This window comes from Kitasatospora sp. NPDC038210, from assembly GCF_055600605.1.
Window position 1 is genome coordinate 1 of the sequence record NZ_JBVJYK010000036.1, and the last position, 51,830, is coordinate 51,830.

62 protein-coding genes (1 of these 62 running past the window's edge) are annotated in these 51,830 nt (G+C 74.3%); 24 read left to right on the forward strand and 38 right to left on the reverse strand.

The window, feature by feature from the left end; genetic code table 11:
- From ACZ7KX_RS38570 to ACZ7KX_RS38580, 3 genes are all read left to right on the forward strand, one after another.
- Positions 1-816: alpha/beta fold hydrolase (locus ACZ7KX_RS38570; RefSeq protein WP_470330607.1), on the forward strand; the 816-nt coding region annotated here is incomplete at its 5' end.
- A 124-nt stretch (positions 817-940) separates the two neighbouring features.
- Entirely contained in the window at positions 941-1,159 is a 219-nt protein-coding gene (locus ACZ7KX_RS38575; protein WP_470330608.1) for a hypothetical protein, read from the forward strand.
- A 142-nt stretch (positions 1,160-1,301) separates the two neighbouring features.
- Entirely contained in the window at positions 1,302-1,952 is a 651-nt protein-coding gene (locus ACZ7KX_RS38580) for a GNAT family N-acetyltransferase (RefSeq protein WP_470330609.1), read from the forward strand.
- Between the two features lie 110 nt (positions 1,953-2,062).
- On the opposite strand, the gene ACZ7KX_RS38585 is transcribed toward ACZ7KX_RS38580, so the two are convergent.
- Both ACZ7KX_RS38585 and ACZ7KX_RS38590 read right to left on the reverse strand, forming a co-directional pair.
- Positions 2,063-2,785, reverse strand: a complete 723-nt coding sequence (locus ACZ7KX_RS38585) for an HAD family hydrolase (protein WP_470330610.1) — start codon at positions 2,783-2,785, stop codon at positions 2,063-2,065.
- Positions 2,786-2,827: 42 nt separating this feature from the next.
- Positions 2,828-3,274, reverse strand: coding sequence for an ArsR/SmtB family transcription factor (locus ACZ7KX_RS38590; RefSeq protein ID WP_470330611.1), 447 nt, complete (start codon positions 3,272-3,274; stop codon positions 2,828-2,830).
- A 134-nt stretch (positions 3,275-3,408) separates the two neighbouring features.
- Here ACZ7KX_RS38590 and ACZ7KX_RS38595 point away from each other — a divergent pair, with 134 nt between their 5' ends.
- Both ACZ7KX_RS38595 and ACZ7KX_RS38600 read left to right on the forward strand, forming a co-directional pair.
- Positions 3,409-4,590, forward strand: coding sequence for an MFS transporter (locus ACZ7KX_RS38595; RefSeq protein WP_470330612.1), 1,182 nt, complete (start codon positions 3,409-3,411; stop codon positions 4,588-4,590).
- A 6-nt stretch (positions 4,591-4,596) separates the two neighbouring features.
- On the forward strand, positions 4,597-5,220 hold the full coding sequence (locus tag ACZ7KX_RS38600) for a maleylpyruvate isomerase N-terminal domain-containing protein (RefSeq protein ID WP_470330613.1): 624 nt from the start codon (positions 4,597-4,599) through the stop codon (positions 5,218-5,220).
- 69 nt (positions 5,221-5,289) lie between these two features.
- On the opposite strand, the gene pgm is transcribed toward ACZ7KX_RS38600, so the two are convergent.
- The 3 genes from pgm to ACZ7KX_RS38615 form a co-directional block, all read right to left on the reverse strand.
- On the reverse strand, positions 5,290-6,930 hold the full coding sequence (pgm, locus tag ACZ7KX_RS38605; protein WP_350519347.1) for a phosphoglucomutase (alpha-D-glucose-1,6-bisphosphate-dependent): 1,641 nt from the start codon (positions 6,928-6,930) through the stop codon (positions 5,290-5,292).
- A 145-nt stretch (positions 6,931-7,075) separates the two neighbouring features.
- Positions 7,076-7,375 (reverse strand): YciI family protein, encoded by a 300-nt coding sequence (locus ACZ7KX_RS38610; protein WP_470330614.1) that lies wholly within the window; start codon positions 7,373-7,375, stop codon positions 7,076-7,078.
- A 9-nt stretch (positions 7,376-7,384) separates the two neighbouring features.
- Positions 7,385-7,978 carry a zinc ribbon domain-containing protein gene (locus tag ACZ7KX_RS38615; RefSeq protein ID WP_470330615.1) on the reverse strand — a complete coding sequence of 198 codons (594 nt, stop codon included), beginning with the start codon at positions 7,976-7,978 and terminating at the stop codon, positions 7,385-7,387.
- Here ACZ7KX_RS38615 and ACZ7KX_RS38620 point away from each other — a divergent pair.
- Together ACZ7KX_RS38620 and ACZ7KX_RS38625 are read left to right on the forward strand one after the other, a co-directional pair.
- Positions 7,977-8,324, forward strand: a complete 348-nt coding sequence (locus ACZ7KX_RS38620; RefSeq protein ID WP_470330616.1) for a hypothetical protein — start codon at positions 7,977-7,979, stop codon at positions 8,322-8,324. The genes ACZ7KX_RS38615 and ACZ7KX_RS38620 overlap by 2 nt on opposite strands.
- 59 nt (positions 8,325-8,383) lie before the next feature.
- Positions 8,384-9,886, forward strand: coding sequence for an FAD-binding protein (locus ACZ7KX_RS38625; protein ID WP_470330617.1), 1,503 nt, complete (start codon positions 8,384-8,386; stop codon positions 9,884-9,886).
- Positions 9,887-9,955: 69 nt separating this feature from the next.
- Here the strand turns inward: ACZ7KX_RS38625 and ACZ7KX_RS38630 are convergent, their stop codons facing one another.
- Positions 9,956-11,473 carry a multicopper oxidase family protein gene (locus ACZ7KX_RS38630; RefSeq protein WP_350519343.1) on the reverse strand — a complete coding sequence of 506 codons (1,518 nt, stop codon included), beginning with the start codon at positions 11,471-11,473 and terminating at the stop codon, positions 9,956-9,958.
- Between the two features lie 319 nt (positions 11,474-11,792).
- Here ACZ7KX_RS38630 and ACZ7KX_RS38635 point away from each other — a divergent pair, with 319 nt between their 5' ends.
- From ACZ7KX_RS38635 to ACZ7KX_RS38645, 3 genes are read left to right on the forward strand one after another with little or no spacing between them, the layout of a single operon-like run.
- Complete coding sequence (locus ACZ7KX_RS38635) at positions 11,793-13,292, forward strand: pyridoxal phosphate-dependent decarboxylase family protein (protein WP_470330618.1); 1,500 nt, start codon at positions 11,793-11,795, stop codon at positions 13,290-13,292.
- The gene (locus ACZ7KX_RS38640; RefSeq protein ID WP_470330619.1) at positions 13,289-14,005 is read left to right on the forward strand and encodes an N-acetyltransferase; all 717 of its coding nucleotides are present in this window, start codon (positions 13,289-13,291) and stop codon (positions 14,003-14,005) included. The genes ACZ7KX_RS38635 and ACZ7KX_RS38640 overlap by 4 nt, the downstream gene beginning before the upstream one ends.
- Positions 14,002-14,670, forward strand: coding sequence for a DUF6875 domain-containing protein (locus ACZ7KX_RS38645; protein ID WP_470330620.1), 669 nt, complete (start codon positions 14,002-14,004; stop codon positions 14,668-14,670). The genes ACZ7KX_RS38640 and ACZ7KX_RS38645 overlap by 4 nt, the downstream gene beginning before the upstream one ends.
- A 103-nt stretch (positions 14,671-14,773) precedes the next feature.
- Here the strand turns inward: ACZ7KX_RS38645 and ACZ7KX_RS38650 are convergent, their stop codons facing one another.
- From ACZ7KX_RS38650 to ACZ7KX_RS38685, 8 genes are all read right to left on the reverse strand, one after another.
- Positions 14,774-15,736 carry a phosphatidylinositol-specific phospholipase C gene (locus ACZ7KX_RS38650; RefSeq protein ID WP_470330621.1) on the reverse strand — a complete coding sequence of 321 codons (963 nt, stop codon included), beginning with the start codon at positions 15,734-15,736 and terminating at the stop codon, positions 14,774-14,776.
- A gap of 257 nt (positions 15,737-15,993) precedes the next feature.
- Complete coding sequence (locus ACZ7KX_RS38655; RefSeq protein ID WP_470330622.1) at positions 15,994-16,869, reverse strand: ABC transporter permease; 876 nt, start codon at positions 16,867-16,869, stop codon at positions 15,994-15,996.
- Complete coding sequence (locus ACZ7KX_RS38660; RefSeq protein WP_470330623.1) at positions 16,829-17,698, reverse strand: ATP-binding cassette domain-containing protein; 870 nt, start codon at positions 17,696-17,698, stop codon at positions 16,829-16,831. Before ACZ7KX_RS38660 ends, ACZ7KX_RS38655 begins: the two co-directional genes overlap by 41 nt.
- Entirely contained in the window at positions 17,698-18,177 is a 480-nt protein-coding gene (locus tag ACZ7KX_RS38665; RefSeq protein ID WP_470330624.1) for a MarR family winged helix-turn-helix transcriptional regulator, read from the reverse strand. The genes ACZ7KX_RS38660 and ACZ7KX_RS38665 overlap by 1 nt, the downstream gene beginning before the upstream one ends.
- A 31-nt stretch (positions 18,178-18,208) precedes the next feature.
- Positions 18,209-18,676, reverse strand: a complete 468-nt coding sequence (locus tag ACZ7KX_RS38670) for an NUDIX domain-containing protein (RefSeq protein ID WP_470330625.1) — start codon at positions 18,674-18,676, stop codon at positions 18,209-18,211.
- Between the two features lie 75 nt (positions 18,677-18,751).
- The gene (locus ACZ7KX_RS38675; protein WP_470330626.1) at positions 18,752-19,000 is read right to left on the reverse strand and encodes a hypothetical protein; all 249 of its coding nucleotides are present in this window, start codon (positions 18,998-19,000) and stop codon (positions 18,752-18,754) included.
- Positions 18,997-19,218 (reverse strand): hypothetical protein, encoded by a 222-nt coding sequence (locus ACZ7KX_RS38680; RefSeq protein ID WP_470330627.1) that lies wholly within the window; start codon positions 19,216-19,218, stop codon positions 18,997-18,999. Before ACZ7KX_RS38680 ends, ACZ7KX_RS38675 begins: the two co-directional genes overlap by 4 nt.
- A gap of 135 nt (positions 19,219-19,353) precedes the next feature.
- The gene (locus ACZ7KX_RS38685; protein WP_470330628.1) at positions 19,354-20,133 is read right to left on the reverse strand and encodes a GntR family transcriptional regulator; all 780 of its coding nucleotides are present in this window, start codon (positions 20,131-20,133) and stop codon (positions 19,354-19,356) included.
- 17 nt (positions 20,134-20,150) lie between these two features.
- Between ACZ7KX_RS38685 and ACZ7KX_RS38690 the strand changes: the two genes are divergently transcribed.
- Positions 20,151-20,627, forward strand: coding sequence for an NUDIX hydrolase (locus tag ACZ7KX_RS38690; protein ID WP_470330662.1), 477 nt, complete (start codon positions 20,151-20,153; stop codon positions 20,625-20,627).
- Between the two features lie 73 nt (positions 20,628-20,700).
- Here ACZ7KX_RS38690 and ACZ7KX_RS38695 read toward each other — a convergent pair whose 3' ends face one another.
- The 4 genes from ACZ7KX_RS38695 to ACZ7KX_RS38710 are packed head-to-tail and all read right to left on the reverse strand — an operon-like array spanning position 20,701 to position 23,927.
- Positions 20,701-21,636, reverse strand: coding sequence for a hypothetical protein (locus ACZ7KX_RS38695; RefSeq protein WP_470330629.1), 936 nt, complete (start codon positions 21,634-21,636; stop codon positions 20,701-20,703).
- On the reverse strand, positions 21,633-22,319 hold the full coding sequence (locus ACZ7KX_RS38700) for a hypothetical protein (RefSeq protein ID WP_470330630.1): 687 nt from the start codon (positions 22,317-22,319) through the stop codon (positions 21,633-21,635). Before ACZ7KX_RS38700 ends, ACZ7KX_RS38695 begins: the two co-directional genes overlap by 4 nt.
- A complete protein-coding gene (locus ACZ7KX_RS38705) occupies positions 22,309-23,634 on the reverse strand; it encodes a putative T7SS-secreted protein (protein WP_470330631.1) in 1,326 nt (441 codons plus the stop codon). The genes ACZ7KX_RS38700 and ACZ7KX_RS38705 overlap by 11 nt, the downstream gene beginning before the upstream one ends.
- Positions 23,634-23,927, reverse strand: a complete 294-nt coding sequence (locus ACZ7KX_RS38710; protein ID WP_470330632.1) for a hypothetical protein — start codon at positions 23,925-23,927, stop codon at positions 23,634-23,636. Before ACZ7KX_RS38710 ends, ACZ7KX_RS38705 begins: the two co-directional genes overlap by 1 nt.
- Positions 23,928-24,229: 302 nt before the next feature.
- Here ACZ7KX_RS38710 and ACZ7KX_RS38715 point away from each other — a divergent pair, with 302 nt between their 5' ends.
- The 3 genes from ACZ7KX_RS38715 (at position 24,230) to ACZ7KX_RS38725 (ending at position 27,147) form a co-directional block, all read left to right on the forward strand.
- A complete protein-coding gene (locus ACZ7KX_RS38715) occupies positions 24,230-24,949 on the forward strand; it encodes a hypothetical protein (protein WP_470330633.1) in 720 nt (239 codons plus the stop codon).
- Positions 24,950-25,356: 407 nt separating this feature from the next.
- Positions 25,357-26,973 (forward strand): alpha/beta fold hydrolase, encoded by a 1,617-nt coding sequence (locus ACZ7KX_RS38720; protein ID WP_470330634.1) that lies wholly within the window; start codon positions 25,357-25,359, stop codon positions 26,971-26,973.
- Positions 26,974-27,006: 33 nt separating this feature from the next.
- A complete protein-coding gene (locus ACZ7KX_RS38725; RefSeq protein ID WP_470330635.1) occupies positions 27,007-27,147 on the forward strand; it encodes a hypothetical protein in 141 nt (46 codons plus the stop codon).
- 136 nt (positions 27,148-27,283) lie between these two features.
- Here ACZ7KX_RS38725 and ACZ7KX_RS38730 read toward each other — a convergent pair whose 3' ends face one another.
- The 3 genes from ACZ7KX_RS38730 to ACZ7KX_RS38740 all read right to left on the reverse strand — a co-directional run bounded on the left by ACZ7KX_RS38730 (position 27,284) and on the right by ACZ7KX_RS38740 (position 28,275).
- Positions 27,284-27,751 carry an NUDIX domain-containing protein gene (locus ACZ7KX_RS38730; RefSeq protein ID WP_470330636.1) on the reverse strand — a complete coding sequence of 156 codons (468 nt, stop codon included), beginning with the start codon at positions 27,749-27,751 and terminating at the stop codon, positions 27,284-27,286.
- Between the two features lie 75 nt (positions 27,752-27,826).
- Complete coding sequence (locus ACZ7KX_RS38735) at positions 27,827-28,075, reverse strand: hypothetical protein (RefSeq protein WP_470330637.1); 249 nt, start codon at positions 28,073-28,075, stop codon at positions 27,827-27,829.
- The gene (locus ACZ7KX_RS38740; protein WP_470330638.1) at positions 28,075-28,275 is read right to left on the reverse strand and encodes a hypothetical protein; all 201 of its coding nucleotides are present in this window, start codon (positions 28,273-28,275) and stop codon (positions 28,075-28,077) included. The genes ACZ7KX_RS38735 and ACZ7KX_RS38740 overlap by 1 nt, the downstream gene beginning before the upstream one ends.
- Before the next feature lie 115 nt (positions 28,276-28,390).
- Here ACZ7KX_RS38740 and ACZ7KX_RS38745 point away from each other — a divergent pair, with 115 nt between their 5' ends.
- From ACZ7KX_RS38745 to ACZ7KX_RS38755, 3 genes are all read left to right on the forward strand, one after another.
- A complete protein-coding gene (locus ACZ7KX_RS38745) occupies positions 28,391-29,233 on the forward strand; it encodes a helix-turn-helix domain-containing protein (protein WP_470330639.1) in 843 nt (280 codons plus the stop codon).
- Complete coding sequence (locus tag ACZ7KX_RS38750) at positions 29,218-29,421, forward strand: DUF397 domain-containing protein (RefSeq protein WP_470330640.1); 204 nt, start codon at positions 29,218-29,220, stop codon at positions 29,419-29,421. Before ACZ7KX_RS38745 ends, ACZ7KX_RS38750 begins: the two co-directional genes overlap by 16 nt.
- A gap of 82 nt (positions 29,422-29,503) precedes the next feature.
- Positions 29,504-29,707, forward strand: coding sequence for a DUF397 domain-containing protein (locus ACZ7KX_RS38755; RefSeq protein WP_470330641.1), 204 nt, complete (start codon positions 29,504-29,506; stop codon positions 29,705-29,707).
- A gap of 135 nt (positions 29,708-29,842) precedes the next feature.
- On the opposite strand, the gene ACZ7KX_RS38760 is transcribed toward ACZ7KX_RS38755, so the two are convergent.
- Complete coding sequence (locus ACZ7KX_RS38760; RefSeq protein WP_470330642.1) at positions 29,843-30,541, reverse strand: SDR family NAD(P)-dependent oxidoreductase; 699 nt, start codon at positions 30,539-30,541, stop codon at positions 29,843-29,845.
- A gap of 105 nt (positions 30,542-30,646) precedes the next feature.
- On the opposite strand from ACZ7KX_RS38760, the gene ACZ7KX_RS38765 reads away from it, so the two are divergent.
- On the forward strand, positions 30,647-31,525 hold the full coding sequence (locus ACZ7KX_RS38765; protein WP_470330643.1) for a helix-turn-helix transcriptional regulator: 879 nt from the start codon (positions 30,647-30,649) through the stop codon (positions 31,523-31,525).
- 122 nt (positions 31,526-31,647) lie between these two features.
- Here ACZ7KX_RS38765 and ACZ7KX_RS38770 read toward each other — a convergent pair whose 3' ends face one another.
- The 12 genes from ACZ7KX_RS38770 to ACZ7KX_RS38825 all read right to left on the reverse strand — a co-directional run bounded on the left by ACZ7KX_RS38770 (position 31,648) and on the right by ACZ7KX_RS38825 (position 42,916).
- Complete coding sequence (locus ACZ7KX_RS38770; protein WP_470330644.1) at positions 31,648-32,598, reverse strand: alpha/beta fold hydrolase; 951 nt, start codon at positions 32,596-32,598, stop codon at positions 31,648-31,650.
- A gap of 13 nt (positions 32,599-32,611) precedes the next feature.
- Positions 32,612-33,307: a beta/alpha barrel domain-containing protein gene (locus tag ACZ7KX_RS38775; protein WP_470330645.1), complete on the reverse strand. Its 696-nt coding sequence runs from the start codon at positions 33,305-33,307 to the stop codon at positions 32,612-32,614.
- Complete coding sequence (locus tag ACZ7KX_RS38780) at positions 33,304-34,026, reverse strand: phosphoribosylanthranilate isomerase (protein WP_470330646.1); 723 nt, start codon at positions 34,024-34,026, stop codon at positions 33,304-33,306. The genes ACZ7KX_RS38775 and ACZ7KX_RS38780 overlap by 4 nt, the downstream gene beginning before the upstream one ends.
- The gene (locus ACZ7KX_RS38785) at positions 34,023-35,168 is read right to left on the reverse strand and encodes an acyl-CoA dehydrogenase family protein (protein WP_470330647.1); all 1,146 of its coding nucleotides are present in this window, start codon (positions 35,166-35,168) and stop codon (positions 34,023-34,025) included. The genes ACZ7KX_RS38780 and ACZ7KX_RS38785 overlap by 4 nt, the downstream gene beginning before the upstream one ends.
- A gap of 147 nt (positions 35,169-35,315) precedes the next feature.
- Positions 35,316-35,690, reverse strand: a complete 375-nt coding sequence (locus ACZ7KX_RS38790) for an ectoine synthase (RefSeq protein ID WP_350519317.1) — start codon at positions 35,688-35,690, stop codon at positions 35,316-35,318.
- The gene (trpA, locus tag ACZ7KX_RS38795) at positions 35,684-36,625 is read right to left on the reverse strand and encodes a tryptophan synthase subunit alpha (protein ID WP_470330648.1); all 942 of its coding nucleotides are present in this window, start codon (positions 36,623-36,625) and stop codon (positions 35,684-35,686) included. Before trpA ends, ACZ7KX_RS38790 begins: the two co-directional genes overlap by 7 nt.
- Positions 36,618-37,649 carry a hypothetical protein gene (locus ACZ7KX_RS38800; RefSeq protein ID WP_470330649.1) on the reverse strand — a complete coding sequence of 344 codons (1,032 nt, stop codon included), beginning with the start codon at positions 37,647-37,649 and terminating at the stop codon, positions 36,618-36,620. The genes trpA and ACZ7KX_RS38800 overlap by 8 nt, the downstream gene beginning before the upstream one ends.
- 4 nt (positions 37,650-37,653) lie before the next feature.
- Positions 37,654-37,923, reverse strand: a complete 270-nt coding sequence (locus ACZ7KX_RS38805; RefSeq protein ID WP_350519314.1) for an acyl carrier protein — start codon at positions 37,921-37,923, stop codon at positions 37,654-37,656.
- 49 nt (positions 37,924-37,972) lie between these two features.
- Positions 37,973-39,556: an AMP-binding protein gene (locus tag ACZ7KX_RS38810; protein ID WP_470330650.1), complete on the reverse strand. Its 1,584-nt coding sequence runs from the start codon at positions 39,554-39,556 to the stop codon at positions 37,973-37,975.
- A 5-nt stretch (positions 39,557-39,561) separates the two neighbouring features.
- Complete coding sequence (locus tag ACZ7KX_RS38815) at positions 39,562-40,434, reverse strand: MaoC/PaaZ C-terminal domain-containing protein (RefSeq protein WP_470330651.1); 873 nt, start codon at positions 40,432-40,434, stop codon at positions 39,562-39,564.
- Positions 40,431-41,666 (reverse strand): beta-ketoacyl-[acyl-carrier-protein] synthase family protein, encoded by a 1,236-nt coding sequence (locus ACZ7KX_RS38820; RefSeq protein WP_470330652.1) that lies wholly within the window; start codon positions 41,664-41,666, stop codon positions 40,431-40,433. Before ACZ7KX_RS38820 ends, ACZ7KX_RS38815 begins: the two co-directional genes overlap by 4 nt.
- 38 nt (positions 41,667-41,704) lie before the next feature.
- Entirely contained in the window at positions 41,705-42,916 is a 1,212-nt protein-coding gene (locus ACZ7KX_RS38825; RefSeq protein WP_350519310.1) for an aminotransferase class I/II-fold pyridoxal phosphate-dependent enzyme, read from the reverse strand.
- 613 nt (positions 42,917-43,529) lie between these two features.
- On the opposite strand from ACZ7KX_RS38825, the gene ACZ7KX_RS38830 reads away from it, so the two are divergent.
- Both ACZ7KX_RS38830 and ACZ7KX_RS38835 read left to right on the forward strand, forming a co-directional pair.
- Positions 43,530-44,402 carry an AfsR/SARP family transcriptional regulator gene (locus ACZ7KX_RS38830; protein WP_470330653.1) on the forward strand — a complete coding sequence of 291 codons (873 nt, stop codon included), beginning with the start codon at positions 43,530-43,532 and terminating at the stop codon, positions 44,400-44,402.
- Positions 44,403-45,105: 703 nt separating this feature from the next.
- Positions 45,106-45,459, forward strand: coding sequence for an ArsR/SmtB family transcription factor (locus tag ACZ7KX_RS38835; RefSeq protein ID WP_470330654.1), 354 nt, complete (start codon positions 45,106-45,108; stop codon positions 45,457-45,459).
- 109 nt (positions 45,460-45,568) lie between these two features.
- Here the strand turns inward: ACZ7KX_RS38835 and ACZ7KX_RS38840 are convergent, their stop codons facing one another.
- A complete protein-coding gene (locus ACZ7KX_RS38840; RefSeq protein WP_470330655.1) occupies positions 45,569-46,639 on the reverse strand; it encodes a zinc-dependent alcohol dehydrogenase family protein in 1,071 nt (356 codons plus the stop codon).
- Positions 46,640-46,878: 239 nt separating this feature from the next.
- Between ACZ7KX_RS38840 and ACZ7KX_RS38845 the strand changes: the two genes are divergently transcribed.
- On the forward strand, positions 46,879-47,880 hold the full coding sequence (locus ACZ7KX_RS38845) for a phosphotransferase family protein (RefSeq protein WP_470330656.1): 1,002 nt from the start codon (positions 46,879-46,881) through the stop codon (positions 47,878-47,880).
- A 666-nt stretch (positions 47,881-48,546) separates the two neighbouring features.
- On the forward strand, positions 48,547-48,984 hold the full coding sequence (locus ACZ7KX_RS38850; protein ID WP_470330657.1) for a hypothetical protein: 438 nt from the start codon (positions 48,547-48,549) through the stop codon (positions 48,982-48,984).
- A 343-nt stretch (positions 48,985-49,327) separates the two neighbouring features.
- Here the strand turns inward: ACZ7KX_RS38850 and ACZ7KX_RS38855 are convergent, their stop codons facing one another.
- A complete protein-coding gene (locus ACZ7KX_RS38855) occupies positions 49,328-50,071 on the reverse strand; it encodes an MBL fold metallo-hydrolase (protein WP_470330658.1) in 744 nt (247 codons plus the stop codon).
- A 308-nt stretch (positions 50,072-50,379) separates the two neighbouring features.
- On the opposite strand from ACZ7KX_RS38855, the gene ACZ7KX_RS38860 reads away from it, so the two are divergent.
- Positions 50,380-51,069 (forward strand): RNA polymerase sigma factor, encoded by a 690-nt coding sequence (locus ACZ7KX_RS38860; protein WP_470330663.1) that lies wholly within the window; start codon positions 50,380-50,382, stop codon positions 51,067-51,069.
- Positions 51,066-51,386, forward strand: coding sequence for a hypothetical protein (locus tag ACZ7KX_RS38865; RefSeq protein ID WP_470330659.1), 321 nt, complete (start codon positions 51,066-51,068; stop codon positions 51,384-51,386). The genes ACZ7KX_RS38860 and ACZ7KX_RS38865 overlap by 4 nt, the downstream gene beginning before the upstream one ends.
- Before the next feature lie 19 nt (positions 51,387-51,405).
- On the opposite strand, the gene ACZ7KX_RS38870 is transcribed toward ACZ7KX_RS38865, so the two are convergent.
- Positions 51,406-51,792 carry a VOC family protein gene (locus tag ACZ7KX_RS38870; protein WP_470330660.1) on the reverse strand — a complete coding sequence of 129 codons (387 nt, stop codon included), beginning with the start codon at positions 51,790-51,792 and terminating at the stop codon, positions 51,406-51,408.
- Positions 51,789-51,830: the end of an ArsR/SmtB family transcription factor gene (locus tag ACZ7KX_RS38875; RefSeq protein WP_470330661.1), read on the reverse strand. 258 nt of this gene lie beyond the right edge of the window; 42 of the gene's 300 nt are visible here — the last part of the coding sequence; the start codon falls outside the window, past its right edge; it ends in the stop codon at positions 51,789-51,791. The genes ACZ7KX_RS38870 and ACZ7KX_RS38875 overlap by 4 nt, the downstream gene beginning before the upstream one ends.

The following is a 51,830-nucleotide window of genomic DNA, read 5'->3' on the forward strand; positions in this document are numbered from 1 at the left end:
ACCGAGACGACCGCCCGCCCGTCCGCCTGGACCGGCACGGTCCCCGTCGACGACACCACCCTCGCCGCCACCGACACCGGCGGTAGCGGCACCCCCGTCCTCTACTGCAACGGCCAGTTCGCCACCCAGGGCTACTGGAAGCGCGTCATCGCCGAACTCGGCGACGGCTACCGGCACATCACCTTCGACGAGCGCGCCCGCGGCCGCACGTCCGGGCGCTCCGCCGACTACTCCTTCGAAGCGTGCGTGCGCGACGTCGACGCCGTCCTCGCCGCCCGGGGCGTGGACCGGGCCCTGGTGATCGGCTGGTCCTACGGGGCGTTCGTCGCCGCGCACTGGGCGAGCCGCAACCCGCGGCGCGCCCTGGGCGCGGTCCTGGTCGACGGCGCCCAGCCGCACGACTGGCTCGACGACGCCATGGAGCAGCGCATCCGCGAACAGTTCCGCCGGTGGGGCCGGTTCCTGCCGCTGCTGCGGCCCACCGGCCTGGCCCCGCGGATGAACGGCGAGGAGATGGCGCAGTGCAACATCGAGCTGGGCCGGGTCGCCCGTGAGCGCGCGCTGGCCCCCGTGCTGGACGCCGTCGCCGTGCCCACGCGGTACGTGGTCGCCTCGGGGTCGTCGCTGGGCAGCCGCGGCGACGAGCAGGAGCGCATCCGCGCGAGCCTGACGGCGGTGGCTGCCCGCAACCCGCACATCGAGATCAGCGCGAAGGTGGCGAGCAGTCACGGCGCGATCCTGAAGAAGGACTTCCGCGCCGTCGCCGCCGCCGTGCGCGAGGTCACCCCCGCCGGCTGCGCCCGCGGCGGCCGGTGAGGGACCGGGGCGCCCGGGCGCTGCGGGTGCCACGGCGAGGCAGCCGCGGGGCAGGGCCCGCTGCAGGCGCGCCGGCCGCCGCCGGGCACAACCAGCCCCCGTGGGGACGGACATCCGGGGATTCGTGGAATGCCGCACGCGGGACGACACCGGTGCGAAGGCCTGGCACGGCGCCGTCGAACTCTCCCTGCTCGGCATGACCCGGGACTACCCGGTCTTCGCCTGCCTCTTCGGCGTCCGCGACCCCGGCGGGCGCTGGCGGCCGGTGCGGAACGTCATGCGCACCCTCGCCGAGGTCCACGGCGACGACCACGTCCGCCTGGTCGTCTGGTTCGAGGAGTAGCCCCCCGGCCCCGGCGCGGCCCGGACCGGACCGTACCGGCGTGTGCACGCGCGGGCATGACGGCAGGTCACCGCGGGGGCTGTGCGGCCGGGGGGCGGGAAACTCCGGTGCGGACGTGGGGGCGGCCGGGCAGACTGTTCCGATGCTCATCGACCATTGGCCCCTGATCGGGCTGCGCGTGATCTCGCCCCGCCTGGAGCTGCGGCTGCCCACCGAGGACGAACTGGCGGAGGTGGCCGATCTCGCCGCCCGTGGCATCCACCCGCCGGACGCCCGCCCGTTCCTGTTCCCCTGGGGCGAGCTGCCGCCCGCCGAACGCGCCCGGCACGTGGTGCAGATGCACTGGCGGCGCCTGGGGCGGTGGACGCCGCAGGAGTGGGCGCTGAACCTGGTGGCCTTCCACGAGGGGCGCCCGGTGGGCGTCCAGGACGTGCGGGCCAAGGAGTTCGGGATCCGGCGCGAGGTCGTCTCCGGTTCCTGGATCGGCCTGGAGCACCAGGGGCGGGGCTTCGGCACCGAGATGCGCGCCGCGATGCTCCACCTGCTCTTCGCCGAGCTGGGCGGGCAGTTCGCGACGTCGCTGTCGTTCACGGACAACCTGTCCTCCCTCGCGGTGTCCCGCAAGCTCGGCTACCGCGAGGACGGCATCGAGCGCGACGTGCTGGACGGGCAGGTGGTGCAGTCCCTGCGCCTGCGCCTGTCGCGCGAGGACTGGGCCCGCCACGCGCAGACCCCGGTGGCCGTCACCGGCCTGACGGACGGCTGCCGCGAGCTGCTCGGAATCGCCGGCTGACACTCCGGCGGACCGGGGAACGAACGGGCAGGCGAGCAGGCGAACGGGCGAACGGGCGAACCAGGAGCAGGAAGTCGGCCGGGCCGACTTCCTGCTCCCGGGCCGGCGGGTCAGTGCCCGCCCAGGGCGGCGGGCAGGGCCGCGAGGGAGTGCAGGACGCGGATGCCCGGCGCCACCGGGGCGCCGCCGGCGGCGCGGTCGAGCCAGAAGGCGTGCAGGCCCGCGTCGCGGGCGCCGAGCGCGTCCAGGTCGTACCGGTCCCCCACGTAGGCGACCTCGTGCGGCTCCAGCCCCAGCCGCTCGCACCCGGCCCGGAAGATCCCCGGGGCGGGCTTGGCCTCGCCGTGCTCGTCGGAGCAGACCAGCACCTCGTCGCCGAAGTGGCCCAGCAGTCCGACCGCCCGGAGCTTGCCGCGCTGGTGGCGCAGCGAGGAGTTGGAGACGATCCCCAGCCGGTGGGTGGGCGCGAGCGCGGCCAGCACCGGCGCGGCGTCCGGGAACGCGGCCCGGGCGGCGTCGCGGTGGGCCGCGTACCCGGCGAACCAGGCCGCGGCCTGCTCGTCCGGCAGCCGCTCGGCGGTCTCCTCCCCGAGGCGGGCCAGGAACTGCCGGACGCGTTCGCGCTGCTGGCCCGCGAAGGTCAGCTCCCCGGCCAGGAAACGCGCGTACTGCTCCTGCGTGACGCCCCGCCACAGCGCCACCGCCGCTGCGGGAGCGGAGAAGCGCTCGGCCAGGCCCAGCTCCCGCAAACGGGCGAGGATGCCGGCCTCCTCCGACCCCGAGTAGTCGAACAAGGTGTCGTCGACGTCGAAGAGCACACCCCTGATCGGCACGATCCGTCCTTCCCGCTTCCGCTTCCGCTCCGTTTCCGGACGCTACGCGTGTCCCCGGACCGGGCCCGCTCCTGCTCCCCCGGGGTGTGTCGAGGCGGCTGTCAGGAGGGCGTCGAGCAGGCCGGGGAAGCGGGTGTCGAGGTCGGCGCGGCGCAGGCGGACGAAGCGGTTGCGGCCGGCGACGCGGGTGGTGGTGATGCCGGCTTCGCGCAGCACGCGCATGTGGTGGGAGACGGTCGACTTGTGCAGGTGCTCCAGGCCCAGGCCTCGGGGGTCGCAGGAGTGTTCGGCGTCGTCGGCGTAGCTGAGCAGCAGGGTGAGGCGGACCGGATCGCCGAGGGCGTGCAGGACGGTGACGAGGTCGATGTCGGCGGTGGCGGGCTGGGGCAGCCGCTCGCCCTCGCCCACGGCACCCGCGGCACCCGCGGCGCCGTCGGCCTTCTCGGCGTGCTCGGCGCTGGTGGCTCTCGCGGTTCTCGTGGCGCTCATGGCGCTCGGCCTCCGGGGTGCGGGGAACGGCGGGGGAATGAATGGTTTGACAATCATCCACCAATCCCCGAATGTTTGGCGAGCGTCAAACTGTTGCATGTCCATCCAACCATTCCGCCCCGGGGGGCCCACCCGTGCCCGTACGTCTGCTCCTGCTCGCCCTCGGCACCTTCGCCGTGGGCACCGACTCGATGGTCGTCGCCGGCATCCTCGGCCCGGTCTCCGCCGACCTGGGGGTGTCGGTGCCGGCCGCCGGCCAGCTGGTCACCGTCTTCGCGCTCGGCTACGCGCTGCTGGCCCCGGTCCTGGCCACGCTCACCGCCCGCTGGCCGCGCCGGCGCCTGCTGCTGACCGCGCTCGCGGTGTTCAGCGCGGCCAACGCGCTCAGCGCGCTCGCCCCCACCTACGGCCTGCTGCTGGCCACCCGGGTGCTGGCGGCGGCCGGCGCCGCCCTCTACACGCCCACCGCCAACGCGGTGGCCACCACCCTGGTCGCCCCCGAGCGGCGCGGACGGGCGCTGGCGACCGTACTCGGCGGGATGACGGTGGCCACCGCCCTCGGGGTGCCGCTGGGCACCTGGGTGGGGCGCGCCGACTGGCGGCTGACCATGTGGCTGGTGACCGCGCTCGGCCTGGCCGCACTGGCGGGCCTGGCGGCGCTGCTGCGCGGCCTGCCGCCCGCACCCGCCGCCGCCCCCACCCTGCGGGCCCGGCTGGCGCCGCTGGGCAAGCGCCGGGTGCTGGGCGCGGCGGGCACCACCCTGGTGTTCTTCCTCGCCTTCCAGAGCGTCTACATCTACCTGGCCACCGCCGTCTCCGGGGCCACCGGCGGCGACGCGGACCGGCTGAGCGTGATCCTGCTGACGACCGGTGCGATGTCGGTGGCCGGCAGCTGGCTGGGCGGGCGCCTGGTGGACCGGGCGGGGGTGCGGCGGGTGCTGCTGGCCGGCTCGGCCGTGGCGGCGTGCGCGTTCGCGGCCCTGCCGTGGCTGGGGCGCAGCATGCCGGGGGCACTGGTGTACGCGGTGGTGGTGCCGCTGGCGGGGTGGGCGGTGTCGGTGGCGCTGCCGCACCGGCTGGCGTCGATCGATCCGGGGAACGCGCCGGTGCTGATCTCGTTGAACAGCAGTGCGCTGTACCTGGGGACGGCGGCCGGGGGTGCGGCGGGTTCGGCGGCGGTCGCGGTGCTGGGCGGGCGGTGGTTCCCGCTGGCGGCGGCGGTGCTGGCGGTGGCGGCGTGCGCGGTGGCGGCGGCGACCACGCGCGACGAGCGGTCCCCCGCGGCCGTGGCGGCGGCGGTGGCGGTGCGGTCCTGAGCGCCGGTGCGGTCCCGGGCGCGGCGCCGTGCGGTCCCGGCCGGGGCCGCCGCCGCGCGCGCCGCTCTGGAGGTGCCGCGGGAGCGTGAGGCGCTGCCGGCCTGGCTGGACGCGTCGACGCAGCTTCTGCTGGACGCCCTGCGCGAGGCGGGACCGGAGGGCGGTTGCTGGACGTGGTGGCCCGCGTCGCAGTCGCCGCAGACCTCCGGCGGTGTCGCCCGGCACCGGGTCCAGGAGAGCGCGGTGCACACGTACGACGCCCAGCTCGCCGGGGGAGCCCCGCAGCCGCTGCCGGCGGAGCTGGCGCTCGACGGTGTGGAGGAGTTCCTGTTCACCGTCTGCGCCACGCCGAGTGCCTGGCCGCACAAGCCCACGGCCTTCGACTTCCACGCCGACGAGGGCCTCTCCTGGCGCCTGACGGTCGACGGCGACGGCGCGCGCATCACCAGCGTCCCCGCGCCCGCCGCCGTGGCCGGCGAGGACGTGGACGCGGCCGGCGCCTCCGTCCACGGCACGGCCGGTGAGCTGGTCCTCTACCTGTACGACCGCGTCAAGGCCGAGTCCCTGCGCGTCGACGGCGACGCGGGCCTGCTGGACCTGCTCCGCGCCTGGGAGCCGGAGGAGAAGTAGGACGCAGCGCCCCCGCACCGCCCCCGGCACGGCCGCCCCGTGCCGGGGGCGGCCGTGCGGGAGGGGCCGTCAGTTCCCGAGGACCTCGCCGACCAGGGCGCGGGCCTCGTCCTGGACCCGGGCGAGGTGGTCGGGGCCGTGGAAGGACTCGGCGTAGATCTTGTAGACGTCCTCGGTGCCCGAGGGGCGGGCGGCGAACCAGGCGTTGTCGGTGCAGACCTTGATGCCGCCGATCGCGGCGCCGTTGCCGGGGGCGTTGGCGAGGACGGCGGTGATCTTCTCTCCGGCGAGTTCGCCGGCGCCGACGCGTTCGGGGGACAGCCGGGCCAGGCGGGCCTTCTGCTCGCGGTCGGCGGGGGCGTCGACGCGGGCGTAGGCGGGGGCGCCGTGGCGCTCGGTCAGTTCGCCGTAGCGGGCGCTGGGGGTGGTGCCGGTGACGGCGGTGATCTCGGAGGCGAGGAGGGCGAGCAGGATGCCGTCCTTGTCGGTGGTCCACACCCCGCCGTCGCGGCGCAGGAAGGAGGCGCCGGCGCTCTCCTCGCCGCCGAAGCCGATCGAGCCCTCCAGCAGGCCGTCGACGAACCACTTGAAGCCGACCGGGACCTCCACCAGGGTGCGGCCGAGGTCGGCGGCGACGCGGTCGAGCATGGAGGAGGAGACGAGGGTCTTGCCGACGCCCGCGTCGGCGGGCCACTCGGCGCGGTGGCGGTAGAGGTAGTCGACCGCGACCGCCAGGTAGTGGTTGGGGTTCATCAGGCCGCCGTCGGGGGTGACGATGCCGTGCCGGTCGGCGTCGGCGTCGTTGCCGGTGGCGATGGCGTACTCGGCGCGGCGGGTGATGAGGGAGGCCATCGCGGACGGGGAGGAGCAGTCCATGCGGATCTTTCCGTCCCAGTCCAGGGTCATGAAGCGCCAGGTCGGGTCGGTGAGCGGGTTGACGACGGTCAGGTCCAGGCGGTGTGTGTCGGCGATGCGCGCCCAGTAGGCCACCGACGCCCCGCCGAGGGGGTCCGCGCCGATGCGCAGGCCCGCCGCCCGCACCGCGTCCAGGTCCAGGACGGAGGGCAGGTCCTCCACGTAGGCGGTGAGGTAGTCGTGGCGGGCGGTGGTGGCCGCGGCCAGGGCGCGGGCGTAGGGGACCTTCTTGACGCCGCGCAGGCCCTCGCGGATCAGCTCGTTGGCGCGGTCCTGGATCCAGCCGGTGGCCTCGGACCCGGCCGGCCCGCCGCTGGGCGGGTTGTACTTGAAGCCGCCGTCGCGCGGCGGGTTGTGCGAGGGGGTGACCACGATGCCGTCGGCCAGCGCGCGGGGGCTGCGCCGGTTGTGGGCGAGGATCGCGTGCGAGACCGCCGGGGTCGGGGTGTAGCCGTCGGCGGCGTCGATCAGCACGTGCACGCCGTTGGCGGCGAGGACCTCCAGGGCGGTGACCTTCGCCGGCTCCGAGAGGGCGTGGGTGTCGGCGCCGAGGAACAGCGGCCCGGCCACGCCCTGTTCGGCGCGGTACTCGCAGATCGCCTGGGTGGTCGCGGCGATGTGGTCCTCGTTGAACGCCGCGTCCAGCGAGGAGCCGCGGTGCCCGGAGGTCCCGAACGCCACCCGCTGCCCGGGCTCCTGCGGGTCCGGGTGCAGCGCGTAGTAGGCCGTCACCAGCCGCGCGACGTCCACCAGGTCACCGGGCTGCGCCGGCTGCCCGGCCCGTGCGTGTGCCATCCGTCTTCTCCCGCCAGTTCCGACTTGCGTCCGGTTCCACGTTCACGTTCCCAGCCCCGTGCTCATCGATCGTAGCCAGAAGACGACGGTGCCCCGTACCGCGGCGGGCGGTCCGGGGCACGGCGGTCCGGTGAAGTCTTGCCGTTCAGCCGGGCAGCTGCTGGCGGTAGCCCTCCAGGGCGGGCGCGGTGGTGGTCGCGAGGAACTCGGTGACCCGGTAGGCGCACACCCCGGCGACCACGAACGGGTCGGTGGCCACCAGCGCCTCGATCGCGGCCCGGTCCTCCCCCACCGCCAGGATCACCCCGCCCTCGCGCGGCACCTTGCGCCCCGAGGCGAGGAAGGTGCCGGCCGCGTAGTGCGCGTTCAGCCATTCGACGTGCCGCGGCAGTTCCGCGTCGACCCGCTCCAGCTCGGCGGTGTAGCTCAGCTCAAGAACGAACATGCGCCCAGGCTAGACCCGCCGATCCCGGCCGTCGGCCGGGGGGTCGGTCCGGGGCGTGGGCGAGCCCAGGGGCCTTTGGCGTCCCTCCGGGACCGGAGGTCCCGGAGCCCGGCGACGAACGCTTCGCCCGTGCCGGTCGGTTCCTGCTTCATCGTGCGGTGCCGGGACGAGGCCCGGTCCTACCTGCGCTCCACAGGCGTTTCGCCTGTCCGCCCGCCCGGCGGCCGGGATGTTCCGTGCGGCGTTCACGTCACGGTCGTGCACGGCTGCGCACGTCCCGCAGGTCCAGACGCGCACCCGCAGGGGCTTCGGGCCGTCCACGACACCGCAGGCGATGGCCGCCGCGGCGCGGCGGCTCGTTCCCCCCGGGCCCCGGGAGGGTGCCGAGCCCAATCCTGCCAGGTCAGGCAAGGTTCCGGTAGGACTCAGCACACCCTTCTTCGGCCTTGCCCCGCGATACCCGCAGCCCGCAGACTCGTGCAACATCCCACCCCCTTCCACGGCCTGACGTGCCGGCGCCCCCGTTGCGGGCGGCCGGTGCGTGCTGCCGCCGTGCCCGGGGGGCGGTGGTGCGGACAGAGCGACGAAGGGGGACGCAGACATGAGCGGGACGAACGTGCACGGGGACCTGGTGCTGAAGGCGCGGGTGCGGCTGCTGAGCCACAACGAGCGGGTGCTGCACGGCGAGGAGGGGCTGTGGGTGTACCGGACGCTGTTCACGGTGACGCCGCACGTGTACGCCTACCGGCTGGCGCTGGTGCTGCGGGAGGCGGCCGAGGGGCCGAGGGTGGCGGGCCTGCCGCAGGCGCGGGAGGCGCTGCTGGCGGAGGCGCGGGCGGCGGCGGCCCGCATCCCGGCCGACGCGCCGGCGTACCAGCGGCGGATGTGGGAGTACGCGGTGACGGACCTTCGGCTGACGGAGCAGCAGGTGGGGCGTACGGGACAGTAGGTGGTCGCGGGGTGGTTGCGGTACAACGATCCCTATTTGACGATTGATCGGAGAAAAGTATGAGCAGGTCGGGACTGTCCCGCCGTTCCCTCCTGGCCGGGGCGGCCGCCGCGGCCGGTGCCGTCGTCGTCGGCTGGGACGCCTCGGCCCGGGCGTGGGCCGCCGAGCCGGGCCCGGACGTCGCCGAACTGCCCGCGCTGGACGGGTCGGTGACGCTGCAGGGCGCGGGCCTGGAGCGGTTCTCCTCCGACTTCGGGCACCTGGTCGCGCAGGCACCGCGGGCGGTGCTGCGGCCCGGCTCGGTGCGCGACGTGCAGCAGGTGGTGGCGTTCGCGAGCAGGCACCGCATCCCGGTGGCCGTCAACGGGCAGAGCGGGGACGCGGCGCAGGTCGGCGAGGCGGGGCGGGAGTCGCACTCCAGCTACGGGCAGGCCAATGCGCGCGGCGGGATCGCGATCGACGCGCGCGGCCTGTCGAAGGTGGTGTCGGTGCGCCCGGGGCGCGCGGTGGTGGAGGGCGGGGCGACGTGGGCGCAGGTCGTCGAGGCGGGGCTGGCGCAGGGCTGGGTGCCGCCGTGCCTGACGGACTACCTGCACCTGTCGGTGGGCGGCACGCTGAGCGTGGGCGGGATCGGCGGCGGCGTGCAGCACTACGGCCTGCAGGCGGACCGGGTGCTGGAGCTGGAGGTGGTGACCGGCACCGGTGAGCTGCTGACGGCCTCGCCCGGGCGCAACCGGGAGCTGTTCGAGGCGGTACTGGCCGGCGGCGGGCAGGCGGGGATCATCGTGCGGGCGACGCTGGCGCTGGTGCCGGTGCGCGAGCGCGCCCACGTCTTCTCGCTGTACTACGACGACCTGGACGCCTACCTGGCCGACCAGGAGAAGGTGATGGCCGAGGGCCGCTTCGACCTGCAGGTCGGCGACGTGGAGCGCAGCGCGGACGGGTCGCGGTGGCGGTACAAGGCGGAGCTGGTGGCGTTCGCGGACGCGGGGCGGGCGGTGGACCGCGAGGGGCTGCTGGCGGGGCTGCGGCCGGCGGCGGGCGGGGTGTCGGTGGTGGAGCAGAGCTGGCGCGAGTACGCGTTCCGGGTGGACGCGTTCGCGGGGTACCTGCGGGCGGCGGGGTTCTGGGGGCTGCCGAAGCCGTGGCTGAGCGTGTTCCTGCCGGCCTCGACGGCGGGGGTGTTCATGGCGGAGGCGGCCGCGCTGCTGGGGCCGGCGGACCTGGGGGCGGGGCTGCTGCTGTTCTACCCGTACCTGCGCGAGCGGGTGAAGGCGCCGCTGGCGGTGCTGCCGCAGGGTGCGGTGGGCTGGCACTTCGACCTGCTGGCGTTCCCGGGGCCGGGGGCGGACACGGCGGCGATGCTGGAGCGCAACCGGCGCCTGTACGACCGGGCGGTGGAGCTGGGCGGCAAGCGGTACCTGATCGGGGCGGTGCCGGGGATGACGGGGGCGGACTGGCGGCGTCACTACGGGGGGCTGTGGGAGCGGGTGGTGCGGGCCAAGCGCCGGTTCGACCCGGCGGGGATCCTGGCCCCGGGCCAGGGCATCCACACCGCCTGACAGCGCGGCTGCACCGCCTGACGGGCCGGGGCCGGCCGCGTGCCCTTCGCGCGCGGCCGGCCCCGGGTGTCAGCCGATCTCCATCTGCGCCATCATCCCCATCGCCGAGTGGTCCAGCAGGTGGCAGTGGTACGGGTAGCGGCCGCGGTAGGAGTCGAAGGTGGCGTGCAGGCGCACGCTCTCGCCGGGCAGCAGGCGCACGGTGTCCTTGAGGCCGGACTCCTCGGGGCCGGGCGCCTTGCCGTTGCGCTCCAGCACGCGGAACTGCACCAGGTGCAGGTGGAAGTTGTGCGGGACGTCGGTGTTGGCGTTGACGACCGTCCAGATCTCCGAGGTGCCGAAGGCGATCTGCGCGTCGACGCGGTCCGGGTCGTACACCTTGCCGTCGATCGTGCCGCGCGGCGCGGCGCCGCCGGTGCCCTCCTCGACCTTCAGCACCACGGTGCGCTCGCGCACCGCCGGGCCGGGCGCGGGCAGGGTGCGCAGGGTGTCGGGCACGCTGCTGGAGTCGGCGGCGGAGCGCACGATGTCGAAGCGCATCACCTGGCCGACGTGTTCGGCGGGGCCGGGGGGCATGGAATTGGTGAGGACGACGGTGGAGCCGACCTTGTAGCGGGAGAAGTCGATGACGACGTCGGCGCGCTCGCCGGGCGACAGGTCGATCGTGTCGGTGGTGTGGGGGCGTTCCAGCAGGCCGCCGTCGGAGCCGATCTGGGTGATCGGGCCGCCGTCGGCCAGGCGCAGGGAGAAGAAGCGCAGGTTGGAGGAGTTGAGCAGGCGCAGCCGGTAGCGGCGGGCGGCGACCTCGGCCTTGGGCCAGGGACGGCCGTTGGCGAGGATGGTGGTGCGGTTGAAGGGGTCGTCCATGCGGTAGACGAGGTTGCCGGAGGCGTCGAAGCGCGCGTCGCGCAGGGCGATGGGCAGGTCGTAGCGGCCGGTGGGCAGCGGCAGGGCGCGTTCGGTCTCGTCGGTGAGCAGGTAGGTGCCGGCCAGGCCCCGGTAGACGTGCTCGGACTCCATGTGGTGGGCGTGGTCGTGGAACCACAGGCTCGCGTGGGGCTGGTCGTTGGGGTAGGTGTAGGTGCGGCTGGCGCCGGAGTCCAGCAGGTTCATCGGGCCGCCGTCGCTGGCGACGGGCACCCGGGAGCCGTGCAGGTGGACGGAGACGGCGTCGTTCAGCAGGTTGGTCTGGCGCACGATCACCGGCCGCCCGGAGCGGGCGCGGATGACGGGGCCGGGGAAGGCGCCGTTGTAGGTGAGGACCTCGGTGCGGTGCCCGGGCAGGATGCGGGCGTAGGAGCGGAGCATGGTGACGGAGTAGGTGTCGGCGCCGCCGTCGGTGGAGACCGGGCTGAGCACCGGGGGCACCGGCAGCGCGGTGGTGAACTTCTCGACCAGGCCGGGGCCGGCGTCCGGCCCGGGGTCGGGGGCGTCGGTGCCCGCCGGGTGGGTGTGGGCGGCCGCGTCCTGGACGGAGGCGGCGGAGGCCGCGTCGGCGGAGGCGGCCGGGCGCAGCGTGGTGCGCATGAGCAGGACCCCTCCTCCGGTCGCCAGGGCGGCGCCGATCATCCTGCGTCTGCTCACCATCGCGTGTTCCTCCCGCGTGCTCCCCCGCCTGCCCTGCGGGTGCGGGGCGGCCTTGTCCGGGGGTGATTGCAGCAGCGCCGCCTTGGGTGCCGCTTGGGTCCGGCTTGGGCCGGTGCGGGCGGGCGGGGGGCGGGCGGGGGTGGTGCGGGCGGGGGCGGGTGGGGGCGGTGGGGGGTCGGGCGGCGGTGAGCTGCGGGTGTTGCGGGCGCGTTGCGCGGCGCCTTCACGGTGGCTCGGGGTGCGGTCGAGGAAGGCTCGCGGCACGAGGCAGCCCCGGGCCCGGTGGGCTCGCAGAGGACTCGAAGGGAAGGGCCCAAGCGTGGACCTGCGGTACTGGCTGCCGAGGGCGGCCGAGGTGGCCGAGCGGTGGGGCGAGCGGTTCGGTGCTTTCGCCGCGCACCCCTCGCACCTGGTGGACGAGGCGGACTTCGCCGTCGCGTTCGAGCGCTTCGCCAAGCGCCTGGAGCACAACTACCCGTTCTTCCACCCGCGTTACGCCGGGCAGATGGTCAAGCCGCCGCACCCGGCGGCGCTGGTGGGCTACCTGACGGCGATGCGTTTCAACCCGAACAACCACGCCTACGAGGGCGGGCCGGCGACCAACGACATGGAGCGCGAGTGCGTGGCGCAGCTGGCCGCGATGTTCGGGCTGCCCGCGCACGTGGGTCATCTGACCAGCAGCGGGACGATCGCCAACCTGGAGGCGCTGTACGTGGCGCGCCAGAGCCACCCCGGCAAGGGGGTGGCGTACAGCGCGCAGGCGCACTACACGCACAGCCGGATGTGCCACGTGCTGGGTGTGGCGGGTCATGCGGTGGCGTGTGACGCCGAGGGGCGGATGGATCCGGGGGCGCTGGAGGAGGTGCTGCGCACCGGCCGGGTGGGCACGGTGGTCGTCACGTGCGGGACCACCGGGGCGGGTGCGGTGGACCCGGTGCACGAGGTGCTGGCGCTGGCGCGCCGGTACGGGGCGCGGGTGCACGTGGACGCCGCGTACGGCGGGTTCTTCGCGCTGCTGGCCGCGGACGACGCGGTGGCGGCGGACCTGGGCGTCGACGTGGCGCCGTGGCGGGCGATCGCCGGGTGCGACTCGGTGACGGTGGACCCGCACAAGCACGGCCTGCAGCCGTACGGGTGCGGTGCGGTGCTGTTCGCGGACCCGGCGATCGGCCGGCACTTCGCCCATGACTCGCCGTACACCTACTTCACCGATGCCGAGCTGCACCTGGGTGAGATCAGCCTGGAGTGTTCGCGGGCGGGTGCCTCGGCGGCGGCGCTGTGGCTGACGCTGCAGTTGCTGCCGCTGAGCGTGCAGGGGCTGGGTGCCGGTCTGGTGGCGGGGCGGCGGGCCGCGCTGGCCTGGGCCGATCTGATCGAGGCCAGTGGTGAGCTGACGCTGTTCCAGCGGCCGCAGCTGGACATCGTGACGTACTTCCCGACCCCGGCGGGGGTGCCCGCGCTGTCGGCGGTGGACGCCGCGAGTGACCGGGTGCTGCGCCGGGGCATGGCCGATGAGCAGGACCCGGTGTTCCTGAGCGTGCTGCGGGTGGACGCGGCCGACTTCGCGCGCCGTCACCGGGGGGTGGCGGCGGACGCGGACGGGGCGCGGGTGCTGCGCAGTGTGCTGATCAAGCCGGAGGCGGAGGCGTGGCTGCCGCGGTTGCACGCGCGGGTCGCGGAGCTGGCGGCCGAGGCGGTCGCCGAAGCGGCGGCCGCGCCCGTCCCCTCCCCCTCCCCCGCGTCCTCCCCCACGCCCGTCGTACCGCCTGCACGCCCTGCCCCCTCGTCCGTCACCTCGCCCGAGGAGAGTGCCCGTTGACCACCGTCACCACCCTGCCCGCTGCCACGGGCACCGCCCCGCGGCCCGCCGCCGGGGCCGCCGACAGCACCGCAGCCGCCGCGGCTGCCGGCGTCGCCGTACGCCGGGCCCGCCCGCAGGAGGCGCCCGCCCTGGCCGCCCTGCTCGCCGAGGCCTTCGCCGACGACGCGCTGATGCTGTGGGCCTTCCCCGACCCGGAGCACCGTGCCCGGGTGATGCCCGCGTTCTTCCGTGTCCACCTCGAACAGTGCCTGGCCCACCGGGGCGTCGTGGTCGCCGCCGACGAGGCCGGCGCCCTGCTGGGGGCGCTGCTGTTCCTGCCCGCGGGGGTGTGGGAGGAGCCGGGGCACGCCGACGGCGCCGCCACCCGCGCCCTGGCCGAGGCCATCGACGCCGGACGGCACGGCGAGTGCGCCCGTCGTCTGGACGCCATCACCCGTCTGCAGCAGCGCCGCCACCCGCGCCACCGCCCGCACTACTACTTCGCGTTCATCGGTGTGCACCCCGACGCCCGCTCCGCCCGCGCCGGCGAGGCGATGCTGGAGGCGGTCCTCGCGGAGGTCGACGCCGCGGGACAGGCCGCCTACGCCGAGACCAGCTCCACCGGCGGCGCCCGCCTGTGCGAGACCCACGGCTTCACCCGCTTCGGCGAGGCCATCGCCCTGCCCGGCGGCGGACCCCGCCTGGCCCCGGTGTGGCGGGGGCCCCGATGACCGCGCCCGCACCCGCCGCCGAGAGCGCGCTGCGCCTGTTCAGCGCCGAGCGCATCGACGCCGGCCACGCCGCCGCCCACCCCGAGGCCGTGGAGGTCCTCGACTGGGCCCGCCGCTTCCTCACCACCGCCCACCCCGACCTGGGGCGCAGCGGCCCGGTGTGCCCGTACACCCAGCCGTCGCTGCGCCGGGGCCTGTTCCACATCGCGGTCGCCGACGGTGACGGGGACGGGGACCTTCCGGCGCTGGTGGGTGAACTGCGGTCCCGTTACGACGAGTTGCTGGCCGGGCTGACGGAGGAGTCGGACCGTGAGCTGCTGACGGTGCTTTTGGTGCTGCCTGCGCTGGACCGCGGCGATTCGACGGCGCTGGACGAGGTGCAGCGCAAGGCGAAGGACGAGTTCGTCGAGCAGGGCCTGATGATCGGGCAGTTCCATCCGGTGTGTGAGGAGCCGGGCCTGTGGAACCGGACGTTCCGGCCGTTGCGGGCGCCGGTGCCGCTGCTGGCGGTGCGCAAGCTGCTGGTGTTCGACCTGCCGTTCCTGACGGGTGACGAGACCCATCTGAACCACTACCTGGCGCGTTTCGCGCCCGAGGTGCCGGCGCGGATCCGTGACCAGCTGGTGTCCAGTGTGCGTGCCCACCAGGGCGCCGTCTCCTCCTGACCCGCCCCTGCTTCCTCTTCCGCTGCGCGCGCGGAGCCGGCCGACGTCCGGCTCCGCGCGCTCGCGTGTGGGCGGCGCCGTCGGGTTCGAGGGGGCCGTGCGGTCAGAGGCCGAAGTTCCAGTCGACGATCATCTGCAGCAGGTCCTTGCGCTCGTCCACGAAGTCCATCGCGATCACGCCGTAGTGCGCGCGCTGGGAGATGCGCGGTGTCAGGTACTCCTGGATGGAGGGGTTGACGACCTTGGCGATCTTGTACGGGTCCTCGGGGAAGGCGCTGGCGCTGGCGAAGTGGATGTAGAGCTTCTTGTCGTCCTGGCCGTAGAACGCCTGGTCCAGTCCCCACTTGACCCGCTGGACCTTCTGGCTGGAGCTGTCGCCGAAGTAGTCCTGCAGCCAGATCCGGGAGGTGTCGCCCCAGCGCAGGGGGTCGTAGCGGCCGTCGCCCCAGGTGAAGTCCGACATGATGGGGACGATCTTGCCGCGGACCTGGCCCAGCGTGGGCAGTCCCGCGGGGAGCGAGCCGGCCTTGGGGAGCCAGAACCAGGGCCGGTAGTTGCCCTTCCCGTCAAAGCCGTCCATGTAGTAGTTGAAGATCTCGCTGAACCGGTAGTCCTGTCCCTCGGTGTACTCCTTCCGGATCCGCATGATGATCGTCTCGCCGGGGTTCGACTTCAGGAAGTCGATGCACAGGTTCAGCACGTCGCCGAAGTTGATCTTCTGGTAGATCTTGTCGTGGTGGATGGTGAAGACGTCGCCCATCACCCGGCACCGGATGTCGAGGAAGCGCACCCCCGCCTGGAGCTGCTGGGGGATGCGCCACTCCTGGCACTGGGCGTAGCCGAAGGCGCCGCCGTCGTAGAGCGCGCAGGTCTCGTGGGTCCCGGGGATCGTCAGCTGCGACAGCTTCACGTTGTCGCCCAGCAGCGACATCCACTTGTTGGTGGGGCGGTGGACGAGGCGGTCCGGTGCGGCGGAGGCCACCGCGCCGGAGCCGGCGATGCCCAGGGCGCCGGTGGTGGCCGCGAGTGCCGCACCCCTGAGCAGGGTCCTACGGTTGATCGTCATGCAAGAAACCTCCGGTAGCGGGGCCCTGATGGTGATCGGGGGCGTGAACGTCCCCCCTTTCGCCCCAACGGGCCTGCGCCCCGGCCGGGTTCATCGCCTGCGAACGTTCCTGCGGGCGGGCGGCCGGCGGTGCGCTTCGCGGCGCCCTCCACCGGCGCCCGGGCAGGCGTGGGTTGCCCGCCCCGGACGGCGGCGGCGGGTCACGGCTCGCAGCGGCACCCGCGGGGCAGCGCCCGGGGGCGGACGGCGGGCACGTCCTACCGCGCCAGGCGGCCCAGGAGGGCGGAGGCGGCGGCGATGCCGGCCAGGGCGGCGGCGGTGAGGACGGCGAAGTCCAGCGGCAGGTGGGCGGGGGTGCCGATGAGCAGGCCGCGCAGCGCGTCGACCTGGTAGCTGAGCGGGTTGGCCAGGCTGACGGCCTGCAGCCAGCCCGGCATGAGCGCGATGGGGTAGAGGGCGTTGGAGGCGAAGAACAGCGGCATGGTGATGGCCTGGCCGATGCCCATCAGGCGGTCGCGGGTCAGGACGATCCCGGCGATGGCCATCGACAGGCAGGAGAAGAACGCCGAGCCGAGCAGCACCGCCGCCACCACGCCGAGCAGGCGCAGCGGGTTCCAGGTCATGGCGACGCCGAGTGCGGCGGCGATCAGGACGACGACGGCGGCCTGCAGGACGGCCTTGACGCCGGCCGCGAAGGCCTTGCCGGTCACCAGGGCCGCCCTGGGGGTGGGGGTGACGAGCAGTTTGGTGAGGACGCCGGAGTCCCGCTCCCAGATGATCATGATGCCGTAGAAGATCGCGATGAACATCGCGGACTGGGCGATGATGCCGGGCGCGAGGTAGTCGAGGTAGGGGATGCCGCCGGTGGGGATGGCCTTGAGGCGGGTGAAGGTCTGGCCGAAGATCAGCAGCCACAGGGCGGGCTGGATCGCGCGGGTGTAGAGCTCGGTGCGGTCGTGGCGCAGTTTCTGCAGTTCGACCGCGCACATCGCGCTGATGCGGGCGGGGACCAGGCGCCAGCCGGTGCGGGCGCGCGGGGGCACCAGCAGCAGGCCCAGGTCGGGCCCGTCGGCGGGGCCGTGTCCGGGGGGTTCAGCCGACGCGGCCTGCGGTGCGGCGGGTACGGCGGACATCGCCGAAGTCTCCTTCCGTGGCGTCGGCCAGGTCGCGGCCGGCGTAGTGGCGGAACACGTCGTCGAGGGTGGGGGCGCCGGAGGTGGGGTCGTCGTGGTGCGGGTCCGCCTCGCGGATGCGGTCCTTGAGTTCGGCGGGGGTGCCCAGCGCGCGGATGCGGCCGCGGTCCATGAGGGCGATGCGGTCGCAGTGGCGGTCGGCCTCGTCCATGTAGTGGGTGGTGACCAGGACGGTCATGCCGGTGGCCCGGCGCACGGCGTCCACGCGCTCCCACACGCCGGTGCGGGCGATCGGGTCCAGGCCGATGGTGGGTTCGTCCATCACCAGCAGGCGCGGGGCGCTGACCAGGGCCTGGGCGAGTTCGAGGCGGCGCACCATGCCGCCGGAGTAGGTGGCGGCCATCCGGTCGGCGGCGTCGGTGAGGTCGACGGCGGCCAGGGCCTGGGCGACGCGTTCGGCGCGCTCGGCGCGCGGCACGTCGAAGACCCGGGCGAACAGGGCGACGTTCTCGCGCCCGGTCAGGGCGGAGTCCGCGGACAGCTGCTGGGGCACGTAGCCGAGCAGGCGGCGCACCTGCATGGGGCGGCGGGCGGCGTCGTTCCCGAAGACGCGCACCATGCCGGCGCCGACCGGCAGCAGGGTGGTGATCGCACGGATCGTGGTGGTCTTGCCCGCGCCGTTGGGCCCGAGCAGGCCGAACACCTCGCCGGTGCGCACGGTGAGGTCGATGCCGTCCAGGGCCTTCGTCCCGCGGCCCCGGCCCCGGCGGCCGCCGCCGCCGAAGGTGTACTCCAGGCCCTCGCACACCACGGCCTGCGCCTCGCTCATCACGGCTCCTCGGGCAGGTCCCGCAGCCCCCGGGCGAGGGAGCGCAGCGCGGGCAGGGCGGCGGTCAGGGACTGCTGCTGGTCGGCGGGCAGGCCGGCGACCAGGTCCTCCATCAGCGCGCGGCGGCGCCGGCGCCACGCCTCGATCCGCTCGACGGCCGCGTCGGTGGCGAACAGCAGGGCGGCGCGGCGGTCGGCGGGGTCGGTCTCGCGGCGCAGCAGGCCCTGCGCGACGAGCTGGTTGACGAGGGTGGACACCGAGTTCCCGGCCAGGCACAGCTCCTCGGCGGCCTGCGAGACGCGCAGGCCGGGGCTTTCCGTGGCCAGGCGCAGCAGTTCGACCTGCGCGCCGCGCAGGCGGGGCCGGTCGGCCGTCTTGCGCAGGCGGCGGCGGACCAGGCGCTGGATGCCGACGAGGAGGGCGGAGAACTCGTCGGCCGGTGCGACGCCGGGCGGTGGTGCGGGCTGCGTGGCGGTCACGCCTCCATTTTAGCTCTCAGTGAGAGGCATTTCAGGTGGTGCGCTGTCCGTGGAGGAGGACGGGCAGGGCGCGGCCGGCGAGGGCTTCGGTGACGCGGGCCACCTGGGCGGGAGCCATGCGGGCGGGGAGTTCCCGGACGGGCACGAAGCGGGCGCCGAGCAGTCCGCTGCGCTGCTGCGCCGGGACGGTGAGGGTGGTCCCGTCGGGCACGGTGCCGCCGTCGAAGACCAGGTTGAGGCGTTCCAGGTGGCGGTCGGCGGGGGTGAAGTCGACCGCGATCACGTCGTTCAGGCGCAGGCGCAGACCGGTCTCGGCGTGCAGATGCCGGGCGGCGGCCAGATGCGGCGGCTCGTCGGGCTTCGCGGAGCCGCCGGGCAAGAGCATGCCGTCCAGGTAGTCCGGGTTCACGAGCAGGACGTCGCCGCGCCGGTTGCGCACGAGGACGAGACAGCCGAGCCGGCACACCGGCGGCTTGGCGAGAAGGCGGGGGTCGCGCATCGGGGAGTTCGCTTTCTGAGCGTGCGGAAGAGGAGGAGGCACAGGCCCGCTCACCAGAGCAGCCGGGCCAGGTGATCAGTCGTCATACGTCAGGCGCTCGTAGCGCAGACCCTTGCGGAGGAGGTCGAGGACGCGCAGCAGGTCCAGCGGCCGGGCCGAGCCCAGGTCGACCAGGTAGGCGCCGGTGCGGCGCCCGTACTCCCAATCAACGCAGATGGAAGGCAACGTGACGCCGCCCAGGGCGAGGACGGAGACCAGGTCTTCGACGACGGAGGCGGCCTGCCGGCGCTGCTCGGCCGTCACACGGGAGAGGACGGAGCTCATCGCGTCTCCCCCGGCCTCGGGTGCACCTCGAACAGCCGCCAGGCCGTGTAGGCGTCCCCGAAGAAGGCGAACGAGGCCAACTCACCGGAGCCCTCGCACAGCCACTCCCCCGTGACCTCGTTACGGACCCGGTAACGCTGCGCCCCCGGATCGAAGCGCACCCCGTACCCGTGGAGCCTGCGAAGGCCGGGCCCCTGGGGCACATCGGTCTCACCCATGACTCTCTCCTCTAGATGAGTAGATGTCATCAACTCATGCACATGAGTGACGACACAAGAGTGCCCTACTCCTATACATAAGTAAACCCGCCGCTGGTGGTAACCGTGCGGCGGGCTTGCCTTCTTGATCTATCGTCAGTCTGTCGCAGGAAAGCGGTAGTCCAGAACGAACTGATCAGCAGCCATGACCGTGTCGCAGACCTCCACCACTCGCCCCTCCCCTGTGACCGCGCTGCGGACAAGATGGATGACCGGAGCGCCCGGACTCAACGCAAGAGCGATCGACTCCGGCTTGGTCGCCAGCCGGGCCCGAACGGTCTCAGTGAACTCGGCAAGGAGATGGCCATGTTCTTCGAGTCGAGCGTAGATGCCCCCACCCCCCGGGTTCTCCGAGAAGATCTCCGGGATGTCCTTCACGACGTCCCACGGCAGGTAGGACGTCGCCTCCTCCGTTGGCACGCCGTCGCGGAAGTAGCGACGCTTCCGGGCGAGCACCTGCGCGCCGACCGGAATCGCGAGCCGCTCGGCAACCTCCCACGGCGCCTCAGCCGGCCCGACGAACAGAACAGTGACAGACGGGACAGTCCCGGACGCCTCCGACTCCGCAAGGTACGCGGCCTTACCGAGATCGCGATGGGCCCGACGGAACCGATCCGATGACTTGCGCTGCACGGGAGGGCGGGAGCGCACAAACGAACCTTTGCCGTGATGCGTCTCGATCAGCTGCGTCGTTCGTAGCTCGGCGACGGCCTTGCGAACCGTGCCCGAGGCGACCCCGTAGCGCCGCATCAGCTCAGCCTCGCTGGGCACTGCACCACCAGGAGCAAGTTCCCCTGACCTGATCTGCGCGGCCAGATCATCCGCAATCTGCAGGTACTTCACCTTGGCCGACGAGGCCACCTCACCGCTCGCCATAGTCCTTCAGGTCTCCTATTCTCCTGTACATGAGTAACAGTGCCAGGAAGCCCCAGTCAACACCGCTCCACTCTGTGTCAGTCGCAGGAGCGGTCGTGCGCGAGGACGGGCGCGTACTGGCGATCCGGCGGGCCGACAACGGCACCTGGGAACCGCCGGGCGGAGTCCTCGAACTCACCGAGACCATCGAGGACGGCCTGCGCCGCGAGATCCACGAGGAGACCGGCCTCAAAGTCGGCGTCGACCGACTCACCGGCGTCTACAAGAACACGGCCCGCGGCATCGTCGCCCTCGTCTTCCGCTGCCACCCCGAAGACGGCACCGAACAGCTCTCCCCCGAATCCACCGCCATCGCCTGGCTCACCCCCGACGAGGTCACCGAGCACATGGGCGAGGTCTACGCCGTCCGCATCCTCGACGCCCTGACCCCCGGCCCTCCCCACATCCGCTCCCACGACGGCCACCGCCTCACCACCCCCGGGCACCCCGCATGAGAAGTCGGCCCCGCCGACTTCCCGCCCCCGTTCGCGCGGCCGGCCAGTGCGGCCGCGTGCTGCTGGCGGGGTGTCAGGTAGCCATCAGGAGGATGGCGCCGAGGGCGGCGGTGACGAGCACCGTCAGGAGGACTACGCGGGCGCGGAAGGCGTTCCTGGTCTTGTCGTCGTCGAACATGCCGAAGAAGCCCCCCATCACAAGGAAGTAGGCCACCGTGGCCATGACCGTCAGGGTCGGGTCGGTCCGGGCGAGCCGGAACAGCCCCAGCCAGGCCGTCGAGAGCACCCCCGCGGCCGCGGCGAACGGCCACCCGGTCAGGCGGCGCAGCCGTTCCCGGGCGCGCCTGGCGTGCTCGGTGAGGCGCCGGCGGGCCGGGCCGTGCGGGCGCGGTGGCCGGGGCTTGCGGGCCGTCCACAGCACGGCGACACCGATCGCCGCGTTGACGCCGAGGAAGCCCAGGAGCGGGGCCGGGGAGTCGGCCTCTCCGGGGAGCTCGGGCGCGACCCGCCCGGCCGGGTCCGCCCGGACGGTGACGGTGTCCCCGGGCTTGAAGCGCTGCGAGTCCGGTGTGAGGTCCCCGCCGGGAACGGCCGCGCCGTCCTTCGGGAGGAGGGTGTAGGACCGGACCACGCCCCGGCCGGTCCTGTCGACCTTCTCCTGCAGCACCACGGCGGTCACGTCCGTGCCGGAGCGCAGGACCAGGTTGTGCCAGGCGCCGGTGCCGGCCAGGCAGGCGAACAGGGCCGCGACGGCCGCGACCGCGACCAGGGCGCCCTCGTCCTTCCCGAACCGGCGCCTCCCGTCGGCGTCGCGCCGCGCCGCGAGCGCGGCGGTCACGGCCACGGGGTGGAGGAGCCCGAGGAGGACGGCGAGGAGTGTACTGACGTACACGTTCACGGCGATGACGCCGAGGATGACGCCGGTCGAGACGGCGATGACGCCGAGCGCGTGGCCGAGCCGGTGGCGGCGTCCCTCGCGCACGGCCCGGTCGGTGCGGGCGGTCGTCAACCGAACGCCTTGCGGATGTTGTCCCACTGCTCGGGCGGCAGGTCGTCCGCCGCCTCGTTCCGGGGCGGGTGGAAGGAGATGGCGCCGACCGCGCCGGCGATCGCCGGCAGCCACTCCTGCCAGTACTCGGTCTGCTCGGTGGTGAAGAGGGCCGCGACGACGTGGGGGCTCCACGGGTGCGGGATCAGGAACTCCACCTGCCGCACGGTGGTGGCCGTCGGCTGCGGCACGCCGTAGACCGCACCCGGCACCGTCACCGGCACGTCGCGCACGGCCACCGCGGTGCGCCCGGGGGGCAGTTCGAGCACGCCGACGTCGGCCTGCGGCCAGGCGGCGGCCAGCCGGTCGGCGATGCGCTGCGGGTAGCTGCCCGGGGCGCCGATCTCCTCGCGGCGGACGAAGACGGTGAACACGCCGACCACCGGGGCGCCGTCCGAGGCCCGCGCCAGGCAGGTGGACAGGTGGACGGCGCCTTCGCGCAGCTGGCTCTGCAGGGCGCTCTCGGTGGCGACGACGAGGCTGAGTCGCTGCTCGGGGCGAGCGTCGGCGAAGACGGCGCCCAGGGCGCCGACGGTGCGTGCCATCCGCTCGCCCGGGTCCTCGGTGAGGTCGACGGCGGTGAAGCCGTCGGGCGGGGAGAGCCAGAGCGGGGGCGTGTCGAGCGGGGGTGCGTCAGCGGCCATTGCCCCTCATCCATCCGTACAGTCCGAAGGCGTTGCCGACCGCGAGGACCCCGCCGACGACCTTGGCCGGCGTGCTGCCGCCCCAGGCCATGCCGGTGCCGCCCATGACGTTGGCGGCGCCGGTGGTGTTGTTCACCGCGCTGTTGAGGTCGTCGCCGGGCGTATCCGTGAACAGGGTGGCGGCGGTCGGCGCGGTCAGGGCGAGCGAGGTGGCGCCCTGGACGCCGTCGGAGAGGTCCTGGGCTCTCTCCACGGGGACGCCGAGCTTCAGGGCCGGTTTCTCGACCGCGACCTTGAACAGCGGGTTCTGCGGGTCGAGGTACTTGACCCCGCGGACCCCGGAGGCCGCCTCGGAGGCCCCCGCCCTGGCGCCGGCGGCGGCGCCCGCCTCGAAGCCCGCCTTCAGGGCGGTGACCGAGCCCTTGGCCGCCGCCCCGAGCAGCGGGACAGCGCCGAGGAGGTCCCCGGACAGGGTCAGGTAGTTGCCGACCTTGTCCCAGGTCGGCGGCCACAGCCCCTTCGCGCCGTACTGCGCGGCGTGAGCGCCGGCCGCGGCGAGGCTCAGGGCGACGGCGGCCAGGGCGAGCGGCGGGAAGAAGATCGCCGCGACGCCGGCGACGCCCGCGGCCACCGTGAGCAGGTCGGCGCCGTGCTGGGAGAACCAGTCGCCGACCTTGTCGAGCCAGCCCGGTTCCGGCGGGGCCTTGCTGTCGGCGGCCTTGCGGATCGCCTCGGCGGTCTTGCGGGCGTCGCCGGTGTGGGTGGTGTGCAGGGTGGAGCCCTGGCTCTGCAGGTGGAGCAGTTCGTCGCTCGCACTGCGCATGGTGGCGGCGGCCTCGTCGAGGTGCTTCTTCGCCGCGTCGTAGCGGGCCGTGGCATCGGCGAGGGACGCGTCGTCGGGGAAGGTCTGCCCGGCCAGCTTGAGGTCGGGGTGGGCGGCGGCGCTCGTGTGGGCCTGCTCGGCCTCGCTCTTGTGCTGCCGGGCGGCGACCGCGGCGCGCTCCAGCTCCGCCGCCTTCGGCTGGTGTTCGGCCAGCGCCTTGTACCAGGTGTCGAGGGCGCCGTAGGCGGTGGTGATCGAATCGGAGGCGTCCCGCAGGTAGTCGGGGAGTTTGCCGAAGTTCTCGGCGAACTTGTCGGCGGCGGTGCCGGTCCACTGGCCCTCGTGGTGGGAGAGCTGCGCGAGCGTGGTGTGGATGCTCCCCAGGTGCCCGGCGACCCGGCGCAGGGTGGCACTCAGGTTGGTGACGGCCGCCTGGTCGCCCGGCGCGGGGTCGAAGCCGAGGCCGGGCCAGGTCGGTCGTGGATCGGCCATCAGGCGGCCTGCGGGGTCATGGCCTTGACGATGCTCTGCTCGGTGCCGTCGTACCCATGCTGGATCCTCTCCAGGCCCTCGACGAGCACCTTCACGGACTCGCGGACCTTGCCGAGCCCGAAGTCCCACTTGTCCTGGAAGTGCTTGCCGGCGTCCTCCAGGAAGTCGTAGCCCAGCCCGGCGCGGCTCGCCCCCTTCAACGCCTGCAGTCCCTGGTCGAGTTCGTCGCCGCAGCCCTTGAGGTCCTGGCAGAGCTTGGCCAGGAACTCCGGACTGACCGTGAAGTCGGCCATGGAACACCCCCGTGTTCTGATCACTGTGACGGACGACCAGAGGCTAACGGCGGGTTCGTGTGCGGCCGGACGTCGTTGACGCATCCCGTACGCGGCCCATACGGCTTCCGTGCACGACCGGCGGGGCGCGCGGGTGCGCGGGGGCGAGGGGCGCACGGGGCCGGAGGTACTGCCGGTTCCACTCTGGCGCCGCCGGACGATCTCTGACACCATCTCAGCCGACGTGAACGAACCGTGTGCCAATCGTTCACTCCGCCTGCACAACAGTCGTAGCGCGTCGCCGAATAGATCTGAGGCCTGCCATGAAGACCTTACGGACCCACACCTCGCACCTGCTGACGGTCGTGCTGCTGCTCCTGGGCATGATGACCGCCGCGTCCGCGCAGGCGCAGGCGGCCCCGCAGCGGGTCGCCGGCTCCACCACCATCTGCTCCTTCTCCCCCATCCCCGACGGCTGGGTCGTCACCAGCTCGTACAGCAGCTGGGGCTGTCCCGGCTCCGGCGTCTCGTACACGATCACCGACACGGCCGGGCAGACCAACCTCGCCATCTGCTCCTTCTCCCCCAAGCCGGCCGGGTGGGTGGTGACCAGCTCCTACAGCAGCATCAGCTGCGCGGGCAGCGGCGTCGCCTACGGCTTCCGCAACGTCGCCAACGACACCAACGTCGGCGCGTGCTCGATGACCCCGATACCGACCGGCTGGGTGATCACCAGCTCCTACAGCAGCAACAACTGCGCGGGCACCGGCGTCGGCTACTCGCTCCATAACACGGCCAACGACACCCGCGTCGGCACGTGCTCGATGACCCCGATCCCCACCGGATGGGTCGTCACCAGCTCCTACAGCAGCAACAACTGCGCCGGCACCGGCGTCGGCTACACCCTCGTCAAGATCACCACGGAGACCTCCGCCGTCGTGTGCTCCTTCTCCCCGCTGCCCGCCGGCTGGGTCGTCAGCAGCTACTACCCCAGCAACAGCTGCTACGGCAGCGGCGTCGCCTACAACATCCGCAAGGCCTGACCGGCAGCCGCCGCACCACCGCCCCGGGCCCGTGAGGCACCGCGGGGCCCTGCCGCAGTGACATCGCCGGCGGGCGATGTCACTGCGGCCTGCGGGGCGCAGCACGGACGCCGAAGAACGCAGTGACCCCGCCGACGGCGCCGGGGCACCGCCCGGGGCCCCGCAGGGGTGGGCCGGTGTGCGCCGAGTGGAGCCCACGGCTGGTGGCCGGGGGCACGCGAACACAGGCTTGGCCCCGGTGCTGCCCGCCCGCACCCTGCGGTGGCGAGCGGTGCCGCGCGGGGCCGTCCCGACCGGGGCGGCCGGGGGCGTGAGAGACGGGAACACGACGTGGCACAGGACACCGGTCCGAGCACCCTTCACCAGCAGCCCCCGGTCGCCGTCGCCCCCGGAACGGAAGCCCCGTGATGCCCGCTGCCCCGCCCCGGCGCACCGCGCGGCGGCTGCGGGCCGCGCTGGCCGCGGGCGCCGCCGCCTGTCTGCTGGCCGGCCCCGCCGCGCTGCCCGCCCACGCCGCGCCCCGCACAGCGCCCCTCGGGCCGCCGGGTGCGCCCGGGGTGCGGATGCCGCTGGGCGCGGTCGCCCACAGCGCGGGCCGGGCCCGCTTCGAGCCGGGCCCCTGCCCGCGGACCGCCGACCCCGCGCCTGTCGTCGAGGGCGCCCGCTGCGGCACCCTCACCGTCCCCGAGAACCGCTCCCGTCACGACGGGCGCACCATCACCCTGGGCGTGGAGATCGTGCCCGCCGCCACCGGCCGGCCGGCACCCGACCCGATCGTGTGGCTGGCCGGCGGGCCCGGCGACGACGCCGTGTCCGAGATCCAGCTGGCCCTGAACGGCGGCCTCAACCGCGACCGGGACGTCATCTTCATGTCCCAGCGCGGCACCTACTCGGCCCGGCCGGCCCTCACCTGCCCGAACATCGACCGGTTCACCGCGGACACCCTCGACCTGGTCTACGGCGCGCCGTCCACCCGGGACCTGCACGTCGAGCAGACCCGCGTCTGCCGCGACGGCCTGGCCGACCGCACCGGCGACCTCGGCGCGTACAACAGCACCGAGAGCGCCGCCGACTACGCCGACCTGCGCGAAGCGCTGTGCCTGGAGGAGTGGAACGTCTTCGGCATCTCCTACGGCTCCGACCTGGCCCTGCTCTACATGCGCGAACACCCCCGGGGGATCCGCTCGGTCGGCATCGACGGCATCCTGCCGCCGTCCCTGGCCGGCGGCGCCACGACCTGGCAGGCCGCCCGGGAGGGCTTCGACGGCATCTTCGAGGCGTGCGCGCAGCAGAGCGCCTGCAACGAGCGCTATCCGGACCTGAAGGGCACCTTCGAGCACCTGGTCGGGGAGCTGGAGGCCCACCCGGTGACGACCACCGTCACCGTGCCGGGCCGTGCGGAGCCGGTGGCTGTGACCCTGGACGGCGGGGTCCTGGTGAGCTGGCTGACCTTCGCCAGCCATCTGGCGCCGGGCGTGCCCCGTTCGATCGACGAGCTGGCCCACGGCGATCCGCGGCGTGTCGCCGAGCAGTGGGCGGGCGGCAAGCTCAGCCCGCAGGCGATCGGCCGGCTCTCCCACGGCCTGGCCTACGGGGTGTTCTGCGGCGAGTGGACGCCCTTCGAGAGCGAGGCGCAGGTGACCGAGGCCGGGCGGCGCGCCTTCCCGTCGTTCCCCGAGTCGGTGCTGGTCAACGCGCCGGGGCTGGCCTGGCTGCACGAGGACTGCCGGGCCTGGGACGTGCCGGCCGCGCCCGACTCGGTGCGGGAGGTGACGCGCAGTTCGATCCCCTCCCTGGTGCTGTCCGGCGGGTTCGACTCCCAAACCGCCCCGAGCAACGGCCCCTACGCCGCGCGGACGCTGAGCCGTTCCACCGAGGTGACGGTGCCCTACGTCGCCCACGTGGTCTTCGCCGACTCGGCGTGCGCGCAGTCGATCACCCGGTCGTTCTTCGACACGCCGGGCGCCCCGGACACGGGCTGCCTGGCGGGCCTGCAGCCGCCGGTGTTCGAGATCGGGGCGTGAGGCCGGCCCGGCCTCGATCCCATGCTCTCCGCCGTGGTGATCCTCAGGACTGCCCGCAGGCCCGCAGGCCAGTTCTTCGAACTCGCCAAGGGGGCTCCGTTCCACCGCACGGCAGCGGAACGGACCTGGGAGCAGGAGCGGGAGCGGGTCTTCGCCCGCTACCGGGAGGGCTGAGCCCACCCGCGCCCTGGGCCGCTCCGGCCCCCTTGCACCAGGGCCGCCTCGCGGATCGGCACCCCAGCCTCCGGTGCGACGGGTTCGCCGGGGCGGCGTCGCCGATGGCGGAGGCGCCTGGGCAGGGCTCCTTGCATCAGGTGGGGCGCTGTCCGTGGAGGAGGACGGGCAGGGCGCGGCCGGCGAGGGCTTCGGTGACGCGGGCCGCCTGGGCGGGGGCCATGCGGGCGGGCAGGTCGCGGACGGGCACGAAGCGGGCGCCGAGCAGTCCGCTGCGCTGCTGCGCCGGGACGGTGAGGGTGGTCCCGTCGGGCACGGTGCCGCCGTCGAAGACGAGGTTGAGGCGTTCCAGGTGGCGGTCGGCGGGGGTGAAGTCGACGGCGATCACGTCGTTCAGGCGCAGGTGCAGGCCGGTCTCGGCGTGCAGGTGGCGGGCGGCGGCCAGATGCGGGGGCTCGTCGGGCTTCGCGGAGCCGCCGGGCAAGAGCATGCCGTCCAGGTAGTCCGGGTCGACGAGGAGGACGTCGCCGCGCCGGTTGCGCACGAGGACGAGGCAGCCGAGCCGGCACACCGGCGGCTTGGCGGGGAGGCGGGGGTCGTGCATCGGGCGGTTCACTTTCTGAGCGTGCGGGAGAGCAGGAGGCTGAAGGCCGCCCACCAGAGCAGCCGGGCCAGGTGATCAGTCGTCATACGTCAGGCGCTCGTAGCGCAGCCCCTTGCGCAGGAGGTCGAGCAGACGCAGCAGGTCCAGCGGCCGGGCCGAGCCGAGGTCGATCAGGTAGTTGCCGGTGATCCGGCCGTACTCCCAGTCGACTTCGATGGAGGGCAACGTGACCCCACCGAGCGCGAGGACGGAGACGAGGTCTTCGACGACGGAGGCGGCCTGCCGGCGCTGCTCGGCGGTGGCCCGGGAGAGCATCGAGGACATCACCGCTCCCCCGGCCTCGGGTGCACCTCGAACAGGCGCCAGGCCGTGTAGGCGTCCCCGAAGAAGGTGAACGAGGCCAACTCACCGGAGTCCTCGCACAGCCACTCCCCCGTGACCTCGTTACGGACCCGGTAACGCTGCGCCTCCGGGTCGAAGCGCACCCCGTAGCCGTGCAGCTTGGGAACCTGGTCAGGAGCCATGGGAGAACCCTCCGCGATCGATGTTTCACGTTCTGTGCAGATGGTGGCCCGGCGTCACCTAGTATCGGAAGCGTCAAACGACTTGACCCAGCGGGCATGTTGTTTTGGAGCAGCCATGGTGAACATCAAGGAAATCGACCCGGCGTCCGGTCCTTGGGCCCCCTTTGCGGTCCAACTCCGCAACTCACGCAGGGCGAAGGGCCTCCTGCAGCATCAGCTCGCCCGCAAGTGCGGGGTCAGCGCGTCGTACGTCTCGTTCGTTGAACTTGCACGCCGCCCGCCGAGTGAAAAGTTTGCTACCAAGGCCGACGAAGTCCTGGAAACGGGCGGGACTTTGATGCTGATGTGGTGGCAGCACAAGCACACGGCCCTGGTGCCGGGCTTCCCCGAGTACGCCAACTACGAAAACAGCGCCGAGAAGATCAAGTTCTTCGAGATCAACGTCATTCACGGTCTTCTACAGACCAGGACTTACGCCACGGCCTGGGAACACGGGAACATCAAACGTGGCACTGCCACTCCGGAACAAGCCGAGGAACGCATCAGCTACCTCCTCACACGGCAGCAGACCCTTCACCGCACCCCTGCGCCCATCGTGCACGCGGTTTTGGACGAGAGTTGTCTCAGGAGGACCATCGGCGACCGAGAGGTGATGGTCGAACAGCTGCTCCACCTCGAAGAGCTTTCCAGCCAGCCAGGGTTCGTCATCCAGGTGGCCCCCTACTCGCTGGGAGCGAGCCGACCGTTCACACGAGCGGTAACCATGCTGGAGATGCCAGGACGCAAGATGCTCGCCTACTGCGAGACCGAACAACGCGGCTACCTGGACCGCGATGCCGAGTCGATCTCGTCCCTGGCCAGGGACTACGATCAGTTGCTGGTCGAGGCCATGAATCAGGCCGACTCAGCAGCTATGATCCGCTCGGTACGGAGGGACCTCGAATGGATGTCAACCTGACTCACGCTTCCTGGCGCAAGAGTTCGTACAGCGGCAGCGGCGGCCAGTGCATCGAGGTGGCCGACGGCATCCCCGGCCTGACGCCCGTGCGCGACTCCAAGGACCCCGACGGCCCGGCCCTCGTCTTCTCCTCCTCCGCCTGGCAGTCCTTCGTCACCGCCGTCCGCACCGGCGAGTTCAGCGCCTGACAGGCCTACTTCGCACCGGAGTGGGAAGTCGTCCCATCGACTTCCCACTCCGTTCGCGTATCCGGACCCGGGAGGAACCACCATGGACGCTGCTCCCCCCATCACCACCTGGCGAAAGAGCACCCACAGCAACAACGACGGCGGCATGTGCATCGAAGTGGATGACGCGCATCCAGGCCGTGTTCGGGACAGCAAGAACCCCGACGGCCCCCGCCTCAACTTCCCACCTGCCGCCTGGCAGGCCTTCGTCACCGCCGTCCGCACCGGCGAGTTCGACGCCCGGTAGGCCTGCCCCCCACCCGCCCGACCAGGAAGGACCCGCAAGGAGCCTCCGCCAGCTTCACGGCGCAGGTCAGCGGTTGATTTCACGATTCGTCAGGACGAGCAGGGCGCGCAGGAGGTGGGTGACCCGGCGCCGGTGTCAGGACCAGGCGATCTCGCCATGGCGGTCGACGAAGCGTCCGGTGCCGGCACCGGGCCCCTCGGTGGCGAGGGCGACGATCGCGTCCGTGCCCTCGGTGACGGTCTGGGGGCCGCTGTGGCCGTTGAGTTCGGTCGCGGTGTAGCCGGGGTCGGCGGCGTTGACGCGAATGCCCGTGAGCGCTTTGGCGTACTGCGTGGTCAGCATCGTCAGCGCCGCCTTCGAGGCGGCGTACAGCGGCACGACGACGTGCGACTCGGACCGGGCGGGGTCGTGGGTGAAGGCGAGGGAGCCCATGCCGCTGCTGACGTTGATGATCACGGGGTCGTCGGAGCGGCGCAGCAGGGGCAGGAACGCGGTGGTGGTGCGGACGACGCCGATGACGTTGACGTCGAGGACGGCGTGGGCGTCGGCGGCGGTGAGGTCGCCGGGGTCGCCGAAGGGTCCCTGGACGCCGGCGTTGTTGATCAGGACGTCGATCCTGCCCTCGTGTTCGGCGATGTTGGCGGCGGCGGCGGCCACGGACGCGTCGTCGGTCACGTCGACGGGGACGAAGCGTGCGCCCAGCGCGGCGGCTGCCTCTTCGCCGCGCTCGCGGTCGCGGGCTCCCAGGAGGACGGTGTGGCCGCAGGCGATGAGGCGGCGGGCGGTCTCGCGGCCGATGCCCTTGTTGGCTCCGGTGATGAATGTGATCGTCATGCCTTCGATGGTTGCCTGGAGGAGGGGGCCGGGCCAGGGACGCTTCGACGGTGGGAAGAGCAGTACCACCTTCGCGCCCCCGCGGGTGTTCGGGGACGCGGGAGGATGGGGAGCATGACGACGCCACCTGCCGGGGCCGGACTGGGCGCGATGATCCGCACGTGGCGGAACCGGCTGCCCCCGTCGGCCGCCGGGCTGCCGGTCGTCCGCAAGCGCCGGGCTGTCGGGCTGCGGCGCGAGGAACTGGCCGACCTGGCCGGGGTGTCGGTCGACTACGTCGTGCGTCTGGAGCAGGGGCGGGCCACGACGCCCTCGGCGTCGGTGGTGGCGTCCCTGGCGCGCGCTCTCCAGCTGTCCACCGCCGAGCGGGACCACCTCTACCGGCTGGCCCGGATCGTGCCGCCGGCGGACGGCACGATCTGCGACCATCTGCCGCCGGGTGTGCAACGGGTGCTCGTGCGCCTCGGAGACGTGCCGGTGGCCGTGTTCGCGGCGGACTGGCAGCTGGTGTGGTGGAACCACGGGTGGGCGGCCCTGCTGGGTGACCCCTCGGCCTCGCCTCCGGGGATGCGCAACTTCGCCCGCGACAGGTTCCCGGTGGACGCCGGTCACACCCCCCTCGCGCTGTGGCCGGTCACCGAGACGGACCCCGACCGCGCCGACGCCGCCCTCGTCTCCGATCTGCGCCGCGCCACCGGCCGTTTCCCCCGGGACGGCCGCCTGGCCGCGCTGGTCCGCGACCTGAACGCGGGCAACGAGAGGTTCGCCGAGCTGTGGGCGACGGGAGAGGTGACCGCGAACCGCGAGGTCCACAAGAGGGTCGATCACCCGTCGGTGGGCCCGGTCGCGGTGGACTGCGATGTCCTGACCGACGGAGACACGGAGCTCAAGATCGTCATCATGACCGCCGCGCCGGGCAGTGAGGACGAGACCAAACTCCGGCTCACCACCGTCGTCGGCCCACCGGCCGGCACGCGCACCTGATCCCAGCTGCCCTGCCACCGCAGGTGCCGGGGCGGTGTGCGTGGCGGGGCCCCGCCGTCCCTGCCCGAGGGGGCGGCGGGGCCCTTCTTCCCACCCTGCGCCAGGTGGTGTGCGGGCTGCGGTCAGCGGACCGCGGCCAGGACGGGCCGTGCGGGCGCGGTGGTGGCCGGGGCGGGTGCGGGGGCCGTGGTGGTGGCGGGGGCCGTGGTGGCGGGCGCGGCGGTGCGGCAGTCGTCGGTGAAGGCGAGGGCGCGCAGGTGGTAGGGGCGGGCGGCGTGGCCCAGGGAGAGGTTGTGGCCGGCGCCGTGGGCGGTGGCGAGGTGGGCCAGGCCCGGGGTGAAGGCGGCGGTCAGGGCGGTGCGGTGGGCGGTGTCCAGGCGCCACCAGTGTTCGTGTTCGGCGAGGGTGAGGCGTACGGGGACGCGGACGCGGGCGGCGAGGGCGGCGTAGCGGGCGGGCCAGTCGGCGAGTTCGCGGGATTCGAGGGCGGGGACGGGGGTGAGCAGGGTGCGGGCGGCGTGGAAGGTGCCGGGCGGGTAGAGGCCGAGGGGGCCCCAGTTGAGGCGGCCGCCGCCGGCGAGGTCGTCGGGGCGGTCCCAGGCGCCGGGGGCGTAGTGCTGGGCGAGGCCGTTGATGTCGGCGCCGAGCAGGGGCAGGCGCGGGTCGTGGGGCCAGTGGGCGGCGAGGTGGAGGGCGATCTTGCCGCCGAAGGAGTGGGCGAGGAGCTGGACGCCGGCGCCGGTGGGGTGGGCGCGGGCGTAGTCGGTGAGGGCGGCGTGGAGGGTGGCGGCCTGGTCGGCGATGAGCTGGCCGGCGGGCAGGCGGTGGGCGGAGGCGCCGTGGCCGGGGCGGTCGATCGCGAGGACGGTGTAGCCGAGGTCGGCGGCGAGGGTGAGCAGGCTGGTGTCGGGGTGGGCGGGGCCGGCGAAGTAGGCGGCGCGCATGCCGCGGCCGTGGATGGCGAGGATGACGGCCTTGGGTTCGCCGTGTTCGGGTTCGGCGACCAGGGCGGAGAGCGGGATGCCGGCGGCGTCCAGGACCAGGGAGCGGGTGCGCAGCGGGTCGTTGCTCATGTCAGGGCTCTTCTCATGCCAGGGCCCCGGTGCGGGCGGTGTCGAGGGTGGTGAGCCAGGTGTCGAGGTCGTCGGTGCGCATGAGGGCGGTGCCGACGAGGAGGGCGGCGTAGCCGGCGTCCAGGAGGCGGGCGGCGGCGTGGGGGTCGGTGATGGCGGAGGCGGAGACGGGGGCGCGGCAGCCGGCGGCGCGGACGGCGGGCAGCAGGCGCAGGCTGCGTGTCAGGTCGCCGGGGTCGCGTTCGCGGGTGCGGATGTCCTTGTTGTTGACGGCGACGACGCAGCGGTCGATGTCGGGCAGGTGGTCGAGTTCGTGTTCGTCGGTGATCTCGACGAAGGGGGTCAGGCCCAGGGTGAGGGCGCAGGTGACCAGGCGGTGCAGGGAGGTGGCGGGCAGGAGGGCTGCGGTGAGCAGGACGGCGGAGGCGCCCATGGCGTGGGCGGCTTCGAGTTGGGCGGGGCGGGTGAGGAAGTCCTTCTGCAGGACGGGCAGGGTGGTGGTGGCGGTGACCTCGCGCAGCAGGCGGGTGGTGCCGCCGAACCAGCGGCCGGTGACGACGGACAGGCAGGGGGCGCCGGCCTGTTCGTAGCGGGTGACGAGGTCGGTGACGGTGCGTTGGCCCAGGAGGTCGTTGCCGTGGGGGTCGCGGAGTTTGACTTCCATGATGAGGGGGCGCCGGGCGGCCAGCAGGGTGTCGATGAAGGTCATACGGCGGCCTCCTGGAGGCGCGGGTGCCAGGCGCGGGTGAGGGCGGTGACGGCGTCGCGGGTGAGGCGGCCGGTGCGGTCGCGGGCGGCGGTGTCGATGTCGGCGCCGGCGTACAGGGGGTGGTCGGTGACGGTGCGGTAGGTGTCGCGGTTGGCGGTGTTGAGGCCGCCGGCGAGGAGGAAGGGGATGGTGAGGCGGGGCAGCAGGGCGTGGACGTGGTCGGGGTCCAGGCTCTGGCCGGTGGAGCCGACGCGGCCGTCGTCGGTGACGGTGTCCAGGAGGAAGAGGTCGCATCCGGCGCGTTCGAAGGCGCCGGTGAAGGCGCGTTCGAGGCAGCGTCCGCGGGAGAGGTGGAGGACTTTGACGAGGACGGCGTAGGGCAGTCTCTCGCGCAGGTCGGCGACGAGGGCGGGGTTCTGGTAGGCGTGGAGCTGGATCCAGCGGATGCCGGTGGCGCGGGCGAGGCGGGCGAGCTGGTCGGCGTCGTCGAGGAAGGTGACGAGGACGGGTTCCAGGCCCAGGCGGATGGCGGTGGCGGCGAGGTCGGCGAGGCGTTCGGGTTCGAGGTCGGCGGGGCCGTCGGGGACGCCGTGCCACAGGCCGACGAGGGTGGGGCCGGTGTCGGCGAGCAGGGCGAGGTCGGCGCGGGTGCGGGCGCCGCAGACCTTGAGGTGTCCGGGGCGCAGGGCGCGGGCGGGGGCGAGGGCGGGGGCGGTCATTTGCCCAGTCCCAGCATGGCGGCGATGCGGTTGTACTGGATCTCGTTGCTGCCGGAGTAGATGGTGCCGGCGACGGCGTTGCGCACGTCCTTCTCCAGTCCGTATTCGGACATGTAGCCGTTGCCGCCGAAGACCTGGACGGCGGCGAGGGAGGTGGCGAGGTTGGACTCGCTGGTGAGGAGTTTGGCGATGGCCATGTCGACGGTGACGTTGTCACCGGCTTCGAGGCGCTGGGCGGTGTCGTAGAGCCACTTGCGGGCGGTTTCCAGGCGGATCTTGGTGTCGACGATCTTGTTGGCGACGGACTGGTAGGAGCCGATGGGCTTGCCGAAGGACATGCGGGTCTTGGCGTAGTCCAGGCAGCGGTCCAGGCGGTGCTGCATCTCGCCGGTGTTGACGATGAAGGAGTAGAGGATCTCGCGTTTCATGACGTGGTCGAGGACCATGAAGCCGCCGCCGACGCGGCCCAGTACGCGGTCCTTGGGGACGCGGACGCCGTCGAGGAAGAGTTCGGACAGCGGGGAGGTGCGCAGGCCCATCTTCTTGATGGGGTTGCCGCAGCTGAGGCCGGGCATGCCGGCGTCCAGGAGGAAGGCGGTGACGCCGAGTGCGCCGCCCTGGGGGTGGGTGCGGGCGTAGACGACGATGACGTCGGCGACGGGGCCGTTGGAGACGAAGGTCTTGGCGCCGGTGAGGACGAAGTCGTCGCCGTCGCGTACGGCGCGGGTGCGCATCTGCATGGCGTCGGAGCCGCTGTCGGACTCGGTGATGGCGTGGGCGCCGATGGCCTCGCCGGAGGCGATGCGGGGCAGGTAGGCCTCTTTGAGGGCGGGTGAGCCGAAGGCCTGCAGGGGGACGCCGGTGGAGGCGATGGAGGTGGTGACGGAGAAGTTGAGGCCGCCGTCGCGGCAGGTCTGTCCGAGGCCTTCGAGGACGTACATGGTGGTGAGCAGGGACTGGCCCAGGCCGCCGTACTGTTCGTCGAAGGGCAGGGAGAGGATGCCGGTCTTCTGGATCAGGCGCCACTTGTCGTGGGAGAAGGCGGCCTGTTCGTCGCCTTCGATGTGGCCGGCGCTCAGGTCGTCGCCGAAGCGGGCCAGGCCCTCGCGCAGGGCCCTCTGGTCGGCGTTCCAGCGGATCACGGTGTTGCCGCCTTCCTCCCGGGCCCGCCTTTCGGGGGCCCGGGGTGGCAGGCCGGCGCACGGGTCGCCGGCGTTCGTCTGAACAGAAGGTCTCGCGCTCGGGGCCGGGCGCTGCGGGCTGTCCGGGCTGTCCGGGCGCTGCGCCCGTTAGTAGGCGGAGGAGTTGTGGGCGTCGAGCTGGTGGACCTCGTCGCCGCGCAGGGCCGGGGAGAAGACGCAGACCAGGCGCAGGTCCTCGTGGGGGCTCGCGACCAGGTAGTGGGCGTCGTGCTCGTCGAGGGCGTACAGGCGGCCGGGGGTGATGGGGTGGGAGTTGCCGTCCATGTCGATGACCTCGCCGGAGCCGGCGATGCAGTAGCAGGCCTCCAGGTGGTTGCGGTACTCCAGGCGGGACTTGGTGCCGGCGTTGACGATGGTGTCGGTGAGGCTGTAGCCGAGGCCGTCGCTGGCCACCAGGAAGCGGCGGGACAGGCCGTTGCCCCACTCGACGGTCTTCACGTCGGCGATGTCGCGGATCAGCATGCCGGTTGTTCCTCTCGGGTGGTGGTGCTGGCGGGGGTGAGGGTGGTGGTGCCGGTGGTGCCGGTGCTGGTGCTGGTGGTGCCGGTGCTGGTGCTGGTGGTGCTGTGGGCGGTGGTGCGTCCGCCGGGTGCGTCCGGCTGTGGGGGACGGGTGGGGCGGAGGTCGGTGAGGAAGGCGCGCAACTCCTCGACGGGGTCGAGGCCTTCGGTGTGGGCGTGTTCGATGCGGGCGACGGCGGCGGAGCCGACGATGGCGGCGTGGGCGCCGCTGTCGGCGACGGCCGCGAGGTCGGCGGGGGTCTTGACGCCGAAGCCGACGGCGACGGGGGTGGTGGGGGCGGCGGTGCGCAGGGCGGTGACGGTGTCGGCGAGGGCGCGGTGGCCGTGGGCGGGGGTGGTGCCGGAGCGGCCGTAGTGGGCGACGAGGTAGACGTAGGCGCCGGCGGCGCCGTGGGCGGCGGCGGTGAGGACCTCGGGTGTGGAGGCGGGGTAGCAGGTGGTGACCTGCGGGAGGCCTTCGTCGTGCAGGGCCTGCTGCCAGGCGGGGCGTACCCGTGGGGGCAGGGCGTGGACGAGGAGGGCGGCGGCTCCGGCGCGGGTGATGGCGCGGGCGGTGGCGGCGGGGTCGCGGTGGCGCAGGCTGTGGCTCCAGTCGGCGAGCAGGACGACCTTGAGGCGGGTGAGGTGCGGGGTGAGGTCGGCGAGTTCGGCGAGGACGGTGTCCAGGGTGGTGCCGGCGTCGAGGGCGCGGGCGGCGGAGCGGCGGATGACGGGGCCGTCGGTGGGCGAGTTGGGGAAGGGGACGGCGAGTTCGAGGACGTCGGTGCCGTGGGCGTCGAGCATGTGGGCGAGGTCGGCGAGGCGCCCGGCGGGGTCGCCGGCGTTGAGGAAGACCGCGAGGCCCTGGCCGCCGTCGGGGAAGAGGGGTTCAGACACCGGCTGCCTCCCGGGGGCGGGCGCGCAGGCGTTCGGCGAGGGCGCGGGGGGCGCCGTCGGCGAGGGCGTCCAGGGCGGTGGTGTAGGCGGTCGCCCAGCGGGTGTGGCGGCCGGAGGCGAGGGCGAGGGCGGCGGCGTTGAGCGCGATGGTGTGGGTGGCGGTGTCGCCGGCCTGGGCGCTGAGGGCGCGCAGGAAGTGGCCGGTGAGGTCGTCGGGGTGCGGCGCGAGGTCGGCGAGGGTGCCGGTGTCGGGGGCGACGGATCCGGCGGGCAGGTGGATGGCGCCGTCGGGGGTGTGGAGGGTGTTGTCGGCGAACGGCAGGAGCTCGTCGGCGCCGGCGCTGTTGTGGGCCAGCCACACGGTGCGGGTGGCGGTGCGGGCGGCGAGGGTGCGCAGGGCGTCCAGCGGGGCGGTGGCGGAGGCGCCGGTGAGCTGGGCGGTGACGGGGACGGTGGCGAGCAGCGGGCCGAGGGTGTTGAGGAAGGCGCCGAAGGGTTTGAGGGTGAGGGGGTAGAGGATGCGGGCCAGGCGGGTGAGGGCCGGCGGGTAGACGTGGGGGCCGGCGAAGGCGATGCCGTGGCGGGCGAGGTGGTCGGCGGTGGCGGCGTGGCCGGAGGTGAGGGTGATGCCCAGGCGTTCGAGGAGGTCGACGGAGCCGGCGGCGCTGGTGTAGGCGCGTGAGCCGGTTTTGACGACGGGGATGCCCATGGCGGCGGCGGTCAGGGCGGCGGCGGTGGAGAGGTTGAAGGTGGCGGGTCCGCCGCCGGTGCCGACGATGTTGACGCTGGCCGGGTGGGCGGGGCCGGGGTCGGGGGCGCGTTCGGTGAGGGAGGTGGTGAGGGCGGCGAGGGTCGCGGGCTCGGGCAGGCGGGTGGTGAGGCTGGCCAGCAGGGCCGCCGCCTGGGCCCGGTCGCTGTCGCGGGCCGGGCCCAGGGTGCGTTGCTCCAGCTGGTCCCACCACGTGCGCCAGGCTTCCAGGGGTACCGGGCGGCCGGCGAGGAGTGCGGTGAGGGCCGGGTGCATGGGATCAGCCGCCCACCGTGGCGCTGGCCGCGGCGCGGCGCTCGGTGATGAAGGCGTCGATGGCGGCGACCGAGCGGAAGTTGTTCGGGTCCAGGTCGGTGTCGTCGACGGGCAGGGAGAAGTGGTCCTCGACCCAGGCGATGAGCTTGAGGACGCCGAGGCTGTCGATGACGCCGTCGGAGAGCAGGTCGTGGTCGTCGGCGAGCTGCTCGGGGGTGACGTCGGGCAGGAACTCCTCGATGAGGAACCGCTTGATCTGGGTGATGTTGCTCATGGTGGCAACTCCCTTGTGTGGTTGAGGAATCGGGACAGGGATGGGTGGTTCAGGGGGTGGGCAGGACGGCCTTGCGGTCGATCTTGCCGGTGGCCGTCTTGGGCAGGGGCTCGTCGTGGATGGCGAGCTTCTCGGGGACGGCGGCGCGCGGCAGGTTGCGGGCCAGGTGCTCGCGCAGGGTGAGGGTGTTGAGGGTGGAGCCGGGGGTGCGCTGGACGGCGGCGTGCAGGCGTTTGCCGGTCAGCGGGTCGCTCGCGGCGGCGACGGCGGCTTCCAGGACCTCGGGGTGGGTGAGCAGGACGCGTTCGATCTCGGCGGTGTTGACGGCGACGCCGCGGACCTTGACCTGGAAGTCGGAGCGGCCGGTGAGGTGGACGCGGCCCTGTTCGTCGCGGGTGACGAGGTCGCCGGTGCGGAACCAGCGCCGTCCGGGGCCGGCGCCTTCGGGCTGGGTGGTGAAGCGGCCGGTGTCGCGGGAGCGGTCGAGGTAGCCGGCGGCCTGGAAGGGGGTGGAGACGTACAGTTCGCCGCTGCCGGGGCCGTCGAGGGGGGTGCCGTCGGGGGTGGCGATGAGGGTGCGCACTCCGGGCAGCGGGCGGCCGATGGGCACGGGCAGGGCGGCGGCGGCGTCCAGGCGGTCCAGGGGGTGCAGGAAGCTGTCGTTGGTCTCGGTGCAGCCGTAGATGTTGTAGAGGCGGGCGGCGGGCAGCAGGGCGGGCAGGGCTGCGAGGGTGCGGGCGTCGATGGCGTCGCCGGTGAACGCGGCGTGTTCGACGCTGTCCAGGGCGGCGGTGCCGGCGGCCTGCAGGAGCAGGGCCCAGGCCAGGGGGACGGCCTGCATGACGTGCGGGCGGTGGCGGGTGAGCTGGGCGAGCAGGTGGCGGGCGTTGAGCGCGTGGGCGGGGTCGATGAGCAGGCAGGTGCCGCCGGCGGCGAGGGTGGCCCACACGTCGAGCAGGGCGAGGTCGAAGTTCAGCGGGGCGTAGTTGGCCACGACGCGGCCGGGGCCGAGGTCGAAGGTGTCGTGGGCCCAGGCGGTGAAGCGGTCGACGGCGCCCTGCGCGAGGGGGACGATCTTGGGCAGGTCGGTGGAGCCGGAGGTGGTGAGCATGAACGAGGTGCCGGCGGCGAGGGTGGGCCGCGGGGCGGTGTGGGCGAGGGCGGGCAGGGCGGGGGTGTCCTGGCCGCGGGGGGCGAGCAGGCGGCGGGCGCCGGCCTGGGCGAACAGGGCGGCCAGCAGCGCCGGGGCGAGCTGCGGGGAGGGCAGCAGGAAGGGGCGGCGCTCCATCAGGCAGGCCAGGACCAGGGCGACGGCCTCGGGTGACTTGACGGCGAGCAGGCCCACCGGTTCCCCGGGTGCCAGGTCGAGGGCGGCCAGGCGCTCGCGTTCGGCGTCGGCGAGGCGGGCGAGTTCGCCGTAGGAGACGGTGCGCTCGTGCCACAGCAGGGCCGGGGCGTGGGGCCGGGTGCGGGCGTGGGCGGTGAACGCGTCGGGCAGCGGCACCGGGGCCAGCGCGGCCTCGGCGGCGGCGGTCGCGGCCTCGGTGGCGGCGGTGGCTGTGCCGGTGGCGGCCTCGGTGGCGGCGGTGGCTGTGCCGGTGGCGGCCTCGGTGGCGGTGGCGTGGGTGGTCATCGGGGTCACTCCCCCGCCGGCGCGATCCGCGCCCAGCCGGCCTTGACCGCGGTGCCCGCGTCGGTGGCGATCGTGAAGCGCACCACCGTGGCGCCGTCGTAGGGCTGCAGCGTCAGGCGCAGCTCGGTGCCGTGGAGGGTGGGGGCGGCGAAGCGGGCGCCGAGGGCGGTCACGCGGGAGGGGTCGCCGCCGGCGTGGCGGTCGGTGATCTCCTCGGCGGCCAGGGCGACGAGGTGCATGCCGTGGGCGATGGCGGCGGGGAAGCCGGCTGCCCGGGCGGCGGTGTCGTCGAGGTGGATGGGGTTGAGGTCGCCGGAGGCGTTCGCGTAGGCGGTGGTGTCGGCGGCGGTGAGGGTGTGGGTGAGGGTGAGGGGTTCGCCGTCGGGGGTGGTGCCGGGGTGGGCGGCGGGGGTGAGGGTGCCGCGGGCCTCGGTGCGGGTGGCGCCGACCAGCAGGGCGGAGGTGTCGAGGTCGGCGATGGGGGTGGCGGTGGCGGCGTCGGTGATGCGGGTGGTCAGGGCCAGGCGGGTGCCGCGGGCTTCGCGGCGTACCGCGGTGAGTTCGACGCTGACGTCCACCTCGCCCGGGGCCAGGGGGGTGTGGGTGCGGATCTCCTGGGCGAGGTGGACCACGCCGGTGAAGCCGTCGTCGCCGGCGGTCAGGGCGGTGACGGTGTGCTGGGCCAGGGCGTGGGCGGCGACGAAGGGGTGGGCGGGGCTCGCCGCGCCGGCGCCGTCGGGGGCGGGCAGGGCGGTGCGGGCGGCGGCGCGGTAGGCGGCCAGGTCGCCGGCGGTGACGGTCAGGCGGGTGCGCGCTGCGGGCGCGGGGGCCGGGGCGGTCGCGGGGGCGGGGGCGGTCGCGGGGGCGGGCGTGGTCATAGCGGGGTCACCACCAGGGTCGAGTTGTGGCCGCCGAAGCCGAACGAGTTGGACAGCGCCGCGCCGCTTCGGATGGGGCGGGGTGCGGTGTGGACGACGTCGAGGTCCAGGCCCTCTTCGGTCTTCTCGTGGTTGGCGGTGGGAGGGACGGTGCGGGTGTTCATGGCCTGGACGGCGGCGATCAGCTCGACGGCCCCGGCGGCGCCGATCAGGTGGCCGATGGCGCCCTTGGTGGAGGTGACCGGCACGGCGTGCGGGCCGAACACGGTGCGCAGCGCGGCGGCTTCGGCCCGGTCGTTGTGCACGGTGGAGGTGCCGTGGGCGTTGACGTGGGCGATGTCGGCCGGGCTCAGGCCGGCGTCGGCGAGGGCGGCGCGCATCGCGGCGACCGCGCCGGCGCCGTCGGGACGCGGGTTGGACAGGTGGTAGGCGTCGGAGCTGGAGCCGTACCCGGCGAGCAGCGCGTGGGGGGTGCGGCCGCGGGCGCGGGCGTCGTCCAGGCGTTCCAGGACGAGGAAGCCGGCGCCTTCGCCCATCACGAAGCCGTCGCGTTCGGTGTCGAAGGGCCGTGAGGCGCGGGCGGGGTCGTCGTTGCGCTGGGAGTGCGCGCCGAGGTTGCCGAACGCGGCGAGGGTGACCGGGGTGAGGGTGGCCTCGCAGCCGCCGGCGATGACGACGTCCGCGCGGTGGGTCTCCAGGAGCAGGGCGGCGTGGCCGATCGCGTCCGCGCTGGAGGCGCAGGTGGTGGCGATCGTCAGCGCCGGGCCGCTCCACGCCAGGCGCATGGCGATCTGCGCTGCGGCTGCGTTGGGCATGGTGACCAGCGGCATCAGCGGCGAGACGCGCAGCGGCCCGTGCTCGGTGTAGAGGGCGGATTCGCGGTCGCTGGTGGTGCGCCCGCCGACCGCGTTGCCGACGACGATGGCGCTGCGCCCGGGTTCGGGCCGGGGGCTTCCGGCGTCGGCGTGGGCGGCCAGGGCGGCCAGGGTGCCGTAGTGGGCGAAGGGGTCCAGGCGGCGGGCGTCCTTGGCGGGCACGGGCCCGTCGGCGGGCAGGGCGCTCACGCGGCAGCCCAGGCGTACCCGGTGGCGGGCCAGGGCCGGGTCGGTCAGGGCGGTGGCGGTGGAGCGTCCGGAGGCGACGGTGTGCCAGAACTCCTGGACGGTGTGGCCGGCGGGGCTGACCACGCCGAGGCCGGTGACGGCGATCGGGGGGCGGGTGTGCGGGGCCATGGCGTCCTCTCCTCTGCGGGCCGGGTGGTGGCGGGGGCTCAGATCAGGCCGGTCTGGGCGGCGGCGGTCAGGAACGCGTCGGCGGCGAAGTCGATGTCGGCGGCGGTGTGACGGGCGGTGACGGCGATGCGCAGCCGGGCGAGGTCGTTGGGCACGGCGGGGGTGACGACGGGCAGGCCGATGACGCCGGCCTTGCGGCAGGCGGTGGCGTAGTCGTAGGCGGCGTCGTCGGAGCCGGCGATGACGGGCAGCACGGCGGTGGTGGAGTCCATGGTGGAGATGCCGGCGGCGTTCAGGCGCTCGCGCAGGCGCTGGGCCTGGACCTGGGTGTGGGTGACGCGCTCGGGTTCGCGGCGCAGGATGCGCAGGGATTCCAGGGCGGCGCCGGTCTGGGCGGGGCCGAGGGCGGCGGAGAACAGGAACGGGCGGGCGGCGTAGCGCAGGTGGCCGATGAGGTCGTGGCTGCCGGCGATCCAGCCGCCCATGGAGGGGATGGCCTTGGAGAGGGTGCCGAGCTTGACGTCGACGCGGACCTTGTGGTCGAAGTGCTCCTCGATGCCGCCGCCGGTCTTGCCGATGACGCCCAGGGCGTGGGCCTCGTCGACCATGAGGAGGGCGTCGTAGCGGTCGCAGACCTCGCGCAGTTCGGGCAGGGGGGCGATGTCGCCGTCCATGGAGTAGACGCTGTCGACGATGACCAGGCGCACGCCGGTGGGGGAGGCGGCCTTGAGGCGGCGCTCCAGGTGCTCGACGTCGTTGTGGCGGAAGCGGGTGACGGTGGCACCCGAGAGGCGGCAGCCGTCGACGATGGAGGCGTGGTCGTACTTGTCGATCAGGACGGTGTCGCCCTGGCCGACGAGGGCGCCGACGGTGCCGACGTTGGCGGCGTAGCCGGAGCCGAAGACCAGGGCGCGTTCGCGGCGGGCGAAGCGGGCGACCTCGGCTTCGAGTTCCTCGTGCAGGGGGATGGTGCCGGCCAGGGCGCGCACGCCGTGGTTGCCGGTGCCGTAGACGTCGACGGCGGCCTTGGCGGCGGCCACCACGCGCTCGTCGCCGGCCAGGCCGAGGTAGCTGTAGCCGGACATCATGAGCAGGCGCTCGCCGTCGAGGTCGCAGTAGGCGCTGTCGCGTTCCATGGTGTAGGCGACGAAGCTGTTGCGCCGGGAGGGGTCGGACTCCAGTGCGGCCACCCGGGCGTTCGTTGCGGCGAGCTTCGGCTCCAGGCGGTCCCATGCTCCGGTGGCGTTCACGGGCGTTTCTCCTTCACGGCTTCACGGCTGTCGCGGCTGTCGCGGTTTGCGGGGCTGCGCGGGGTGCGGGGGGTGCTGGACGGCTTTCGCGGATTCCCGGATTCCCGGATTCCCGGTTTCCGTTTCCGGGCCTGCCGGTTTCCGGGTTCGCTTCCGGTTTCGGTCCGGTTTTTTTCCGGCTGCTTCCGGTTGCTTTCCGGTCGGGGCCGGGGTGTTCGGGGTCCGGGGCGGCTTCGGGCGGGCTTTCTCGAAGCGTTCACGCGGGGTGCTCAAGGATGGCTACATTTCTACGGCAGGATGCGCAAGGCATCCGCAATAGGCGCTTCGCCGGCCTGCGGTTCCGCTCTGACGTGCGGAAACCTTGCGTCCACGACGCATCGACCGGCCGGCGGGTATGTTTTCGCGGCCGGTGTTGACACCGCGCCTCGCAGCGAATGTATGGTCAAAATCCGCCGAAACCGAACGGCTGGTCGGCGGATATTTGTTCTGTTCCGGGTTTCCCATGCCGACGGCCCGGCACGGGCCGTCACTTCCGCTTTGGCTCAAGGGGGGTTGGAGCTACGTTGAACGGCTTCAGGGAAGACAGTCCGTCCGGCAGATCGGGGGCGCGGCGATGCTGATCCGCCTCACCGGTCTGGTCGCGATCGAGCACGAGGACGGTGCCCCGCAGCACCTGTCCAGCGCCCAGGCCCAGGTGGCGTTCGCCCGCCTGGTGCTGGAGCGCTCCGGCGGCACCAGCCGCGACCAACTGGCCGACACCATCTGGCCCGACGGGCTGCCCGACACCTGGGCCTCGGCGCTGCGCAGCGTGGTGAGCCGGGTGCGGGCCTTCGTCACCGACCCGGGCCAGGGCCCGGGCGCGACCCCGCTGATCGCCCAGGGCGGCCGCTACGTGCTGCGCCTGCCGGCGGACGCGGCCGTGGACCTGGAGGCCGCCGCGTCCGCGGTCGGCGAGGCCGGGGAGGCGCTGGCCGCGGGCAGCCACGCGGTGGCGCAGCAGCTGGCCGCCGGGGCGCTGGCGAACCTGCGCGGGGCGTTCCTGCCCGACCACGAGGGCGAGTGGGCCCAGGGGGTGCGCGAGCACGTGGAGGAGCTGCGGATCAGCGCGCTGGAGACCGCGAGCCTGGCGGCCTCCGCGCTCGGCGAGGAGCACCACGCGCTGCGCTGGGCCGACGAGGCGGTGCGCCGCGCCCCGTTCCGCGAGAGCGCCTACCGCTGCCGCATGGAGGCGCTGGCCGCCTCCGGCAACCGCGCGGAGGCGCTGCGCTGCTACCAGCAGCTGCGCCAGGTGCTGGCCGAGGAGCTGGGCATCGACCCGGCCTCCGAGACCCAGGAGCTCTACCTCGCGCTGCTGCGCACCCCGACCCCGGCGCCGCCCGCCCCGGCGGCGGTGCGCCCGGTGGACCCGGTGCTGATGGGCATCTTCGAGCCCCTCGCCCTCGTCCGCCTGCCGCGCCCGGCCCCCACCCCGGTGCGCGCCGCCTGACCCGCGGGCCGTCCGCCCCCGCCCCCGCCCCCACCCCGGGAGGGGACGGGCGGCCCCGCGGCCCCGCGGCCCGGCGGACGGCCCTCCTCCCCTCCCCTCTCCCTCGCGCCCCGGCCACGGGACGCCGGGGGCCGCGCGGCGCCGCCCGTCCGCTCCCGCGCGCGGGGGGGCGGGGGCGGGGCGGCGTCCTCTGGCCCTCGTGCACGCCCAACCCGCTTCCTGGCGGGGGCTGCAGGGAGCACACGCGGCCGGCCCCGCTCACTTCTCCCCCCACTCCGGCTGCGCAAGCGCCCCCTTCTCCCCCGCCCTCCCTCTTCTTCTCCCGCCCTCCCTCCGTTTCTCCCCGCCCTCCCTCCGCTGCCCCGTCCGCCCCGTCCGCCCCGTCCGCGCCGCGTGCCGGCTCCGGTGCGGCTGTGCTTCCTGCGCGGGGCCTGCCCGGCGCACCGGCGGGCGCGCGGTGGGGCCGGGCGGCGCTCCCGGGGTGCGGTGAGCCGCCGGGCGCGCCCGGCCGGCGGGGTGTGCGGGCCCGGCGTGCGGGCGGGTGCGGCCTTGCCTGTCCTGCCCCGGGGCGTGTTGCGGAGGTGTTGCGGTGGGCGTGGCAGACGGCCTTGCCGTAGTAGCGTCGGGGCGTGAAGTCGCGTGCACGGCGCGGTCTTTGACCATCGGACGGACGGGGGTCGAGCGTTGGGAAGGGGTGGTGGGTGTGGGACGGGCACGCGTGGCGGCGCGGGTGATCGTGCACCCTGGTGTGGAGGACGTGAGCGTCCAGCAGGTGCTGGAGGCGCTCGCTGATCCGGCCCGCAGGTCGGTGGTACGCACGCTCGCGCACTCCCGGGCGGACTTGAGTTGCGGTTCCTTCGACCTGCCGGTCGGGCGTTCGACCTCCAGCCACCACTTCAGCGTGCTGCGCGAGGCGGGGCTGCTGCGCCAGTACTACGTGGGCACGACCAAGATGAACGCGCTGCGCAGCGAGGAGCTGGAGCGGCGTTTCCCGGGTCTGCTGTCGGCGGTGGTGGCCGCCGCGGACGCGGAGGTGCTGGACACCGCGCCGTCCTGACACCGCTCCCTTCCGGCGCCGGGCCCTGCCGGCACCGGTTCGCGTTCCCGGCCCGCGGCACGGTCCGTGCCGCGGGCCCGGGCGCGTTCGGCCGTGCGGTGACGCGGGGTCAGCCCGCCGCGCCGCCGTCCGCCGGCGTGCCGTGCGCGGGGTCGTCCGCACTGTCGTGCGCGCTGTCGTGCGCGGTGTCGTCCACGGTGATGACGATCTTGCCCGTCTGGGTGCCGGCTTCCAGGTAGCGGTGGGCCTCGGCGATGGTGTCGAGGCCTTCGAAGACGCGGTCGACGGCGGGCGTGAAGGTGCCGTCGGCCAGGCCCGCGGTGACGAACGCGCGGGCGCGGCGCAGGCGTTCGTCGTCGCGGGTGACCTCGTGCATGGAGTAGAAGCGGCTGGTGACGGGGGCGAAGGTGTCCTGGCCGGGCAGGGGGGTGTCGCGCGGGTCGAGGCGGCCGTAGACGATCAGGCGCCCGCCGGGGGCGAGGGTGCGGGCGAGGGTGAGGACGCCGGGTCCGGCGACGGGGTCGAAGACGGTGCGCACGCCGTGTCCGCCGGTGGCGGCGCCGACGCGTTCGAGGAGGTCCTGTTCGCCGGTGACGACGACGTCGGCGGCGCCGGCCTGCAGGAGGCGGGGGACCTTGGCGCGGGTGCGGGTGGTGGCGATGGGGATCGCGCCCAGGCGCCGGGCGGTGCGGATCGCGGCGAGGCCGACGCCGGAGGCGGCGGCGGTGAGCAGGACGTGGTCGCCGGGGCGCAGGTGGCCGTCCTCGGCGAGGGCGCCGTAGGCGGTGAGGTAGGACATCCACACGGCGGCGCCCTGGACGGGGGTGAGGCCGCGGGGGCGGTGGACGGCGGCGCGGGCGGGCACGAGGACGTGGGTGCCGTGGACGCCGTAGTCGTTGAGGTCGAAGGCGGGCACGGTGTCGACCCGGTCGCCGACGGCGAAGCCGGTGACGCCGTCGCCGAGGGCCTCCACGGTGCCGGAGGCCTCGTAGCCGAGGGTGGCGGGCAGGGCGGGGTGTTCGAGGTAGGTGCCGGCGCGGAAGAGCGCCTCGGCGCGGTTGAGGCCGATCGCGGCGACGCGCAGGCGCAGTTCGCCGGGCCCTGGTTCGGGCAGCGGGCACTCGCGCACGGACAGGACCTCCGGTCCGCCGGTGGTCTCGAAGACGACGGTCCTGGGCATGGCGTCCCTCCCCTGCTCGTGGCGGTCCTACGGTGCGGAGCCGGCGTCGCGTCCGCTCCCCCACCCAAGCCGTGCCCGCACCGCCCTGTCAAACGTCGACCGTCATCGGAATAACGGTCAGCTTCCGGCGGTTGCAAGGGAGTTGGGCCGCTGTCACTCCTTGGCCGCGCCGGCGCCGGGTGCTGCAGGCGGCCCGGCCCGCGACCGGGGCCGCGGGCCGGGGCGTAGGCTCTGGGCCCGTGATCGGAAACGACGGCGGCACCGACGGCAGCACCGGCGAAGACACCGACGGCGGCCCGGGCTGGGCCGCGACCCTGCGCTGGGCCGGGCGGGCGCTGGCACCCGGCGAGCGGATCACGGCGGTGACACCGCTCAAGGGCGGGTGGACCTCCCGGATGCGCCGCCTGGACGTCGAACGCCCGGACGGCCAGGCGCCGTACGCGCTGGTGCTGCGGTCCTTCGTCACGCCGTTCTACCGCCGCCACGCCCCGGCCCTGCTGGCCCGCGAGGCGGGCGTGCTGCGCCTGCTGGAGGGCGCGGGCGTGCCGGCCGCGCGCCTGGTCGCCCTCGACGGGGACGGCCGGGCGTGCGACCACCCGTCGCTGGTGATGACCCGCCTGCCCGGCAGCGTGCGGGTCGCCCAGGACGCGGACGCCCCGCGGCGCGCGGACCTGCTGGCCGCCCAGCTCGCCGCCGTCCACGCCCTGCCGGTGCCCCGCGGGCAGCGCCCGCGCACCTGGCAGGCGTGGACGGCTCCCGGCCTGGTGCGCGTGCCCGAGGGCACCGGGCGCCGCGGGCTGTGGGCGCGGGCGGTGGAGGCGATCGGCCGCGAGGCGCCCGCGTTCAGGGGGTGCTTCCTGCACCGCGACTTCCACCCGGGCAACGTGCTGTTCACCGGCGCCGGTGACACCCTCGCGGTCAGCGGGGTCGTCGACTGGGTGGAGACCTCCTGGGGCCCGGCGGACCTGGACGTCGCCCACTGCTCCACCGCCCTGGCCCTGCTCCACGGCCCGGCCGCCGGCCTGGCCTTCGCCGAGCGCTACCGCGCGGCCGGCGGCACCCCCCTCGCCGAGGGGAGCGACCACCTGTACTGGCGCCTGCTGGACGCCCTCGCCTTCGCCCCCGACGCCGAGAAGGTCGCCGTCCCCTGGCGCGAACTGGGCCGCACCGACCTGACCCCGGCCCTGCTGACCGCCCGCCTGGAGGACTACCTGCAGGCCCTGTTCGACCTCTACGCCTGACACCCCACCACCCCACGAAGCCCCCGGGCCGGCCCCGCGCACGGAGCACGGCGGGCAGCCCCACACGCCCCGGCACCCGGACGGTGCCGGGGGCGTCGACGGCGCGTGGCAACGGGTCTTCGCGGCAGTGCCACCGCGGCGGGCCGCCGGCGCAGCGCGCGAGGCGGGTGCGGGCTGCGCTCGCCGGAGGGGTGTCCTGGTCCGGGCAGGTGCCGGGCAGGTGCCGGGCAGGTGGCGGGCACGGCGGACACAGCGGGCACGGTCCTCGCGCACCGGGTCTGCGGCCGGGTGCGCCCGCCGGCGCGCACCGGCGCGCACCGAGAAACGGCGCCCACGTGTCCGGCTCCCGGGCGCCCGGCGCGTTGCCGGTACGTCTGCTCGCGGGTCTGCGCCGGTTCTTCGGCCGCGGCCGGCCGGGGGCGGTTTCCCCGGGCGGGCGGTGCCGGGGTGGGCGGGGCGGCGTCGTGGTTCCCGCGGTTCGGGCTGCAGGCCGCCGCCTGCGGTCGGACGCGGAGGCTGCGGCGGCTGTTCCCCGCCGGTGGGTGTGCCCGGGCCCCGGCCGGCTGCCCGTCGCCGGAGCAGGTGGACGGACCCTCGCGCCGGCGGGAAAGCGGGCTCCCCCGGGGGGCGGTCGGCTGTCGGGCCTGGGGGTTAGGGTCGCCCGTCATGGGAGCGAGCAGCTGGTCGTACGTCACGCCGTGGCAGGCGCAGGAGCAGCGGGCGCTGGAGGCCCTGCGCGAGGAGGTGTTCGCGCGGGGCGCCGGGTACTGGCGGGAGCTGGGGGTGGCGTCGCTGGCCGAGCCGGACGCGGGCGGGGTGCTGGAGGAGGAGGGCGGCGCGCATTCGGTGCTCGACGTCCGGTGGGTGGTGCGCTGCGAGGCGGACACCGAGGGGGCCGGTGAGGTGCGGGTGGTCGAGGGGGCGGAGGCGGTGGAGCTGTTCGGGACGCCGCGGCCCTCGCGGGAGGCGGTGGAGCCGGCCCTGGCGCGGGCCGGGGACGGGTGGTTCCCGCCGTTCGGGCGCGGCTCGGGCTGCTGCACCGCGGTCCACGGGGACGGCGGCCGGGCGGTGGGGCTGTGCTTCTGGGGCGTCACCGGGGACTGACCCGGTGGGGGCGAGGCGGACGCCCACGGGCGGCGCACCGCCACGGCCCGCAGGACCGGGCACCGAACACCGGCACCGGCAGCGGCGTGTGAGGGAGGAGCGCTGCTTCCGCCACCTGTCCCGCCGGCCCGCCGCGTCCCTCCCCCCTGTGGCACGGGAAGTCGGCCCCGCCGGCTTCCTGCGCACCCGGCCCCCGAAGCGGCCGGGCATGACAGCGCTCCCGTGCGGTGTCCCGGACCGGAGGCCCGGCGCGCACCCCCGGGCCGGGGGCCGGAGCGCGGGCGGCCGCCCGTACGGTGAGCGCCTTCGGCCGGGCCCGGGCCGCCCGGGCCGCCCGGGCCACTCACAGGTGCAGCCGGAGGTCCTCCTCGGCGGCGGTGACGTCGCCGGTGAAGGTGCGGCGGGCCTCGGCGAGCGCCTGGGCGCGGTCGGTGCCGGGCCAGAAGTGGGTGAGCAGGAGCCGGGCGGCGCCGGCGCGTTCGGCCCACTGCCCGGCCTGGGCGGCGCTGAGCAGGTACGGGTCGTCGGGGTCGCAGCCGCACGTGGTGGCGCCGGCGATGAACAGGTCGGCGCCGGCGGCGAGTTCGGCCAGTGCCGGGCCGGGGCCCGCGTCGCCGCTGTAGGCGAGGGTCAGGCCCGGGGCGCTCAGGCGCACGCCCGCGTGCGGGACGTGGTGGGGCAGCGGCGCGGTGTCCAGGCGCAGCGGGCCCAGGCGGTGGGTGGCGGTGGCGGCGGTGGGCAGGGGGTGGATGTCGAAGACGTCGTTCAGGTCTTCGGTGGGTTCCATGGCCTGGACGCGGGTGACGACGCCGGGGGTGCAGTACAGGGGCAGGCGGGGCGGGCGGGGGGTGGTGAAGTAGCGGGCGCGGCACAGGGCGCTGAGGTCGGCGCAGTGGTCGGGGTGTTCGTGGGTGATGACGACGGCGTCCAGGCCGGTGGCGGCGGTGTGCCGGAGCAGGCGGGGGAAGGTGGCGTAGCCGAGGTCGAGGGCGAGGCGGTAGCCGTCGTGTTCGAGGAGGAAGCCGCTGGCGGCCCGGTCCGCTTCGGGGTGGGCGGCGCTGGTTCCCAGGACGGTGAGTCGGCTCACCGGGTGATGCTCTCACAGGCGGGGTGAATCCTTTCGGGGCCGGGCTGCCTCTTATGGGCGGGCCCGGTGCGTTGCCGGGGCCGTGTGTGGGTCCCCGGGTGTGGTGCCCGGTGGGCGGGAGCCCCTTGTGTGGGAGGTCGTTGTGGTCGTCGGTGTGGGTGTGGCGGTGGGCGCGGTGCTGGTGTGCGCCTGCGTGTTCGTGTTCGGGCGCAGGCGGGGCGGCGGGCGTGGCTGAGCGCGTGGACGGCGGTGCGGCCCGGGGCGTTGACGGCGTGAGGGCCTGGGAGGCAGCCGGGGGCGGGGGTGGTGTGTGGCCGGGTGAGGGGCTGGTCGTCGCCGCGCAGGGCGGTGACGCCCAGGCGCTGGCCGCGCTGGTGACGGCCGCTCACCCCCATGTGCGGCGCTTCGCGCACTCGCTGTGCGCGGGCCGGGAGGACGCCGAGGACGCGGCGCAGGAGGCGCTGATCGTGCTGTACCGGCGGATCGGCATGCTGCGGGCCTCCACGGCGCTGGCGTCGTGGATGTTCCGCATCGTGCGCAACGAGTGCCTGCGCCGTGCCCGCGCGGTGCTGCGCGACCATCCGCCGGGGCACACGGCCGGCGCGGCCGGCGGGCAGGACGGGGACGGCCGGGAGAACGGGGCCGGCGCGGGCGGCGGGCAGGACGGGTGCGGCGGGCCGGCGGGGTGGGCCTCGGCGGAGGAGGAGGCGCTGCGGCGTCTGGAGGCGCACCGGATCGCGCAGGCGATCGCCGCGCTGCCGGGCGACCAGCGCCGCGTGCTGGTCCTGCGCGACGTGCAGGGCCGCAGCGGTCGGGCGGTCGCCGAGGAACTCGGCATCGGGCAGGGCGCGATGAAGTCCCGTCTGCACCGCGCCCGCGCCGCCCTGCGCCACGCCCTGACCACCACGCCCCCGCCCGTGCCCGTGCCCGTGACGGCCGCAGTGGCCGCGGCGGCGGCCTCGGCGGTGCCGGTGGCGGCGGGCGGGCGGGCGCGGTGAACCGGACGGTGAAGACCGGCGCCCGCGCGGGCGCCGGTGTCCCCTCGCTGCCCCGTCACCTGGCGCGCGGCGCGGCCGGGTTCGGCGCGCTGGCCGCCTCCGTGGCCCTGTGGCCCGTCCTCGGGCCGGCGGGCCTGCTGCTGGCCCCGGCGGGCCTGTACGCGCTGCGCGGCTGCCCGCTGTGCTGGACGGCCACGCTGCTGCGCGTCCTGACCCTGGGCCGGGCACACCCGTCCTGCCCCGACGGGCGCTGCCGGATCCCCGGCAGCGGTTCCGGTGCCGGCGCCGGCACCGGTTCCGGCGGGCAGGGCCGCTGACGCGGGCGGGCGGGGGTCGTCAGTGGTACTGGGCGATCTGGATGAGGTTGCCGCAGGTGTCGTCGAGGACGGCGGTGGTCACCGGGCCCAGGGCCAGCGGGGCCTGGGTGAAGCGCACGCCCAGGGCGCGCAGCCGCTCGTACTCGGCGTGGACGTTGTCGACGGCGAAGGAGGTCGCGGGGATGCCGTCGGCGGCGAGTGCGGCCACGTAGGCCTTGGCCGCGGGGTGCCGGTCGGGTTCCAGGACGAGTTCGGTGCCGTCGGGCTGTTCGGGCGAGACGACGGTGAGCCAGCTGTGGCCGCCGAGGGGGACCTCGGTCTTCTTCACGAATCCGAGCACTTCGGTGTAGAAGCGCAGGGCCTTGTCCTGGTCGTCGACGAAGACGCTGGCCAGGTTGATCCTCACGGGGCCTCCTCGGGTGTGCGGGGCGTGAGCCACCGGGC

What these genes read in the sequence shown, in the direction of transcription:
- ACZ7KX_RS38670 (WP_470330625.1), bottom strand. Translation starts at nt 18,676, where the DNA reads ATGCGCGACCCCCGCCTTCTCGCCAAGCCGCCGGTGTGCCGGCTCGGC.
- ACZ7KX_RS38655 (WP_470330622.1), bottom strand. Translation starts at nt 16,869, where the DNA reads ATGTCCGCCGTACCCGCCGCACCGCAGGCCGCGTCGGCTGAACCCCCC.
- ACZ7KX_RS38625 (WP_470330617.1), top strand. Translation starts at nt 8,384, where the DNA reads ATGAGCAGGTCGGGACTGTCCCGCCGTTCCCTCCTGGCCGGGGCGGCC.
- ACZ7KX_RS38765 (WP_470330643.1), top strand. Translation starts at nt 30,647, where the DNA reads ATGGGGAGCATGACGACGCCACCTGCCGGGGCCGGACTGGGCGCGATG.
- ACZ7KX_RS38730 (WP_470330636.1), bottom strand. Translation starts at nt 27,751, where the DNA reads ATGCACGACCCCCGCCTCCCCGCCAAGCCGCCGGTGTGCCGGCTCGGC.
- ACZ7KX_RS38840 (WP_470330655.1), bottom strand. Translation starts at nt 46,639, where the DNA reads ATGCCCAGGACCGTCGTCTTCGAGACCACCGGCGGACCGGAGGTCCTG.
- ACZ7KX_RS38650 (WP_470330621.1), bottom strand. Translation starts at nt 15,736, where the DNA reads ATGACGATCAACCGTAGGACCCTGCTCAGGGGTGCGGCACTCGCGGCC.
- ACZ7KX_RS38850 (WP_470330657.1), top strand. Translation starts at nt 48,547, where the DNA reads ATGGGAGCGAGCAGCTGGTCGTACGTCACGCCGTGGCAGGCGCAGGAG.
- ACZ7KX_RS38805 (WP_350519314.1), bottom strand. Translation starts at nt 37,923, where the DNA reads ATGAGCAACATCACCCAGATCAAGCGGTTCCTCATCGAGGAGTTCCTG.
- ACZ7KX_RS38630 (WP_350519343.1), bottom strand. Translation starts at nt 11,473, where the DNA reads ATGGTGAGCAGACGCAGGATGATCGGCGCCGCCCTGGCGACCGGAGGA.
- ACZ7KX_RS38800 (WP_470330649.1), bottom strand. Translation starts at nt 37,649, where the DNA reads ATGCACCCGGCCCTCACCGCACTCCTCGCCGGCCGCCCGGTACCCCTG.
- ACZ7KX_RS38750 (WP_470330640.1), top strand. Translation starts at nt 29,218, where the DNA reads ATGGATGTCAACCTGACTCACGCTTCCTGGCGCAAGAGTTCGTACAGC.
- ACZ7KX_RS38620 (WP_470330616.1), top strand. Translation starts at nt 7,977, where the DNA reads ATGAGCGGGACGAACGTGCACGGGGACCTGGTGCTGAAGGCGCGGGTG.
- ACZ7KX_RS38615 (WP_470330615.1), bottom strand. Translation starts at nt 7,978, where the DNA reads ATGTCTGCGTCCCCCTTCGTCGCTCTGTCCGCACCACCGCCCCCCGGG.
- ACZ7KX_RS38705 (WP_470330631.1), bottom strand. Translation starts at nt 23,634, where the DNA reads ATGGCCGATCCACGACCGACCTGGCCCGGCCTCGGCTTCGACCCCGCG.
- ACZ7KX_RS38815 (WP_470330651.1), bottom strand. Translation starts at nt 40,434, where the DNA reads ATGACCACGCCCGCCCCCGCGACCGCCCCCGCCCCCGCGACCGCCCCG.
- ACZ7KX_RS38810 (WP_470330650.1), bottom strand. Translation starts at nt 39,556, where the DNA reads ATGACCACCCACGCCACCGCCACCGAGGCCGCCACCGGCACAGCCACC.
- ACZ7KX_RS38675 (WP_470330626.1), bottom strand. Translation starts at nt 19,000, where the DNA reads ATGAGCTCCGTCCTCTCCCGTGTGACGGCCGAGCAGCGCCGGCAGGCC.
- ACZ7KX_RS38685 (WP_470330628.1), bottom strand. Translation starts at nt 20,133, where the DNA reads ATGGCGAGCGGTGAGGTGGCCTCGTCGGCCAAGGTGAAGTACCTGCAG.
- ACZ7KX_RS38760 (WP_470330642.1), bottom strand. Translation starts at nt 30,541, where the DNA reads ATGACGATCACATTCATCACCGGAGCCAACAAGGGCATCGGCCGCGAG.
- ACZ7KX_RS38820 (WP_470330652.1), bottom strand. Translation starts at nt 41,666, where the DNA reads ATGGCCCCGCACACCCGCCCCCCGATCGCCGTCACCGGCCTCGGCGTG.
- ACZ7KX_RS38775 (WP_470330645.1), bottom strand. Translation starts at nt 33,307, where the DNA reads ATGACCTTCATCGACACCCTGCTGGCCGCCCGGCGCCCCCTCATCATG.
- ACZ7KX_RS38720 (WP_470330634.1), top strand. Translation starts at nt 25,357, where the DNA reads ATGCCCGCTGCCCCGCCCCGGCGCACCGCGCGGCGGCTGCGGGCCGCG.
- ACZ7KX_RS38830 (WP_470330653.1), top strand. Translation starts at nt 43,530, where the DNA reads ATGCTGATCCGCCTCACCGGTCTGGTCGCGATCGAGCACGAGGACGGT.
- ACZ7KX_RS38740 (WP_470330638.1), bottom strand. Translation starts at nt 28,275, where the DNA reads ATGGCTCCTGACCAGGTTCCCAAGCTGCACGGCTACGGGGTGCGCTTC.
- ACZ7KX_RS38780 (WP_470330646.1), bottom strand. Translation starts at nt 34,026, where the DNA reads ATGACCGCCCCCGCCCTCGCCCCCGCCCGCGCCCTGCGCCCCGGACAC.
- ACZ7KX_RS38710 (WP_470330632.1), bottom strand. Translation starts at nt 23,927, where the DNA reads ATGGCCGACTTCACGGTCAGTCCGGAGTTCCTGGCCAAGCTCTGCCAG.
- ACZ7KX_RS38580 (WP_470330609.1), top strand. Translation starts at nt 1,302, where the DNA reads ATGCTCATCGACCATTGGCCCCTGATCGGGCTGCGCGTGATCTCGCCC.
- ACZ7KX_RS38590 (WP_470330611.1), bottom strand. Translation starts at nt 3,274, where the DNA reads ATGAGCGCCACGAGAACCGCGAGAGCCACCAGCGCCGAGCACGCCGAG.
- ACZ7KX_RS38645 (WP_470330620.1), top strand. Translation starts at nt 14,002, where the DNA reads ATGACCGCGCCCGCACCCGCCGCCGAGAGCGCGCTGCGCCTGTTCAGC.
- ACZ7KX_RS38745 (WP_470330639.1), top strand. Translation starts at nt 28,391, where the DNA reads ATGGTGAACATCAAGGAAATCGACCCGGCGTCCGGTCCTTGGGCCCCC.
- ACZ7KX_RS38790 (WP_350519317.1), bottom strand. Translation starts at nt 35,690, where the DNA reads ATGCTGATCCGCGACATCGCCGACGTGAAGACCGTCGAGTGGGGCAAC.
- ACZ7KX_RS38735 (WP_470330637.1), bottom strand. Translation starts at nt 28,075, where the DNA reads ATGTCCTCGATGCTCTCCCGGGCCACCGCCGAGCAGCGCCGGCAGGCC.
- ACZ7KX_RS38715 (WP_470330633.1), top strand. Translation starts at nt 24,230, where the DNA reads ATGAAGACCTTACGGACCCACACCTCGCACCTGCTGACGGTCGTGCTG.
- ACZ7KX_RS38680 (WP_470330627.1), bottom strand. Translation starts at nt 19,218, where the DNA reads ATGGGTGAGACCGATGTGCCCCAGGGGCCCGGCCTTCGCAGGCTCCAC.
- ACZ7KX_RS38660 (WP_470330623.1), bottom strand. Translation starts at nt 17,698, where the DNA reads ATGAGCGAGGCGCAGGCCGTGGTGTGCGAGGGCCTGGAGTACACCTTC.
- ACZ7KX_RS38770 (WP_470330644.1), bottom strand. Translation starts at nt 32,598, where the DNA reads ATGAGCAACGACCCGCTGCGCACCCGCTCCCTGGTCCTGGACGCCGCC.
- ACZ7KX_RS38755 (WP_470330641.1), top strand. Translation starts at nt 29,504, where the DNA reads ATGGACGCTGCTCCCCCCATCACCACCTGGCGAAAGAGCACCCACAGC.
- ACZ7KX_RS38610 (WP_470330614.1), bottom strand. Translation starts at nt 7,375, where the DNA reads ATGTTCGTTCTTGAGCTGAGCTACACCGCCGAGCTGGAGCGGGTCGAC.
- pgm (WP_350519347.1), bottom strand. Translation starts at nt 6,930, where the DNA reads ATGGCACACGCACGGGCCGGGCAGCCGGCGCAGCCCGGTGACCTGGTG.
- ACZ7KX_RS38700 (WP_470330630.1), bottom strand. Translation starts at nt 22,319, where the DNA reads ATGGCCGCTGACGCACCCCCGCTCGACACGCCCCCGCTCTGGCTCTCC.